This is a genomic window from Dongia sp. (assembly GCF_041918875.1).
Lineage (GTDB): Bacteria > Pseudomonadota > Alphaproteobacteria > Dongiales > Dongiaceae > Dongia.
In genome coordinates this window covers 1-56785 of record NZ_JAYRUV010000008.1, presented here as the reverse complement: position 1 = coordinate 56785, position 56785 = coordinate 1, and the positions used below count along the sequence as shown (strand labels likewise).

The following is a 56785-nucleotide window of genomic DNA, read 5'->3' as shown; positions in this document are numbered from 1 at the left end:
CCAATGACCGTCGACCGAAGTCTCCATGATGCCAAAATGCGGCAGCTTGCCGATGCCCTGGACACCCAATGTCTCCAGGATCACGCGCGCGTTCGGCCCTTGCAGCGACAGGCCGGCGAGCTGGTCGGAAATCTCCTCAATCTCGACATCGAAGCCATAGGCGCTCGCGGACAGCCAATGCAGCTGATGGAGCGCCGCGTTCAGAATGAAGTCGTTGGGTCCGAGGCGGAAGATCGTCCCCTCCTCGATCATGCGCCCGTCATCGTCGCACCAGGCCGTATAGGCGACATTCATCGGCGCCACTTTGGCGAGGTCGCGCGTCACCAGATAATTGGCGAACTTCGCCGCATCCTCGCCCCGGATCGCATATTTAATGAGAGGCGAGACGTCATAGACCGTGGCCCCGTTGCGGCAGGCCATATACTCCGACTGCGTGGAATCGTAGAAGGCCGGCGAATAAAAGCCCTGCCACCGAATCCACCCCGCCCCATGCATCAGCGCCTCCATCGGCTCATGGAACGGCGTCTTCTTGAGGAAGGGTTTGAGATGCTGAACGTGGGTCATCAGGCAATCTCCAAAATGGTCATGTATCGGACGCGATCCCCCTCACCCCGCCCCTCTTCCGCGAGGGGAGAGGGAGTTTCGTGCGAGTTTTCTGAGGGCGCCGGTCTCCCTGCGGAGAGTGTGCGAAGGAAACCCTCGCCCCTCGCGGGAGAGGGTGCGCGCGACAGCGCGCGGGTGAGGGGGTGTCTCCACATGCTCGGATACTCACGCCGCATGACCGCGCCTCCCCTTCAGATACTTCAATATCTCACGCGCCGCATTGGCGCCGGCAGCACCCGACACATTGCCGCCCGGATGCGCCCCCGCCCCGCACAGCCACAGGCCCGGCAGCGGCATCCTGTATTGCTGGAACGAGGCTGCCGGACGCAGGAAAAACACCTGATCGAGCGTCACCTCGCCCTGATGCCATTGCCCGCCGGAGAGATTGAACGTCGCTTCCAAATCATGCGGCGTCAGCACTTCCGATGCACTCACCTGCTTGCGCATTCCCGGCGCGATCTGGTCCAGCACATTGAGCGTGCGCTCCAGCACCTGTGCCCGCGCCTCGTCCGGCGAGGTCGCGCGCAGTTTATAGGGCGCGTATTGGCACAGGATCGACGCCACATGCTTGCCCGACGGGGCGAGGCCCGGATCGGCCAGCGTCGGAATGACGATCTCCAGCGCCGGATTGTCCGAAACGCGGCCATATTTCGCGCAATCGAAAGCGCGCTCCACATAGTTGGTCGACGGCGCGAAGACCATGCGGCCTTGCGCCTGTTTGAACGCCTCCGGCAGGCCGTCGAGTGCCAGATGCACTTTCGCGACACAGCCATTCATCCTGAGATGCCGCATCCGGCGCAGAAACTCGGTATCGAGATTCCCCGGCTGGACCAGATGCAGCAAGGTCCGCTGCGGATCGGCGCTGGAGGCGACGGTCGGCGCGCGGATTTCCTCGCCATTCGCCAGCACCACACCGACCGCGACTTCCTTCTCGATCAGGATATGACCGACCGGTGCGTTCGTGCGGATGGTGACGCCGGCCGCCTCGGCCGATTTCACCAGCGCATCGATGACCGCACCCATGCCGCCCTGCGGCAGGTAAAGCCCACCCTGCCCGTGCTTCGCATCCATCGACGCAAGGCGATAGAGCAGGTTGAAAACGGTGTTCGGCGAGCGCGGCCCCAGATAGACGCCGAGCGTCGCTTCCATCCCCAGCAGGCCCTTGAGGATATCGCTCTCGAAAAAGTCGTTGGCAAGGTCGGCCACATTGATGGTGAGGATGCGGGACAGTTCCAGCATGTCCTTCTTGCCCATCATGCGCAGTTTGAAGGCGAACATGCCGAGCGCCAGCTTGGTCTGGAAATCGTTGGACGATGGCGATGGGCTGGGCGGCGTCTTCATCAGGAAGCTGCCGAGCGCTCCGGCAAGACGCACCAGCCGCTCCATGCGCGGATGATAGGCCAGCGCATCCGCTGGGGCGAATTTGGCGATCGACGCCTGCGTTGCCGCCTTGTCGGCGGTGAGGTCCAGCCGCGCGCCACCCGGCAGCATGGCCGACGTGCCGATACGATGCGCCGTGGCTTTGAGGCCGTGCTGTTCAAGACCCAGATCGCCGATCACCTTGGGGTGCAGCGCATGCAGGATATGCGCGACCGAGGAGACGCGGAAGCCCTTGGCGAATTCGCGCGTCTGCGCGGCACCGCCCGGCTGCTCACCCGCTTCGACCACGAGCACCTTCTGACCCGCTTTGGCAAGATAGGCTGCCGTCACCAACCCGTTATGGCCGGCACCGATGACGATGACGTCGTATGAATTGGCACTCATCACACAACTCCATGCTTGAAGTCGCGCAGCATCTCGCGCGCCGCGTTGGCGCCCGGCGCACCCATGACGCCGCCGCCCGGATGCGTGCCCGATCCGCACATATAGAAATTGTCGAACGGCCCGCGATATTGCCCCAGACCCGGGAACGGCCGGTTGAACAGCATCTGATCGAGCGTCAGTTCACCTTGGAAGATGTTGCCTTCCGTGAGGCCCACTTCATTCTCGATGTCCCACGGTGTCCGCGTCTGGCAATGCAGAATGAGCTTCTTGAATCCCGGCGCGTTCATCTCGATCGTGTCGAGCACGTCCTTCTCGAACGCCGCCTTCATCTCCGGTGTCCAGGGCTGTTCGGCGAGCTTGTAGGGCACGTATTGCACGAAGACCGACATGAAATGCTTGCCGGGCGGCGACATGGTCGGATCCACCGTCGTCGGAATGACGATGTCGAGGAACGGCCGCTTCGACCAGGAGCCATATTTGTAATCGTCATAGGCGCGTTCGATGTAATCGAAATCGCCGCCGATATCGACCGTGCCCCAGGCCGATTCCTTGGGCAGGCCGGCGAATTGCGGCAGCCCGTCGAGCGCGATGTTGAGCTTGCCTGAACTGCCGCGGATCTTGAAGTTCTTGGCATAGGTATGGATATCCGGATCGATGGAATCGAGGTCCGACTTCTCGATGAGCTTGAGGTATGTACGCTTCGGATCGGCATTGCTGACGATGGTGCGCGCATGGATCTCCTCGCCATTGGCGAGCGTCACGCCGACGGCCTTGCCACCCCGGATGATGACCTTGGCCACTTCCGCATTGGTGCGGATCTCGACGCCCGCTTCCGTTGCGGCCGAGGCGATTGCCTTCGAGACCGATCCCATGCCGCCCCGCGCAAAGCCCCAGGCGCCGATCTGCCCGTCGACCTCGCCCATGTAATGATGCAGCAGCACATAGGCCGTCCCCGGCGAATAGGGCCCCAAGGCCGTGCCGATGATCGACGAGGCGGCGGCAAATCCCTTCCAGCGCGGCGTCTCGAAATATTCATCGAGGAAGTCGCCGATCGACATGGTCCAGAAGCGGATGATCTCATACATCTGCTTCTCGCCCATGCGCCCGAACTCGCGCGCGATCTTGAGGAGTCCTTCCAGGTCGTTGCGCTTGCCCCAGGGGTTGATCTTGTTCTGCGCGAATGGGTTGATCTGCGTCGGATCGGGTGGCGTGACCATCAGCAGCGGCTTGATGAAGCGGCACTGCCGGCTGATCTCGGCGGCGTAATGATCGTAAGCCTCGGCGTCCTTGATCGAATGACGCCGCAAGGATTCGCGCGTGCGGTCATGGTCCGAATAAGTGACGATCCCCTCGCCCTCCGGATTGGGCGACGAGTTGATTTCGTAGGGGATCACCTGCAATCCATGTCGTGGCAGATCGAGAAACCGGAAGATCTCAGGCCGCAGCAGCGAGCATACATAGGAGCAGGTCGAATAGGTGAAGCCGGGATAGATCTCCTCCGACATCGCCGCCCCACCCACCTTGTGATAGCGCTCGAGCACCAGCACCTTGAGCTTGTTCTTCCCCTCCTTCTCGCCCCCTTTGGCGAGATAAGCGGCCGTAACCAGCCCGTTATGACCCCCGCCGATCACGATCGCATCGTATTTGGCCGCCATCGGACCCCCTTGAAGCTGAATACTCATTCAATTCTTGAATGCTTATTCAGTTTCAAGCTCGCTGTCCAGACCCCCATTGACGCTTCGTGAGCGACCCCTTACCAAGGCCCCCAGGGACGCCCAAAAAGTCTAGGATTTTCAATGAAGATTAAGATCTGGCTCGCCAGCGCCGCCCTGCTCTCCCTCGCGTTCGCCGCGCCGTCCATGGCCAAGCAGAAGAATCCGCTGCAGCCACCGCCACCGGCAGTGCCCGTGGGCGATGTCGATGCGACGCCGCTCGAGGCACCGCTGCCGCCGATTCTCGAAGGCACCGGCCAGGCCATTGATGGCGATGAAATTGCGATCGGGGACGTGATTTTCAAGCTCGATGGCATTGCAGCTCCCTTGATGACCGTGCCGATGGGCCCCGAAGCGCGCGTGGCCTTACAGGCGCTGATCGATGGGCAAAGGCTCGCTTGCGACGTAATGGACCGTGGTGCCGATGCGCAGCATCTGTCCGGTGTCTGCAAGGTTGGCGCGGACGATGTCGCGGAGGCGATGCTGGCCGGCGGCATGGCGGCGGTCTATCGCCAGACCACCTCGCCCGACGCCGCCGAACGCGAACGCGCGGCGCGCTACGATGCCGCCGAAACCGAAGCGCGCGGGCGCGAACTCGGCATATGGACGAAGCCCGCAGCCGAACCGATGGCGATCGAGCAAGCTCCGCCGGCGCCGGAACCGTCGATGGACCGCGATCTTGCACGTGGATGGCTCATTCAGATCCCCATCATAGCCTTCCTGGCACTGGCCGCACTGACCGCCCTTTTCGTCAGCAGCAGCCGCAAGCGCGGGCGCGAGGCGAACGACGAAGCGGAAATGCAGTCGCTGCTGGCCATCCTTCTCGGCGAAGTGCTGGCGATCCGCGCCGCGGCACAGGCCGCCTTCGAGGGCACGGCGAGCCTCATCCAGGACCTGCCGATTCCGACGGCGCAACTGGCCAGCATCGCACTGCCGCCGATGACGGTGTTCGAAGCCAATGCCGACAAGCTCGCCTTGCTGCCCAGGGAAGTCTCGGTCGATATGGTGCAGTTCCACGCCCGGCACAAGATCGTCACCAAGGTTTTGTCGCAGGCCGGCACCTTGCGCTGCGAACAGTTGCGCGCGGCGTTCGAGGCGCTGGTCCTGGCCGCCGACGAACCGATGCAACGGGCGGAAAAACTGCTTGACTAAGCGTGCTGCGGGTAGCGCCGCTCAAGATACCGGGCGAGCGCGGTAAGCAGGATCAGGATCACCATGTATTGCAGGGTAAGGAAGGTGTAGATCTCCATCGGATGGAGAATCTGCGTCTGCAGGAGCGTGGCGCGGCGCGTCACCTCCATGACGCCGATGGCGCCGCCGAGAGACGAATCCTTCACAGTGGAGATGAACTGGCTGGTCATCGGCGGCAGCATGCGGCGGATGGCTTGCGGCAGGATGATACGACGCATCAAGAGCGGCCGCGACATGCCGAACGCGAGGCCAGCATCGATCTGCTGCTTCGAGACGCTTTCCATCCCCGCACGGAAAATCTCGACCAGGAAAGCGCCCGCATTCAGCGACAGGCCAACGCATGCGGCCGTGAACGGCGTCATCTGGCTGAGGATATCGAGGCCGGGGAGATGCACATATTCTTCAGGCAGCTCATTGATGGCGATAGGCAGCGCGTAATAAATCCACAGCAAGAGCACGAAGAGCGGCACCATCCGGAAAGCTTCCACATAGAGCCAGACCACGCGCTGCACGATACGAAATTTGCTGCGCGACATGATCGCGCCGGTAAGGCCGATCAACGAGCCGATGACAATCGCATAGAGCGAAATCAGCAACGTGTATTCGATACCCGCCGTCAGGAACCAGAAGTTCTTGTCGCCCATTGGCGTCCCGGGCAACAGCGGTGTCCAGTCGCCGCAGCCGGATAGCAGCAGCGGTAAAAACAGAACGGCGCCGGTACGGCCCAATTTCGATGATCGGGCCATGCCAGCGCCGCTCCCCTAACCCAGGAATATTAACGTCAGCTGCCCGCGATCCACTTGGTGAAGAGGGCGTCGAAGAAGCCGGACTGGACTTTCATCGCGACCCAGGTGTCGAGCCAGTTGCGCCAGACATAATCGTCGCGGACGGTCATCATGGCGTTGGGCTGGCCTTCGATGGCGTGGGTCGGATCGACGGCTACGAGCTTGTCGGAATATTGCGCGAGCGCCTTCTTGATGAAGACGGTGTCGGTGATGGCGGCATCGACCTTGCCGGCCAGCAATTCCTGATAGTCGAGTGCCGGCGCCACGATCGGCACGATCTCGGCCTTGGTGAAATTCTTCTTGGCGGATTCCTCGGCGGACGTGCCGCTTTGCACCGCGATGCGGATGCCTTCCTTGTCGAGGTCGCGCCAAGCGGCGTATTTGGCGCCGTCCTTTGTCTGCACCAGCGGCACCAGCGGCGAATCGAGATAGGCGGCAGAGAAGCCGATGCTCTTGAGGCGCTCAAGCGTGAGCGTGATGCCCGAGGCCGCCACGTCATACTTGCCGGCCTGGATACCGGCCGCCAGCGTCTCCCAAGTCGTCGGCACGAATTCGACCTTCACCCCGAGATCGGTCGCCAGCTGCGTGACGACGTCGATTTCATAGCCTTTATAGGTGCTGCTGGCCTGGTCGAGTTCGGAATATGGCGGGTAGTCGCCGGTGGTGCCAACGCGGAGCGAGCCGCGTTCGAGGATTTGGTCGAGCAGCGATTTGGTGTCCTGCGCCTGTGCCTGAAGGGGCAGGACAAAGGCAACCGCCATGATCGCGGCGGCAATTCCGCTCAAAATTCTGTGCATTTATGTCTCCCTGGAGGATTGTTTCGCCCATGGATAGCGCGCCAGATCGTGCCTGCCAAGGGAAAGGAAGAGCCGGTGCGGCGCGCGTTATGCGCGAGCCTCGGAAATAATTCTCATCTTTTCTTCCGGAAATCCGAAAGAATTGACACAATATTAACAGTGAATCTCCGATTATCAGCCACGGCCAAGGGGTGGAAACCGGCCGGAACGCTTTATGATTCCTTCCTCCTGCAGTCAGGAACAAACATGCCAGCACCTGCCACGGACCGTCTGCGCGAGGAACGCGACCGTTTTGTCGGCTTCGCCTTTTCCAATGCCGACGTTCTGCTGGAACTCGACGAGACCAGCAAGGTTCTGTGGGCGGGCGGCGCCATAAAGTCGATCCTGGGTATCGACATGGCGGAACTCGTCGGCAAGCCGCTGGCCGAAATCCTCACAACCGCCGATGCCATTCTGCTCAAGACGGCCTTGCGCAACCTGCAGCCGGGACAAAGGCGGCGCGATCTCAATCTGGTTCTGGCGCAGACCCCGGATACGTCCCACGGCGCCGGCGATGTCGAGCAACGCCTGACGATTTCGACCTGCATCAACAGGTCGCTGAAAAAAGACCTGCCGCATTACTTTCTGAGCATCAGCAGCGCGGCCCTGAACGCCATTCCGCATAGCGGTGCGAGGCGTCGCGACCGCCTTACCGGCCTGACGGAAGCGGTCGAGTTCACCTATGCCGCCTCGCGCGCCGTGCGGGAAGCGCGCAAATCCGGCAAGTCCGCCTGCCTGACCCTGCTGGAAATCTGCGAGATCGACGAGTTGAAGCGGGTCATGGGGAGCGAACGCGCCGAATCCCTGATGGCCGAGATCGGCGCGCAATTGAAGCTGCACGCGCTCGACCCCGATTCCGCGGCCAAATTGGGCGACGGCAAATTCGGCGTCACGCACCTCGAGGACACCAACCCGGACCTCATCGTCGATGCCATCAATCGTGTCGGCGACAATTACGACCTCGATCCCGCGACGATGGGGGCGGCCGGCAAGACGATTCAGTTCAAAGGCAACTCGCTCGGCGATGACGATGTCGAGAGCATCCTCTCCTATGTCGTCGGCAAGTTCAGCAACGAAGGCATCGCGAACTTCGATGCCGGATCGGCGGACCAGTATTTCAAGCGCATGACGGCTGAAGTTCTGAGCCGCGTGGTCGCCATGCGCGACCTCATTCACCAGCACCGCATCATTCTGCATTTCCAACCGATCGTGCATCTGCAGGATCGCTCGCCGCATCATTACGAGGTTCTGCTGCGTTTCGAAGATGGGCGATCCCCGTTCGCCGATGTCATGTTCGCCGAGGAAATCAACATCGTCCATGAACTCGATCTTGCCGTTGCCTATGGCGCGATCACCCGCATCGAGCAGAGCGCCAAGCTGGGTCGCGACCTGCGCCTGGCAGTCAACATGTCGGCAAGATCGCTCCTCAACGACAATTTCCTCAATATGTTCGACGAACTGGCCGGCAAGCTGGGGAAGAACCGAAACCATCTCATCGTCGAAGTGACCGAATCCGCCAAGCTAGACGATCTGCCGAAGGCGGCAGGAGCCGTCGACCGCCTGCGCAGTGCCGGTCATCTGGTCTGCCTGGACGATTTCGGTGCTGGCGCGTCTTCCCTGCCCTATCTGCAGCAATTGCAGGTGGATTTCGTCAAGATCGACGGCGCCTATATCAAGAGCATCACGGAATCGCTGCGCGAACGCGCCATCGTGCAGGGCGTGCTGACGACCTGCCGCTGCCTCAATATCAAGACCGTCGCGGAAATGATCGAGCGCGAGGACCAGCACAAATGCCTGCTGGATCTCGGCACCGATCTGGGCCAGGGCTGGCTCTATGGGCGTCCATCGCCCGAAATCCCGCTGCCGACAGTGGCACCCGGCAGTCGCGTGGGCAAGCGCCAGGGCGTCAAGGAACAGTGGACGTAGGTGCTGGAGCGCTTCGTCGCCTAACGGAAACACTCCAGGAAAGTGGCCTACCGGAAACCTTGCGCCGACAAGGATTGCATCGCCAGCGCATCCTCCTTGCCGACAAAGCTGGGCCCGGTCGGATAGAACGCGTCGGGTATGGCCGGCTTCAGCTTGTAGTGCTTGAGCAGGTCGAACGTCACGACCGGAACATAGCCCATGAGATAGGGCTGCGCATCGATCGCCCAGAGGATTTCCCCGGAAGCCACCGCAGCCAGCACATTGGCCGACATATCGAACGTGCCGAGCATCGGGCGCCGATCCTTCGGCCGTTCCCGGACCACATCGAGTGCTACTTCCGCCGATGCCGCGCCGAGCGTCACAATCAAATCCGTTTCCGGATTTGCGGCCAGATAGTCGACCAGATTCTTACGGACCACCGCCGGCTGCAGAGTCGTTTCAAGTACCGGCACCTTCATCCCAAGTCCGCTGCCGAAGCCGTGACAGCGCGCTTCGAGGCTGACATTGCCGACCTCGTGATCGACGCAGAGCGGATGCCGGACATTCAACGCACGCGCCCGTCGGCCAGCTTCAATACCGGCGCCGAATTCCGATTGTCCCATGAAGAAGAGCGCCCCCAGTTTCTTGGCCAGCAAGGCACCGCCTGAATCGATCAGGATGACCGGAACGCCGGCGGCGATGGCGTCCGCGACAGAGGCCCCCAAAGCCGCTTCGTCGGGGATAGAGACGACCAAGCCGTCGGGCCGCGAGGCGACCGCTTCGGCAATCAGCCGCTTCATCTCCTCATTACTGAACGTCGCGGGTGAACGATATTCGACGGTATCGCCGAGCTTTGCCGCCGCCTCATTCATCCCGTTCTTGATAATCTCCCAATAGGGATCGCCCGGCTGGCCGTGGGTGACGAAGATGACGCGGACATCGTTGGCCAGGCTGCCGACACTGCCCAATGCGAGGAACAGTGCCGACAGAATGAATAGTGCCCACGATCGTCGCGGCATATCGCGCATCTCCTTTCTTCAAGCCATCTCGCGCGCAGTCTAACGCGCCAGCCAGAATCGATCATCCCGCCAAAGCCACGATTTCCGCAACCGCTTACTTGCCGCGATGCAAAGCAGGCATGCACCGCGATGTAGGACCGGCTTCCGCCAACTTGACAGTCCGCCGACGCCATGATTTGTTCCGGCCATCATTGGGGAGTAGCTGCCTGCACAGATAGCAGGGCGCATATCAACATGCTTGAGAGGGCCTTATCGGCCGCTCATGGTATGCGCAGGCTCCGTTCCATTCCGCAAAATCGGATGGAGGGATTCGAGCGAGACCAGTGGCATGAACCTTCCAGTACGCCAGAGGAGGGAATTCGTGTCGCTGTTCGCAACCCTGGCGTCGGAGCCGATTTCATGCCCTTCGCAACCTCCCTCGCCCTTGCTTTTTCACTGTCCGCCGACGCTTTTGCCGCGTCACTCGGCAAGGGCGCCAGCCTGCATCGCCCGGGCCTGCGCGAGGCCGCGCGCATCGGCGCCTATTTCGGTGCATTCGAACTGGGAGCGCCGCTGGTGGGGCTGGCGGTCGGCTGGGGCATCGGCGGCCATATCGAGGCGGTGGATCATTGGATCGCCTTCACCCTGCTCCTCATCGTCGGCGCCCGCATGGCCTGGCTCGCCTGGTCGGCGGAAGAATCCGACGCGCCGCGACCGGCACGGCATGGCGCGCTGGCGCTGATGGCGACCGCCTTGGCAACCAGCATCGACGCAACGGCGGTCGGCGTGACGCTCGGCTTCATGAACGTGCATATCCCCGCGACATTGGCGACGATCGGCGCCGTGACCTTCGCCATGGCCTTCACCGGCGTCCTGATCGGCCGCGCCGCCGGACCGCTGCTGGGCCGCTGGGCCGAATTCGCCGGCGGGATCGGCCTCATCCTGATCGGCATCAAGGTGTTGGTGGAGCATGGCGTGTTTGGCTAACGTCCAACCGGGGGCGATGGAGGGTGGCGATGACGCGCCGGGCTCATTGCCCGTTGAGCTTCATCACGGCAAGGCCCAGGAAGACGGCGAGGATCGAGAGCAGCACTGAGCCGGCCACGTAGAACAGCAGGGGTGCCGTGGCGCCGCGATCGTAGAGCAGCGCCGTGTCGAGGGAAAAGGCGGAGAATGTCGTGAAGCCGCCAAGGATACCCGTCGTGAGGAACAGCCGCCAGGCCTGCGACGCCTCACCCTTGAAGGCGAAATAGCCGGCAATCAAACCCATCGCCAACGAGCCGACGATGTTGACGGCCAGCGTGCTCCAGGGAAACGCGGAACCCAGCAGCCGCGGCACAAGCGTATTGACGCCATGCCGCAGCGCACCGCCGATGCCGGCACCGAGAAAGACGATGAGGTAGTTCATGGACAAGTCCCCAATCTCAAAAGAATTTGTTCACTCGCAATGTTCGCTTCGCGCCCCCTCTCCCTAACCCTCTCCCACGTTGGGGGGAGGGAACTCCATTGAGTGCGCAGCGGTTTGTCAGGCCGTGGCTCGCCCAAATTCCCTCTCCCCAACGTGGGAGAGGGTTAGGGAGAGGGGGTGGTTCGACCAGGTTTGGTTACACCGCCGATTCAGCACCTCGGCCGCGTTGGCGGGTGGCGAGGTATTTGGTGTTGGTGAGGCGGAGTTCAGCCGCCGTGATATCGATCAGGTGATCGATGAGGCGTGTTTCCTCCGGTGTACCGGGTTTGAATTTACGGGCACGGATGTCGGCGGCGAGCTGGCGGCGCAGCATGGCGAGGTCGGCCGTCATTTCCGTGCCGTAGAGGCGCGCGAGGCCATGGCGCTCGGCCGCGTCGGACGCGGCGACCTCCTGCCCGGCGACCGAGACGGCGCGTGCGACCATCGCCGCCAGGAATTTCTGGCGGCCGCTCAAGGCCGGCAGCAGATCTTCCTGCAGGGTCGCAAGGGCCGCCTCCAGCAGCGCGTCGGCGCCGGGTCTTTGCTTCATGAGGCATCTCCATCGCTTGCGCGTTTCCTCGGCGTGGGCTTGAACCCGGGCAGGCGCAGGTCCACCAGCAAATCATATTCCATTTCCAGTGAAACGAGGCCGGTCAACGCCAGTTCGATCGACCGCTCGCGGCCAGAGAGATGACGTTCGGCCTGTTCGAGAGACATGATCGCCCAGCGCAAGGCCGCCATCTGCTCCCAGAAGCGGACCTTGCCATCATCGACGGTGTCGCCGCCGCCAGCCACGTAACCTTCATAGAAGGCCTCGCGCCGGCCGATGCCGCCTGCTTCCGCTCCGCTCATGCCGAAGCGCCAGCAGCGCGCGCAGAACCATCCCAGATCCTCGTAAGGGTCCGACCAGCCGGCGAACTCGAAATCCAGGATGCCGCTGAGTTTGCCTTCGTGAACAAGATAGTTGCCGCTGCGGAAATCGCGGTGGCAGAGGCGCACGGAATCCGCGCCGCGCGCGTAATTCGGTGCTTCATCCTCGAGCCGGTTGATGGCCCATTCCAGCACGGGCTGCGCTTCGGGCAGACGGTCGAGCTGGCCGCGAAAGCGGGCGATGCGGCCGGCAATGAGGTTCGCAGGGACCGGTGGCAGGAAAGCGAGGTCTGACGACGCGCCGGCGGGTGTCAATTTGTGCAGCTTCGCGAGCTCGGCCCCAAGTTCGCGGGCGAGCGCATCGCCCTCCTCTTCTTCGATATTGCGCACCAGTTTGCGCGGATCGGCCGAGCCGCCGAGCCTGCGCGTGATATGAAACGGCTGTCCGATGACATTGCCGATCGGCTCCAGCCAGAGCGGCTCGGGCGCTTTCATGCCGGCCGCAACGGCGGCCTTGAGGATCGCGAATTCCTGCGCCTTGCCCCAGCTTTCGGCAACGCCGCTCGGCGCGTCGGCACGCAGGACGGCGGCCAGGGTCTCGCCATCGATGTCGAGATCGATAGCCCAGTTCTCCTGGATGGCGCCGCCGCCCAGACGACCGATCAGCTTGACGCCGACATGGCCGGCGCCGGTCTGCCGGCCAAGAAAAGATTCGAGCGCGGCGATCTTGTTGCCCAGCACGATACTCAATCCCATTTCCAGAAATCGCGGCCCTCGGTCGCGAGATGCTGCGCGAGAATCATCTTATGAACTTCGGATGCGCCATCGACCAGGCGCGCCTGCCTTGCGTAGCGGTAGATCCATTCGAGGACCGTATCCTTGGAATAGCCCTTGGCGCCCAGAAGCTGGATGGCCGTATCGGCCGCCTTGTGCAGGCAGTCGGCCACGGCGACCTTGGCCATCGACACCTCCTTGCGCGCGCGGCGGCCGAGATCGAGCTGATAGGCGGCGTTGAAAGTGAGGAGCCGGCCCATCTGCACCTGCATGGCGGCTTCGCCCAGCATCCATTGCACGCCCTCATGTTCCATCAGCGTGGTGCCGAAGGCCACGCGGTGCTGAACATGCCGGCAGGCGATGTCGAGGGCGCGCTTCGACAGGCCGAGCCAGCGCATGCAATGCGTGAGGCGCGCGATGCCGAGGCGGATCTGCACGGCCTTCATCCCTTCGCCCACGCCCATCAGGCGGTTCTCGTCGGGAATTTCGAGGCCGTCGAGAATGAGTTCGCAATGGCCGCCATGTTCCTCCGGCCCCATGATCGGAATGCGGCGCTCGATGCGCCAGCCGGGCTGGCCGCGGTCGAACAGGAACGCCGTGAGGCCGCGGCGCGGATCGTCGGAAGTGCGCGCCAGCAGGATGAAATGCTCGGCCGCCTCAGCCCCAGTGATGAACCATTTATGGCCGTGCACGATCCACTTGCCGCCTTTCTTCTCGGCCGTCGTGCGCATCATGCCGGCGGGATCGGAACCGGAGCCGGGCTCTGGCTCGGTCATGACGATGGCGGAACGTGCCTCGCCATGGACGATGGGCATCAGCCAGCGTTCCTGCTGTTCGGGTGTCGCCACGCGCGCCAGCAGGTGGATGTTGCCATCGTCCGGGGCGGCGATATTGAAGCAGGCGGGACCGAAGATGGAGCGGCCGGCGGCTTCGTAGATCGGCACCAGCTCGGTGAATTTGAGACCCTTGCCGCCGAGTTTTTCCGGCAGCTGGAAATTCCACAGGCCCGCCGCCAGCGCCTTGGCGTGCAGGCGCTGCAGCAGATCCTCGCGGATATTGTCGCCGGCATCGAAATTGGCGCGATCGCCTTCCAGCGGGATCACATGTTCGTCGAGGAAGGCATCGATCTGGCGGACATAGTCGGCCGCGCGCGGGCTGAGCGAGAGTTCCATGAGCGGGCCTTTCTAGAGACTCGAATTGAGATGACCGCCATCGACGGCGAGAACCGTCCCCGTCATGTAGCGGGAGGCCTCGGAAGCCAGCAGCAGGAGCGGGCCGTCGAGATCGTCAGGGGCGCCGAGCCGCCGCTGCGGAATGCGCTTGATGAGGGCGGCACCCGCCTCGGTGGCGAAGAATTCGTCGTTGAGCGCGGTGCGGATATAGCCGGGCGCCAGCGCATTGACGCGGATATTGTGGCGTGCCCATTCCAGCGACAAGGCGCGCGTCATCTGGATGAGGCCTGCTTTCGAGACCGCATAAGGCAGCGTCTGGCTGGCGACACGCAGCCCCAGGATCGAGGCGATGTTGACGATGTTTCCGGGCCGCTTGGCCGCGACCCAGCGGCGGGCAGCTTCCTGGGACGCCAGCCAAGCGCCCTTGAGGTTGGTATCGATCACCGCATCCCAATCGTCGTCAGGAAGATCGAGCGACGGTGCGGTGAGCGAGATGCCGGCATTGTTGACCAGGAGCGAAATGGGCCCGAGCGCGTTCTCGGCGGCGGCGAAGGCGGCGTTGATGCCTTGGGGCAAGGTAATGTCGCCCGTGACGGCGGCGGCCTTGCGGCCGCTGGCGCGGAGTTTTTCGGCCTCGGCCGCGACCAGGTCGCCGCGCCTTGCCATCAGCACGACGCCGGCGCCGGCTTCCGCCAGCACGGTCGCGAAATGCCGCCCGAGATCGCCGGAGGCACCCGTTACCAGCGCCACCTGACCGGAGAGAGAGAAATCCGCCATCGCCGCCCCTGCCGTTCCAGGCTCAAGGAATCTTTTTCTTCCGCAGCACTATGCCCGCTGGCACGCATGGAGGGAAAGGGTGCGTCGACAAAATGAAACCCGCCGCGGCCTCGGCCCGGCGGGTTTCGCTTCGATTTGTCGCGGGGATCTAAATGGGCGGAATTGGGATTGGGGAGAACCCCCTTTTCGCCGCCGCCCTCAGGTCCGCCCGGTGGCTGGGGATCGGACCCCTCGGTATCCCCGGTTCTCAGAGCTGAGTTTTCAATCTGCTGTCAGAGCCAGATTGTCGGGACGTATCGCCGGTGGAGTCATGTTTCTTACGCACCCTCCCTGGTTAGAGTGGCCGGGATCATCTTCCGCTGATGCCAGCTCTCCCCTCTCTCCTGAAGAAAGGAAGCGGCGCTGGAAGATTCCAGAAACGACACCGCCTGCTTCGCACAGAGCGCGGGAAAAGTCAAGGGTTACGCAATAAATATGCGCGTTTTGCGCAGTAATTATTCCGTTTATTGCGACTTATTTGTGTGCGCCCGCCTCGATCGCCTTGCGGATCAGGTCGACCGCTTCCTCGGTCTCGGCCCAGCGGGCGAACTTCACCCACTTGCCCTTCTCCAGATCCTTATAGTGGCTGAAGAAATGCCGGACCTGTTCGCGCAGAACCTCCGGCAGGTCGCGATAGGAACTGACATTCGAGTAGAAGGGATGCAGCTTGTCGACCGGAACTGCGATGATCTTCTCGTCGCCGCCAGCCTCGTCTTCCATCATCAGGCAGCCTACGGGGCGCGAGCGCACCACGGCACCCGGAACGACCGGCGTGGGGCCGAGGACGATGATGTCCAAAGGATCGCCATCACCGCCCAAAGTATGCGGGATGAAGCCGTAATTGCCGGGATAGAACATCGCCGTATAGAGGAAACGGTCGACGAACATCGCACCCGATTCCTTGTCGAGTTCGTATTTCACCGGCGTGCCGCCGAGCGGAATTTCGATGATGGCGTTGAGGTCGTAGGGCGGGTTCTCGCCGATCTTGATCTTGCTGATGTCCATAATGGTCTCTTTCGGGCTGAAGCCGCCATCCGGCGGCTTATGCTGCACTGCAAATAATGACCAATACCCTTGCTCTGCAAGAGAAAAGCACGCCGGGACAGCCAGGTCACAAAAAAACCCCGCTTCCGCCCAGGCGGCAGCGGGGTTCTTTTTGACATTGAACCATCAGTTCAAGACGTTATAGCCGCGCCCCGCCATGCAGCGACGATAGACATCACGCTGGTTCTGGACGCCGGTGACCGCACCGCCGCCAAGGCCCAGGGCGCCGCCTGAGGCCGCGCCGAAAGCAGCACCTTCGCCAGCGCTAACACCACCCACCAGGGCGCCCGTGATGGCACCCAGGGCCGCACCGGCCGCAGCGCCGCCGACGGCGCCGACAGCAGCGTCGCCGACCGGGCTGACCTGATTGGCGTATTGTTCGCACTCGTAATTGTCCTGGGAATAGCGCGACTGATCGACCCCCTTGGTGTCGACCATCGGCTGGCTGTAGCTGGAACAACCCGCCAGCAACGAGGCCGTCAGAACAGCCGCCACGATCCGTTTCATCTTGAAGATCCTTTCTGCTTTCCGTCCCGGCGCCGGGCCGTTTTGCCTAGCCGCCAGATAGCCACTATTTCACACGTAGTATAGAGCGTTTCCCTACCCTACCGCACAGTCAAATTTAAGTGAGCGTAGGCCCCCGGGAAGGGGTTAGTAATACGTCGAATAGCCGCGGCCGCGCATGCAATTGTTAAGCACCTGCTTCTGGTTCTGGGTGCCGGTATAAGCCCCGCCCGCAAGGCCCAGGACGCCGCCGGCGGCAGCACCCACCGCGGCCCCCTCGCCGACCGACACGCCCTTGAACAGGGCACCGGAGAGGGCGCCCAGCGCGGCGCCGCCGGCAGCGCCGCCGATGGCGCCCACGGCCGCGTCCTGAACGGGGCTGACCTGATTGGCGTAGGCCTGACACTCGGCCAAATCCTGGTTATAGGTGTTGGCGCCGCCCTGCTGGTAGGGCTGATAGGTCTGCGCAAAGGCGGTGGACGTCAGCAGCATCAAGGCGCCAGCCAAAACAAAGCGTTTCATGATCTGATCCCTTTCCCAACCGATGAGGCCATTCGGCCCGTTGGTTCAAGAATTAGGGTATCTCCGGATTTTGCGCAGTGACCGGGAGCACAGGTTCGGCGTGACGAAGCGCACAGATGGGCGGGGTCAGTCCCAGTGTGGGGTGAGGGCAACCATCAGCTGGTCAACCTGCCGGCCGTCCGAGGATTGCGGCAGCATCACCACTTCGTAGTGAATCAAGCGGCCGGCATAGGGAACCTGGCGCTGGAAATAGAGCGGGCGCCCTTCGTCCACTGCACGGGTGAAGCTGCGATGGGCCAGCGCGTAATATTCGGGCGGGAAGCTCTCATCGAGATAGCGGCCGGTGCAATCGACCCCGAACAGATCAACCTGGCGCGTGCCGTCGAGGCGACACCGATAGCGCCGGGGGTCATCTTCGACATCGTAGAGACTGAGATCGCCCAGGGCATATTTCATCTGGATAGGATCGAAGTCAGCCCGGCTCGGCCAGCGGCGGCCCGCTCTCTTTTCGTCCCACAGCGCGACGATCCGCTTGAGAGTCGGGTGTTCGGCAGCCGCGATAATCCCAGCTACGTCCTCATCCATATCCGGCGTACTCACCCCCATGAGGTTCCGGAGTATGGACGCCTTTCCCATGCCGAATCCAGCCGGAAAGGAGACCCTTTGCCGAGCGAGCTATATACAGCTCTATTGACACCAAGCATGGGCAGGATAGTTAGGATGCAGTGTTAGAATCATGGACTTCATACCTGATCATGCAACAGGCGCGCGGCACGAAGAAACGAGGCAGGAAGCTGTCGGCGGACGAAATGGCGAACGGTCGCGCCGTTTCGCCGACGCAAATCTATGAGCAGCTGCGCCAGCGCATTGCCACGCGCACCTATCCACCGGGCACGCGCCTCAGTGAATCGGAGCTGGCGACGGAATTCGGCCTCAGCCGTACGCCCGTGCGCCAGGCGCTGCAGCGGCTTGCCACCGACGGACTGGTCAGCATCAAGAACGGCGTCGGTGTCACTGTTACGGATCTGGACCGCACCGAAATCGACCAAGCCTACTATCTGCGTTGCCAGCTTGCAGCGATGATCGGGCATACCAATCCACGCCCCTTGTCCCACAAGGACCTGGCCGAGCTGAAGGCCGTGCATCTGCGCGTCAAGACGCTGCTGGGGCGCCGCGGCGGCATGCCGCTCGCGGAATTCTCGGAATTGTGCGAGCGGTTCCATAATATCGTCAATAACGTCATCGGCTCGCGCATGCTGCGCGACTTCATCGAGATCCTTTATCACCAGACCGATCGCTTCTGGTTTGGCTGGATGAACGAAGCCGATATGCGCGCCGAGGTCACGCACTTCCTGCACGAAGTCGAGGAAACGCAGCGTGCGCTCGAAATCAACGATTTCGAAGCCGTGGGCTATATCCGCCGCAACCACATCACCATGATGCTGGCGCGCATGGCAGCGCTGCGCGAAACCTAGACGAGAGCCGCAACCGATGACAAATGATTGTCCCACTGAACGCCGTCGGCCGTAGACAGGGTCGCAACGCTTATCCCAGCCTGACTGGCGGCCGTGACCAGCAGTCGGTGGCCGTGACCCGAAGTCAGCAGGAATTGGCCCGGCCCGCTACCTGCGGCGACGCCGCAGACGTCGGCAAGCTCCGCCGCTCCAAGGTAGTCGCCGCTCTTTGTCCAGAAGACCGCAAGACCGCCGCGGGGCGACGTTGCACAGACAATCTCGCCAGAACGATCGACCGCGATGCTGCCGATATAGCCGGCAAGGCGCCGATGGATGTCGCGCGGCAAATCGAACGCCGTTGCGCCGCCGGACCGGTCCATCGCAAAAACCAGCGGGCGCAGATCCGTCGCCGGATCCTGGTCCTGCGCACCGCAGACGATCCGACCGTCGCTTAGCCGCGCGAGATGACGCAAGGAGAGTGTTTCTAGATCCTCCTCCAGCACAGTCTTGCCGATCAGGTCGCCATTCGCGGCGTCGATGCATACCAGGCTGGAGTCGATCGGATCGGTCGCATTGCGATCGACGATACCGCCATTGCCAACGACGAGGTTGCGCCCATTTTCCAACCAGAGCAATTCATGGGGCTCGATACCATAAGTCGAAAAACGCCGCCGCAACATGCCGGTTGCGACGTCGTAGACACCGATCGCACCGCGTTGCCCCTTGCCCTCGCTCTGCGTGGTGTAGAGCTGATCGCCGGCGGCGGAGAAGATTCCATGGCCGTCAAAAGTGCAGTCCGGCAGCGGCACGAGTACACGCAGGACAGCACCCGTGCGGAAGTCGCAGACCGATATGCGCGGTCCGGGCTTGCGGCCGATCACGGCGCAGATGTGGCGCGCGGGATCGACCGGTATGTCGTGGGCGCGGTAATCCAGGCAGCATTTCCATAGCTTTTCTCCCCGATCATTGAGCGCAACGGCTGCAAAGCGGGAGTCAAGGCCGCAAGCGGCAAGATGGGTGGCGATCACGACCCATCCCCGTCCAGCTCGTTGAAGCCGAGTGTGATACCGATTGCAGGCGGAACCTGCTGACGCAGAAGATCGCGCAGATGGTTCACCTTGACCAGGAAGTCGGTGACAGACTTGCGCTTTTCCGGATGGCTGACGGCATCCGGCAGATTGCCGCCGACAGCCTCAGCCGCGGCAATCGCATCGTCGAACGCCTTGGCCAGGCTCTGCTTGAGATCGGTCCGACCGACGCCGAGAAGTTCGGCGAATCCGCCATTATCCAGAACCGAGCGGCGCGCCGTCGCCAGATTGATGAGGATGTTGCGCATCGAACGGCCCGAGCGCCACTGTTCGGCTGCTTTGGGTTTTGCGCTGGCTGCGTCGGCTCCGCCCAAGGTGGCACCGGTCTTTTGTTCGGCCACGATCTGCATGATGGTGAGGAGGTTGGTGTAGGATTGCGCCGTCCCCTCCTCCGGATTGGCGGCGAAAATTGACGCGGCCTTTGCGGGAATCTTCAGATTCGCGCTCCATACGGATTTCGTTTCCTGTGCGATGGCATTGAGATTGTGAGCGATGGCCGCGAGGACGGCGCGACGACGGCCTGACATGTCACCTTTCAGCAGGTCCCGCCCGTCATCTTCGCCGAACAGGATTCGCTCAAGCGCCGGCAAACCCTGGATGGCAACACTGCCGGCGGCGAATTCCCCTGCCGCCAAGCCTTCGCCCCCCTTCACCCCCAGCAGAGAATGCAGCTGCTTCTCGACGATGTTGCGGCGTTCCGGCCAATAGGCGAAACGCTCCGAACGCTGTTCCTGTGCCAAGGCGCCGATGCGGAACTGTTGTGACGCCGCCCAGGCATCAGCGATATCGCCAAATCCGTTCTTGAGAACCTCCAGCCCCGCCTCGTCCGGCGCGGTCGCGAAAGTATCGACCTGTGCTGCAAAGGAGGTCGTCGCCGCATTGAGATTGTCGAAGGCAGGCAACACAATCTGGGCGCCATAGCCGGCGTTGAAGGTTCCGAAATCGGCCATCTCGGCACGTGCTCCGCGCGCAAGCGCCGGAGCCATGCCGGCAGCAAGAATGGCGGCCAATGTCTGGCGTCGTGTGATGCTGTCGGGGCGGTCCGTCATGTTTGGCTTTCACAGACTGGAGAGAAATGAAATCAGCGCCTGGCGGTCAGCCGCCGGCAGGCTGGCGACACGGTCGCGCGCGGGCAAGGCTTCGCCGCCATGCCAAAGGATCGCTTCCAGGATGTTGCGCGCCCGGCCGTCATGGAGCAATGCCGCATCGGCATTGTGAACCACAGCCCAGCGCAGGCCCCAGAGTGGCGCCGTTCGCCATTCGCGGCCCTCGGCATTGCCTTCCATGAGATCCTCAGCCAGCCCGTCGCCCATATCGTGCAACAGCAGGTCCGTATAGGGCGCAATGTGGCGCGTCCCGTCGCTGCCATCTGGCCATTGAATGTCGTAGCCAGCCGCGTGGCAAGACACGCAACCCGCCGCCGCGAAGATGTCACGACCTTTCCGCAGGGTTTCGGGTGCCACATCCTGCCTTGGGCCGTCCGGCAATACCGCTTCGGCAACGAAGCGGTCGAGAACCCTGGTCAAGGTGCTGGTGACTTCCAGATCCTCGAATTGAGCGGAGGCCCCGCTTGGGGCGGCGCGACAGAGTTCCTGGCGTTCGGTGCATTCGCCATAGGCGTCGGTAAAGAGGGGCGTCGATAGACCCATATCGGCGAAGAAGGCATGTGCATTCTGCATTTCCACGGTGGGCTGGACCGCTTTCCAGCCGAAGCGGCCGAGCACCTGCCGATCGGCGCTTAGCCAATGGAGGCGCCCGGAGATGCCGTCGCCGTTCTTATCTTCAGGATCCGCCATTGCCTCTATCGCGGCGACAGGAATTCGGCCCAGCGGCCCCATGCCATGAATGGCAGGCGCCAGGCGCAGGCCGGTCACCGTCTGCGGCGCAAGCGGGCCGTCGGCAAGATTGCCGAGCGTCACGACCGGCCGCTGCAGGGACACGACCGTCCCGTCGGCAAGTTTCGTTTCCGCCGCGGCGAAGTCGAAAGCAAAACTGCCTTCTGGCGGTATGCCGCGCGCCGCCTCGGTCTGCAGCTGATGCCCATAGAGCGGGTCGGCAGCACCGTTCTTCTTGCTGCCCAGGCGGACAAGCAGCGAGGGGCTCATTGTACCGTCCTTGTTGAACAAGGTTCCGTGCGCGCCGCCAGGGTGACAGGCAGCACAGGAGCGCGCGTTGAACATCGGGCCGAGACCGTCCGCGGCTTCGGTCGAAGACGGTGCCGACACCCAGATGCGCTCGAAGATCGACTGGCCGATTACATTCTCCATCCGCGCCACGGCATCGTCGCCAAGTGCTGGATCGCGGATGACCTTGACGACGTGATTGGGCTTTGCGGGCTCGTCGGCGCGGACGGGAACGAACGTTGCCGCCGACAGCGCGCAGATAGCAAGAAGCGCGAAGGCGGATGCGGTCCCGGTCCTACGCCACACGATAGATTCCCATCATGCCGGTGTCCTGATGCTCGATGATATGGCAATGAATCATCCAATCGCCGGGATTGTCGGCGACCAGGGCGATCTTCACACGTTCCTTGGGCGCCACCAAGGTCGTATCGGCGAAATGCGGCAGGATATCGCCCTTGCTGGACGAAAGAACCTTGAACGTATGGCCATGGAGATGCACCGGGTGCATATGTGGCGTCTGATTGATGAGCTCGACGATATAGGTCTCGCCGCGCCGAAACGTGACCAGGGGCGGCGGCAGAACTTCGTGCGACTGGCTGGGCCAGGGCTGGCCGTTAAGGGCCCAGAAGGTTCTCGGCGCCAAGCAAAGGGCGTCGGCATAGCGAAGGACCGATCCATCCGGCAGAACAAGATCGAGCGGCAAGTCGGCTGGCGCCGAACTGGCACTGAGACGCAGCTGGAAAGTCTCGGCACCGTCGAGCCGCGGCTCGGGTATGGCAGCCGGCTTCAGCGGTGCCGGTTCGAAATCCGGTCGAACCAGCGCCTCGCCAACCGCTTCAAGCTCGGCCATGACGACCGGCTGAGGCGCATAATAGTTGACAAGCTGAATGCGGGTGCCGGACTTCGCGGGGGCACGCAAGGTCAGATCGGCGCGCATGGCGGGGCCCATGCGCCACGATTTCAGTTTTTGCGGCGCGAGCGCATTGCCATCGGTGGCGATCAGCCAGGCCTCGGCGCCCATCACGCCGAGATCGACGATGCGCGACATATCGACGTTGAGGAAGCGGATACGGATGTCGCCGCCTGCCGGCACTTTGAAGACCGGCCGCACCTGATCGTTGACCGTGCGATGATCGCCGAAGGTTCCCGCCTTGCTGGCGCCGGCATCGGTCAGCATCGGCAAGTACCTGCCCGCCGCATCGATGCGCCAGTCGCGATAGACACAGACGAGATCGTGATCGTGCGGACGCGTTTCGTCGCCTTCGACGATGAGAATGCCGGCGAGGCCATGGCCCAGCTGTTCAACCGTGTTGCAATGAGGATGGAAGAAAAATGTACCTGTATCAGGCGGCCGGAACCGATAGGTGAAGCTCTCGCCCGGCATCACCGGCGGCTGCGTCAGGTAAGGCACGCCGTCCATGGCGATCGGCACCCGAATACCGTGCCAATGGACGGTCGTGTGTTCGCGAAGTCGATTGCCGAGAGTTGCTTCGACCCACTCGCCGTGCTTGATGCGGAGAATGGTCGGGCCGTCACCATAGTCGAGCACATCGGTGGGCGCAGCGGGCGCGGGGATGAGCTGACGCGGCCTGGGCCCGGCGTCAAGAGCGAACTTCCGGACCCTGGCATCGGGCGGCATGGCCGGTGCCTGCGGATAGGGTTGTCCCGCCCCCTTTCCGCCCTCCGCCAAGGCCCAGCCGCCGGCATAACCGCAGGCAGCCGCAAGAACGACGCCGCCGAGTGACTGAATCACTCGGCGGCGGTTGATCGGGCTATGACCCGGTAGCCTAGGCATGTCTCGCAAGACCCATCCTGCGATCGTCCCGTTCAATCAGCGTTGGGCGATCTCTCGCCTCATTACTGGCTCACGGCGGAAGGATTGTCGAGGCTGTCGGATCCTTCCACGCTGATCTTGAGGCCAAGTGCCGCAACCGCGGCTTCAACTGCATGCGCCTGGGCGACCAAGGTCGTGACCACATTGTCGACGATCTTGTTCCCGTCCGCATTGTCCGGGCCGATCATCTGGTCATAGGCCTCCTTGCCGCTGTCAGCGGTATCCTTCATAACCTGCATCGCCTTGCTGGCGTCGGCCATGGCGGCAATCACGCGGTCGCCCACCTTGGCATCCTTGGCGGCAACCAGATCCTTGACGCTCGGCCCCTTCACCACGCTGCCGTCGGCGCGGGTGTAGCTGCCGTTGTAGATGTCGACCATGCCGACTTGGTCGTAATAGTGCGAGTTGTGCGTATTGTCGCTGAAGCAATCATGCTCCTCTTCCGGATCGTGCAGCATGAGGCCGAGCTTGGTGCGTTCGCCGGCGAGTTCGCCATAGGAGAGGCTGCCGAGGCCGGTCAGGATGCCGGCAATACCTTCCTTGGCATCGCCCTTGACCAAGCGCTGGCGGGCCGCGCCACTTTCGGCCCAGGTGCCCTGCATCTGGCCGAGATCTTCGATGAGAAGATCGGTCGCGGCCTTCAGATAGGCAGCGCGGCGGTCGCAATTGCCATTGGTGCAGTTCTTGGCGTCATAATCGCTGGCCGGACGGTTGCCGGCGCCCGGACCGGTGCCGTTGAGATCCTGGCCCCAGAGCAGGAACTCGATGGCGTGATAGCCGATGGCGACATTGGCCTCGTTCTCACCCACTTCCTGCAGCGACTGCAGCAGCTTCTTGTCGATGGTGCCGGCGTCGACCTTGTCGGCGCCGATCTGCAGTTCCTTGTTGGCGATGACGTTGAGCGTATAGAAGGGATTGCTGTCCGAACTGTCGCCATAGGAGGCGCCGTCGACATAATCGATCAGACCTTCGTCAAGCGGCCAGGCGTTGACGAGGCCTTCGAGGTCGTCGACCTCCGGATTGCCGAAGCGGAAGCCTTCGGTACGCATGTAGGCCGGACGGGAGTCGATCCATGCCTGACGGGCGGCCTTGAGATTGGCGTCGGTCGGTTCCGCAATAAGCTTGTCGACCGCAGCCTGCAGCTTGCCAGCCGATAAGATGGCGTCGCCATACATGGCCTCGGCGATATCGGCATAGGTCTTCAGGATTGCGGCCTGGTCCGGCACCTCGGCATTGGCGCAGCCGCCCGCAAAAAGGCCCAATCCCATCGCCATGGCCGTTCCAGCCAACAGTTTCCGCGCTTTCGTCATCTGCCCCTCTTTGGAATTAGAATGGAAATGCAACTCATATGCAACTTACTAGCCCAGGCCAGAAGCTTTTGCAACTCATTCGCATTTACAGATACTTAGGTTCGGGAAAGGGCCTTTCCCGGATCAAGCGGCCCCGGATCAGGCAGCCTTGGCTTCCCTGGCCTGCTGGCCGGTCATGCGCTCGATCTCGGCCCAGGCAGTCCGAACCGCCTGGTCGGCCTCGGGGCTGCTCTCCTTGCGCATATACTCGCGCAGGCCCCGGTGAAAACCGCGGATGAATTTGTCGACTTCCAGTTTATGACGGCGCAGGAAATCGCGCCGGAAAAGAATACGCTTGATCAGATCGAGCGACATTTCCTCGTCCGGAACCGAACTGACGATCGCGAAAGCGGCGCTGACCAGGGCAAAGCGCTGGGCGCTTTCATTCTGGACCTCGTATAGGGCATCGAGCGTATACGATTCCTGCTTCTTCTCCTTCTCGGCGATGAGTTCTGTCATCGCGTCGCCTGAGACGTCTTGCATGCGCTCGTTATATTCGAATTCGAGCACCATGACGGCCTGCTCGGCCCGCTTCACTGCCTCGTAAGCGAGATCGAGTTCGGCCTTGGCCTCTTCGATAAGATGATGCCGCCTGATTGCCAACCGGGCTTGCTCCACGCTTCACCGACCGAAGAGGTCGGCAAGTTTCCGCAGCATGCGTCGAAGCCTGTTAAAGCCAGGTTAAATCGACGCATCCAAGTACCTGAACAGGATCAATATCCTTTAGTCACATCCACCTGGTTGAGAAGCGGCTGGCCGCTCATGGCGCGGCGGTAGTTCTCAAGAATATCGTCCGCACCCGTGCCGGCCCGGGTAATCGCCGCGACGTGCGGCGTCAGGGTGACGTGGGGATGCCGCCAGAACGGATGGCTTTCAGGCAGAGGTTCCTCGCGGAAAACGTCGAGAATAGCGCGGCGGATGCGACCGCTGTCGAGGGCGGCGATGAGGTCCGGCTCGTTGAGCTGCGCGCCCCGCCCGACATTGACGAGCACCGCGCCCTGCGGCAGATGCGCAAAGCGCCTGGCATCGAGAATGTTCTCCGTCTCCGGCGTCAGCGGCAGGAGGCAGACGAGGATATCGAGGTCCTTGAGGAAGTCCGGCAGGGCCGAAGCTCCGGCAAAGCTGGTGATGGCGGATCCCGCCTCTTTGGGCGACCTGCTCCACCCGCGAACGGCGAACCCAAGTGCGCTGAGCTTGATGGCGATATCAATACCGAGCGTGCCCAGCCCCAGAATGCCGACGCGGCAGTCCTGCGCGCGGCGCGGCAGCGTCTCCAGCCAGCGCGCCTCTTTCTGCGCAGCGCGCAGTTCGGGGCCACGGCGCCAATCGTCCAGCACCTGATAGACGACAAACTCCGTCATGCTGCCGGTCAGACCGCGATCGACCATCCGCGCGATCGGCACACCGGCGGGAAGTCCCGCCGAGCGCAGCAAATGGTTGACGCCGGCCCAGGTCGACTGGATCGCCTTCAGCTTGGGGAAGATCGAGAGATCGCCCGGCGACCGGCCGCCGACGATGACGAAATCGACGGTGGCCGGATCGCCCCAATCCGGCCAGAAGCGGATGTCGAGACTTTGATCGAGTGCCCGCAACGAATCTGTCCATTGCGCGGCCTCTTCCGCTTCCGCCGCATATAGAATCGCCATCTTCTCCCTTACCCGCATCACGACCGCGCTTGACTCCCGGTCCACCCGCTTGGCATGACCGATGGCCATAGCAGCCAAAGGGAGCGCCGAATGTCAACCGCGGCCACAAGCGACAAGGTCGAAACACACAGCAAGGTGATGGACTGGGAGCCCGGGCGACTGCCGAAGGTTGATTACGGCGAGGGCTGCTACATCTTCGATACCCATGGCCGGCGCTATCTCGACGGTTCAGCCGGTCCCGCGGTCTACGCCCTAGGCCATGCCAACAAGGAAGTGAACGATGCGATCAAGGCACAGCTCGACCGTATCGCCCATGGCTATCGCTACACCTTCACCAGCGATCCGCTGGAGGAACTGACGGCGATCGTGGCCGGGCGCTGCGGCGGCGGCCTACGCAACATGACGTTCAACACCAGCGGATCGGAGGCGGTCGAATCGGCGCTGAAGATCGCGCTGCAGTACCAGACGGCCATCGGGCAAAAAAGCCGGCGCCTGTTCATCAGCCGCGAGCGCTCGTGGCATGGCAATACGATGGGCGCCACTTCGATTTCAGGCTTTGCCGCCCGGCGCGCGGCCTTCGAGGGCGCGTTGATGCCCTCCCACCTGCTCTCCCCGGCCAATGTCTATCGCCCGCCGGCGGGCTATCTGGCCCAGAGCGGCGGCCGGATCGATCCGGTCGCGGTCGGCCAATATTGCGCGCGGGAGCTTGAGGACAAGATCCTGGAACTGGGTCCCGACCGCGTCGCCGCCTTCATCTTCGAACCCGTGGTAGGGGCCGCCGGCGGCTGCGTTCCCGCCCCGCCGGGCTATGCCAAACTGGTGCGCGGCATCTGCGACAAGCATGGCGTACTGATGATCGCCGACGAGGTCATGTGCGGATCTGGCCGCACCGGCACCTGGCGCGCACTGGCGCATGACGGCGTCGAGCCGGACATCATGACCGTGGCCAAGGGCCTGGCCGCCGGCTATGTGCCGCTGGGCGGCACGATCTATCACGACCGCCTGAAGGGCCCGATGTTCGCCAAGGATGGGGGGCTTCTCACGGGCCACACCTTCACCGGCCACACCCTGGCCTGCGCGGCGGGCGTCGCCGTACAGAAGATCATGCTCCGCGACCATCTAGTCGAAAAGGTACACGATGACGGGCTCTATTTCGAAACACTCCTGCGAGCGGCATTCGCCGGTCATCCGAATGTCGGCGATATCCGTGGGCGCGGTTTTTTCTGGGCGATCGAGATGGTCGCCGACCGGGCGGCCAAGACCCCGTTCGATCCGGCACTGGCCATCTATCAGCGCCTGCGCGACCGCTGCTTCGCCAACGGGCTCATCTGCTATCCGGTAGGCGGCAATGTCGATGGCGTGGCTGGCGATATCGCCATCATGTCGCCACCCTATATCGCCACGCGCGCCGAACTGGGAACGATCGTCGAGATCATGAAGGCCAGCCTCAATCGGGTTCTGGAGGATGTCCTGTAAGAAAAAGTCGACCACCGACCTTTTGTCCGCATTTACTCACACGATGATGGAACGCTGGTCATCCATTTTCAACGAATTGCCTGTTACAGTGGAGTTGTTGCGGTAAGGGGCGCCTGCCCTGCAACCGCAGGTACAGTTCCACAGACCATCTCGACCCCCCTTAGAACGACTCGCCGGCATCCCCCCGATGCCGGCGTTTTCTTTTGCCGGCCAAGGGCTCATGATGAACTCATGCAAGCCGACCAGGACAGGCCGACAGCCAGCATAAGGATCGCCCGCGCCGAGGACGCGGACGGTATCGCCAGGGTGCATGTCGAAAGCTGGCGCGACGCCTATGCCGGTCTCCTCCCCGAACGGCACCTGCTGCAGCTCGATCCCCGACGCCACATCATCGGCTGGACCCGCACGCTGGCGCGTGCCGACGACCGGCGGCATACCCTGGTCGCTATTGCCGAGGGCGAGGTCGTGGGTTTCGCCACCTTCGGCCCGGCACGCGAAGGCCGCCCAACTGCCGAGGGCGAGGTCTACATGCTTTATGTCGCCACCGACTGGCGCGAGATGGGTATCGGCCGTCAACTCGTGCAGGCGGCCTTTGTCGCGCTGTGGGAGACCGGCAGCCGCGCCGCCAGCATCTGGTGCCTCGCGGAGAATCACGCCGCCATCGGCTTCTATAAACGCATGGGTGGGCAACGCATCGCGGCGCCGCGTGAGGAATATGTCGGCGGTGCCGTGTTTCCGGTGGTGGGGTTCAGGTGGGAACTGAGCTAGAAGGCCCTGCAACCCACAGACAACCCGTTTGGCTCCGGGTTGCAACCAATGTCTCCGGTACGACCTGTTACCCATGTCTCCGGACCGGACGAAGCGAAGGCTGGTGGGCGATGACGGACTCGAACCGCCGACATTCTCGGTGTAAACGAGACGCTCTACCAACTGAGCTAATCGCCCCCAGGTCGCAGACTCACGAGATGAGTCTGCTCCGGTGTTCCACTACTTAGTTGATCGCGTCCTTGAGGCCCTTGCCGGCCTTGAACTTCGGCTGCTTGGACGCGGGAATCTGAATCTCCTCGCCAGTGCGCGGGTTGCGGCCCACACTGGCCTCACGCTTGGCGACATGGAAATTACCGAAGCCGACGAGACGCACTTCCTGTTCGGCCTTGAGCGAGCGGGTGATGGCATCGAACACGGAATCGACGGCCTTGGCTGCATCGGCCTTCGACAAACCTGTATCCTGCGAGACTTCGGCGATGAGATCGTTTTTATTCACGGATAACCCCTTTATTACTGGATCGCTTAGCCCTGCTCGCCCATCCCCGCAAGAAGGCGCGCGGATATTAGAACCGGGCCGGTCCAAAAATCAATCGCGGCACCGAGGGTTTTTGCCCTGGGTGCCGCGATTTAATTGAGACAAATCAACGAAAGATCAATGCGTGACGATGCCGCCGACCTCGTCTTCGCCGTCTTTCTTGACGGTATGATCGACTTCCGGAGGCTCGACCCATTCGATCGGCGTCAGCGGATTGACCAGTGCGTTCTTCAACACTTCATCAACCGCCTGAACCGGAATGATGTGCAGGCCTTTCTTCACATTCTCCGGGATATCGGCAAGATCCTTTTCGTTTTCACTGGGGATCAACACCGTCCTGATGCCGGCACGAAGCGCTGCCAGCAGCTTTTCCTTTAAACCGCCGATCGGCAGCACGCGACCGCGCAAGGTGACTTCGCCCGTCATCGCCACATCGCGGCGTACCGGGTTTCCGGTGAGGACCGAGACGATGGTGGTGACCATGGCGATACCGGCCGAGGGACCATCCTTGGGCGTCGCACCTTCCGGAACATGCACATGGATGTCCTTGCGATTGAATACGGTCGGCTTGATGCCGAATTCAATCGAACGAGACTTCACGAAGGATTCGGCGGCCTGCACCGATTCCTTCATCACATCGCCGAGCTTGCCGGTGGCGATGACACGACCTTTGCCGGGCACGGTCACGGCTTCAATCGTCAGAATCTCGCCGCCAACTTCCGTCCAGGCAAGCCCCGTGGTGACGCCGACCATGTCGGTGAGTTCGGCTTCGCCGTAACGGAACTTGCGCACGCCGGCATATTTGCCGAGATTGCGGCGGTTGATGGTGACCTTCTTGAGATTCTTCATCAGAATCTCTTTGATCGACTTGCGCGCGAGATTGGCGATCTCGCGCTCCAGGTTACGCACACCGGCTTCGCGCGTGTAATAGCGCACGAGGTCGCGGATGGCGTCTTCCGAGAGCACCCATTCGCCCTTCTTCAGTCCGTGATCCTTGATCTGCTTCGGGACCAGGTGACGAAGCGCGATCTCGACCTTCTCATCCTCGGTGTAACCGGGAATGCGGATGATCTCCATGCGGTCCAGGAGCGGCTGTGCCATACGGAGGCTGTTGGCCGTCGTGATGAACATGACATCCGACAGGTCGTAATCGACCTCGAGATAATGGTCGTTGAAGTTCACGTTCTGCTCGGGGTCCAAGACCTCAAGCAAGGCCGATGACGGATCGCCACGATAATCCGAACCCAGCTTGTCGATTTCGTCGAGCAGGAAGAGCGGATTGGACGATTTCGCCTTCTTCATCGCCTGGATGATCTTGCCCGGCATAGAGCCAATATAAGTGCGCCGGTGACCGCGGATTTCCGCTTCGTCACGCACGCCGCCGAGGCTGATGCGCGAAAAGGTGCGGCCCGTGGCACGCGCGATCGACTTGCCGAGCGAGGTCTTACCTACACCCGGAGGGCCGACGAGGCACAGGATCGGCCCCTTGATCTTCTTTTGGCGCTGCTGCACGGCCAAATATTCGAGGATGCGCTCCTTGACCTTCTCCAGGCCGTAATGATCCTCGTTGAGCACCTTCTCAGCGAGCTTGATGTCGCGCTTCACCTTGGTCGGCTTGTTCCACGGAATGGAGAGCAGCCAATCGAGATAGTTGCGCACGACCGTGGCTTCGGCCGACATCGGGCTCATGGTGCGAAGCTTCTTCACCTCGCCCATGGCCTTCTCGGCCGCTTCCTTCGAGAACTTGGTCTTCTTGATGCGATCTTCGATTTCGGCCACTTCGTCGCGGCCTTCCTCGCCCTCGCCGAGTTCCTTCTGAATGGCCTTCATCTGCTCATTCAGATAGTACTCGCGCTGGGTCTTCTCCATCTGGCGCTTCACGCGGCTGCGGATGCGCTTTTCAACCTGGAGCACGCCGATCTCGCCTTCCATGAAGGCATAGACCTTCTCCAGCCGCTCGGCGACCGTGGCGCATTCCAGTATCTCCTGCTTTTCAGGGATCTTGAGTGCCAGGTGCGAGGCGACCGTGTCGGCGAGCTTGGCCGCATCCTCGATCTGATTTATCGAAACGAGGACTTCGGGCGGAATCTTCTTGTTGAGCTTGATGTATTGTTCGAACTGAGAGACGACCGAGCGCGCGAGCGCTTCGATCTCCTTGCCTTCGAGCGGCGCGTCGACGATCAGTGCCGCCTCGGCAACGAAAAAGGCGTCATTATCGACGAACTTCGTGATGCGGGCGCGCTGTCCGCCCTCGACCAGCACCTTGACGGTGCCGTCGGGCAGCTTCAGGAGCTGCAGAACCGTACCGACCGTGCCGACCTCGTAGATGTCGCCGGCGCCGGGATCGTCCTGGGCGGCGTTCTTCTGCGTGGCCAAGAGGATCTGCTTGTCTTCCTTCATCACATCCTCGAGGGCCCGCACGGATTTCTCGCGGCCGACGAAGAGCGGCACGATCATGTGGGGGAAGACCACGATGTCGCGCAATGGCAGGACTGGGTAATTCTGTGTCTTTGGGGAGGTCTCGGACATAATGATTCTTTGCGCCTTTTCTCAATAGCGGCAGACTATCCCTGGGACCTACGGCCCGCAACCGGGGCCGTTAGCCTCGCTCATCCGGCCCCGATCTAAGTGGCGCATCGGGAAACGAACTCTCGGGAGGGTACCGTCGTTCCGTTAACAATTTGGGCAACCGTTAACGCGCATTCAAGTGCGACCTGCACGCCGGAGCAGATCTTTGAAAGAACGTCGAAGATGCTACGCAATTCCCGGGCCTGCGGATGGCGGGAACCGGGCGCTTTGTGGGTTACGTAGAATTTTTTATTTTATTATCAAAGTGAAAATAAACTCTCTTCATCTCACCCAAATCGAATTTTCGGAGATTCAGGACACTGAAACCGGTCCATAGAGCTGTCGGGCCCGGGCCTCGAATGCAGCGACCATGCGCTTCACTGCCTCGTGAAACAGCACGCCGATCAGTTTCTGCAGCACCACCGATTTGAACTCGAACTCCAGGTAAAACCCGATTCGGCACTGACCGCCGCCGATGTCGGTGAAGGTCCAATGATTCTTGAGATAGCGGAACGGCCCGTCGACGAATTCGACATCGATGCGCAGATCCTGCCGGTTCAGCCAGACTTTGCTGGTGAATTTTTCCCGCACCATTTTGAAGCCGATCATGAGGTCGGCCAGAATCATGTCGGCTCTCGCCTCGCGAATGCGGGCGCCGGTGCACCAGGGCAGGAACTCAGGATATTTTCCGACATCTGCCACCAAGTCGAAAATCTGGTCGGCACGATAGGGAAAGATCCGTTCCTCGGTATGCGTACGCGCGGTCATGCTCGTTCGATATCAGACCGCGGCCGCCAATTGTGCTTCGCGCGCGGCACGAAGCCGCTGGAAATCCTCGCCCGCGTGATGCGAGGAACGCGTAAGCGGCGATGAAGCCACCAACAGGAATCCCTTCCCCTGCCCCATCCGCTTCATCTGGCCGAACTCCGCCGGCGTCACGAAGCGGTCGACATGGTGGTGCTTCTTGGTCGGCTGCAGATACTGGCCGATGGTCAAGAAATCGACCTCCGCCGCACGCAGATCGTCCATCACCTGGCCAACCTCTTCCACGGTTTCGCCCAGGCCCACCATGATGCCGGACTTGGTGAAGAGCGAGGGGTTGATCTCCTTGGCACGATTGAGGAGCCGCAGCGAGTTGTAGTAGCGCGCACCCGGGCGCACCCGGCGATAGAGCCGCGGCACGGTTTCGAGATTGTGATTGAAGACGTCCGGCGCCGCGTTGGCAACGATCTCGATCGAGCCGGGCTTCCTGAGGAAGTCCGGCGTCAGGACTTCGATCGTGGTCGCAGGCGTCAGCTCGCGGATGCGGCGGATTGTCTCGGCAAAATGCGCAGCGCCGCCGTCTTCGAGATCGTCGCGGTCGACCGAGGTGATGACGATATGCTTGAGGCCAAGGCCGGCACAGGCCTCGGCCACATGGGCAGGCTCATGCGGGTCGAGCTTGTCCGGGCGCCCAGTCGCCACATTGCAAAAAGCACAGGCACGGGTGCAGACGGAACCCAGGATCATCACGGTCGCGTGTTTCTGCGACCAGCACTCGCCGATATTCGGGCAGGCTGCTTCTTCGCACACGGTGTTGAGGCCGAGCCTACGCATCAGTGTGCGGGTATTGCCATACTCTTCGCCACCCGGTGCCCGGACGCGGATCCAATCCGGCTTGCGCTGGACGGGCGAATCCGGGTGCTTGGCTTTTTCCGGATGGCGAAGGATGGGCGTTGTATCGGTCAAATCAATCTCTCAGCTAGAACACATCTTCAGAACGGGCGCGCCGCTCGACCGGCCAGGTCGTCAAAGCAAACACCCATAGCATGACCAGGTTCAAGAGCGGAACGATCCCGACCAGGATCCACCAGCCGGAATAACCGGCTTTCTGAATGATCCGTACATATGGGTACATCATGACGACGGTAAAGATGATCGCGATCAAGAAGTGCCAGATCGAGATAGACCCCATTTCACTCGGTTCCATGTAACTCCCCTCAGCAGATATCCATCGGCTAGATATGAATGGCCCGGCCGTAGGCGGCCAGTACCGCTTCGTGCATCGTCTCCGAAATGGTCGGATGCGGGAAGACAGTGTGCAACAATTCGGCCTCCGTTGTCTCCATGGTTCGCGCAATAGTGTAGCCCTGGATAAGCTCCGTCACTTCGGCACCTATCATATGCGCGCCCAGCAGTTCGCCGGTCTTGGCGTCGAACACGGTTTTCACCAGGCCTTCGGACTCGCCCAGCGCAATCGCCTTGCCGTTGCCGATGAAGGGGAAGCGGCCGACCTTGACCTCATGGCCCTTATCCTTGGCGGCTTGTTCGGTGAGGCCGACCGAGGCCACCTGCGGCATGCAATAGGTGCAGCCGGGAATGTTCCGGGTATCGAGCGGATGCACATCTTTGATACCGGCAATCTTCTCAACGCAGATGACACCTTCGTGGCTGGCTTTGTGGGCAAGCCAGGGCGCGCCAGTCAGATCGCCGATGGCATAAACGCCGGGCTCACCGGTGGCACCATAGCCGTCGGTGATGATGTGGGTCTTCTCGATCTTCACCTTGGTGCCTTCAAGACCCAGGTTCTCTACATTGCCGACGATCCCGACGGCCAGGATGACGCGATCGACAGTGATGTCCTGGGACTTACCGCCCGCCTCGATGGTCGCCGTCACATTGTCGGCGCCTTTCTTGAAGGCCTTCACATTGGCGCCGGTCATGATCTTCATCCCCTGCTTCTCGAACGACTTCTGGGCGAAGGCCGAGATTTCGGCATCCTCAACGGGGAGAATCCGGGGCATGACCTCGACCACCGTCACCTCGGCACCGAGATTGCGGTAGAAGCTGGCGAACTCGATGCCGATGGCGCCGGAGCCGACGACCAGCAGAGATTTCGGCATCACGTTCGGAACCATCGCTTCCTTGTATGTCCAGATCAGCTTGCCGTCCGGCTCAAGACCGGGGAATACGCGCGCGCGGGCCCCCGTGGCGAGGATGATGTTCTTGGCCGAGACGTCGGCAACCGGCTTGCCGTCTTTTTCGACCCTTACCTTGCCTGCACCAACGAGCTTGCCCTGTCCGTCAAACACAACGACTTTATTCTTCTTGAGGAGATGCTTGACGCCACCGGAGAGCTGGCCCGCTACCTTCCGCGACCGATCGACAATCTTGGCGAGATCGAAGGTAACGCCCGTCGCGGAGAAACCATAGGCATCGGCATGCTTCAGCAGATGTCCTATCTCGGCCGAGCGCAGCAACGCCTTGGTCGGAATGCAACCCCAATTGAGACAGATGCCGCCCAGATGTTCGCGCTCCACAACGGCAGTCTTGAGGCCGAGCTGTGCCGCGCGGATGGCCGCCACGTAACCGCCGGGTCCACCACCGATCACGACGAGGTCGAAAGAAGTATCCGTCATTGCGAGCTTCCCTCTATTGGGCCGTCAATTCCCTGATGCAGGCGAGTTCCGCCGCATCCGTTTGCTCTTCCGTCACATCGCTCGGCCTGAGCTTGCCGTCGATGGCATAGGTGTCAATGATGCGCGTCACGGCACAATCACAGACCGACATCACACGATCCGAATGCAATACGCTGGCAATTCCGGCCGACTTCGTCACTTCAGGCAGTCGCAGTTTGCATCCCAGCACCATCGCATCGTGATACTGTGAACGCGCTTCCGGCGTCGATACGTCGATGTCGCGCTGCATAACCCAGACGAACATCAAAGCGCTCAGGACGATGAGTGCCACAATGGCGACAAGCAGATATCGCGCGAAGGTCTTCATCCGTCAGTCGGCGCCCTATTTGCCCTGGCATTGGGAAAAATAGGGCATCATCTTCGAGGCAGCAGGATCCTGTTCCGGATCGTTCGCAAACGCGATCATCTCGCCGGCCGAAAGATGACTCACGACGGCTTGCGATGTGCATGCGCAATATTGTTTGATGCTCTCTCCTAGTCTACCGTCATCCAGGCGCTTCCCTTTCGACTTGGCTTGCGATTCCAAAGCCGCCACGCATTGGCCGCTGAAGTAGTCGAAGAATTGTTTTTCCAGCGGCGCACGGAGTTCCTCCGCCATGGCCGGCCCAGCAAGGACAAGTGCGACAAGACAAGTCGATATCAGACGACGCATGACTACACCAACATGCCGAGCGGCTGTTCGATCAGGCGCTTGAACGCGGCGAGGAATTCGGCACCGATCGCACCGTCGACCGCGCGGTGATCGACCGATAGCGTGCAGGTCATGACATTGGCGACGGCCAACTGCCCCTTGCGCACCACGGCCCGTTCCTCGCCCGCACCCACGGCCAGGATACAGGCTTGCGGCGGGTTGATGACTGCGCTGAAATCCTTGATGCCGAACATGCCGAGATTGGAAACCGAGAAGCTGCCGCCGGTATATTCTTCAGGCTTCAGCTTTCCCTGCTTAGCGCGGCCGGCGAGTTCCTTGATCTCGGCGGAAAGCTCGGTGATACGCTTTCTCTCGGCATTGCGCAGGATCGGCGTGATAAGGCCGCCGGGAATGGCAACCGCGACGGAAACATCGGCCGACTTGTACATCTTGATGCCGTCATCGGACCAGGAAGCGTTGGCTGTCGGAACCTGGACGAGTGCCAACGCGGATGCCTTGATAACGAAATCGTTGACCGAAACCTTGTAGGCAGCGGGCCCTTCCTTGGGCGAGGCCGCGTTCACTTCCTCGCGTAATTTGAGCAGCTTGTCGATCTCGCAATCGATGGTGAGATAGAAATGCGGGACGAACTGCTTCGATTCCTGCAGGCGCCGCGCGATCGTCTTGCGCATCGAAGTATGCGGAACCAGGTCGAACGCCGGTTCGCCGAACTGCGCTGCGCTGGAAATGACCGGCGCTGTCGCGGCCGCAGCTACCTTCGCGGTAGCCGGCGCCGGCTTGGCAGCGCCCTTGGGCGCGCCTTCAAGATCCGCCCTGACGATGCGACCGTTGGGGCCGCTGCCGGAGACAGTCGCTAGGTCGATGCCCTGCTGCTCGGCGACGCGTCTCGCGAGCGGCGTCGCGACAATGCGGCCGCCGGCTTTGGGAGCTTGCATACCCCCGTCCCGACCTCCCCCCTGAAGGAGGGAGGAGGGAGATTTAGCAGGCCCACCATTCTGCACCTCCCCCTTCGGGGGGAGGTTGAGTGGGGGCGAAGCGACGGGTGCCTTTACCGCACCGGCATCCTCGCCCTCTTCAACAAGGATGGCGATGACATCGTTGACCTTGACGCCCTGGGCACCGCCGGGAACCAGAATCCTGGCGAGCGTCCCTTCATCGACGGCTTCGACTTCCATGGTCGCCTTGTCGGTTTCGATCTCGGCCAGCACATCGCCGGCCTTGACCTGGTCGCCCTCTTTCTTCAGCCAGCGCGCGAGATTGCCTTCCGTCATGGTTGGCGACAGGGCGGGCATCAGGATATTGATTGGCATCAGACCCTCCCTCGTCTAGCGGTAGCAGACACGCTTGGCGGCATCGACAACCCAGTCGGGCTGCGGCAGCGCAAGCTTCTCGAGATTGGCCGCATAGGGCAGCGGCACGTCGGCGCCGTGAACGCGGGCAACCGGTGCGTCCAGATCGTCGAAAGCGAGCTCCATCATCAAGGCCGACAGTTCGGAGCCGATGCCGGCAAAAGGCCAGCCCTCTTCGACCGAGACCAGGCGATTGGTCTTCTTCACTGATGCGACGATGGTTTCGGTGTCGAGCGGCCGGATTGTACGCAAGTCAATGACCTCGGCCTCGATACCGTCCTTGGCGAGGATATCGGCCGCGGCAAGCGCCACCGCCACCATCTTCGAGAATGCCGTGATCGTCACATGCTTGCCGGGACGCACGATACGCGCCTTGCCGATCGGCACGATGAATTCGGGGTCCGTCGGCACGTCGAAGGATTGGCCGTAAAGAATCTCATTTTCGAGGAAGATGACCGGATTGGGATCGCGGATCGCCGACTTCAACAGACCCTTGGCATCGGCCGCCGAATAGGGCGAAACCACCTTGAGGCCCGGACAATGCGCGTACCAGCTGGCGTAACATTGCGAGTGCTGTGCGGCGACGCGCGAGGCAGCGCCGTTGGGGCCACGGAAAACGATCGGGCAGCCCATCTGTCCGCCTGACATGTAAAGCGTTTTCGCCGCCGAATTGATGAGATGATCGATCGCCTGCATGGCGAAGTTGAAGGTCATGAACTCGACGATAGGCCGCAGGCCACCGAAGGCCGCACCGACGGCGAGGCCGGCAAAGCCGTGCTCGGTGATCGGCGTATCTATGACGCGCTTGGGGCCGAACTCTTCAAGCAGGCCCTGGCTGACCTTGTAGGCACCCTGATACTCGGCGACTTCCTCGCCCATCAGATAGACCTTGGGGTCGCGCCGCATTTCTTCAGCCATAGCATCGCGCAAGGCTTCGCGGACTGTATTGGTCGCAGTAGGCCCGGTATATTCCGGCTCGGCGGCAGCTGTCGATTGCGCGATGGTCGGCGCGGCAACGGATGTCGGTGCCGCCGGAGCTGTCGAAGCCTGGGGCGTCGGCGATTTCGTCACCGGCGCGGTGCCTGTGGCTTCATCCTCGCCACGCAGGATAGCGATCGGCGCATTGACGGCGACATTTTCGGTGCCGGCTTCGACAAGTATCCGGTCAAGAACGCCCTCGTCGACGGCTTCCACTTCCATGGTCGCTTTGTCGGTCTCGATCTCGGCCAGGATATCGCCCGGCTTCACGGTGTCGCCGGCGGCTTTGAGCCATTTGGCGAGCTTGCCTTCGGTCATCGTCGGCGACAAGGCAGGCATCAGAATTTCTGTCGGCATGTGCGCTCCCTCCCCCTCAAGCTTCAACCAGAATGTCGGTCCACAATTCCGACGGATCCGGTTCGGGTGAGGATTGCGCAAATTCGGTGGCCGCCGAGACCACATCCTTGATCTCGCGATCGATATTCTTGAGGCTGGCTTCGTCGATCAGCTTTTCCGACAGCAAGCGATCGCGCAGACGATCGATCGGGTCGTGCTCCTGGCGCATCTTCGCCACTTCTTCCTTGGTACGATACTTGGCCGGGTCGGACATGGAATGGCCGCGATAGCGGTAGGTCATCATTTCGAGGATATACGGCCCATCGCCGCCGCGTGCATGCGCCAACGCGGTCGCCGCGGCCTCCTTCACCTTCACCACATCCATGCCGTCGACTTGCTGGCCGGGAATGCCATAGGCCGCACCGCGGTCACACAGTTTCAGGCCCGCAGCGGAACGCACTACCGAGGTGCCCATGGCGTATTTGTTGTTCTCGATTACATATACGACCGGCAGCTTCCACAAGGCAGCCATGTTGAAGCTCTCGTAGACCTGGCCCTGGTTGAGCGCACCGTCGCCGAAATAGGCCATGTTGACGCCGTTATCCTCGCTATATTTGTGGGCGAAGCCGAGGCCGGTGCCGATCGGCACCTGTGCGCCGACGATGCCGTGCCCGCCATAGAATTTCTTCTCGCGGCTGAACATGTGCATGGAGCCGCCCTTGCCCTTGGAATAGCCGCCGCGCCGGCCCGTAAGTTCGGCCATGACGCCTTTCGGATCCATGCCGCAAGCCAGCATATGGCCGTGATCGCGGTAGGAAGTGACGACACTGTCCTGGGTTTCCGCCGCCGCCTGCATACCGACCACCACAGCCTCCTGGCCGATATAAAGGTGGCAGAAGCCGCCAATGAGGCCCATGCCGTAGAGCTGGCCGGCCTTTTCCTCAAAGCGCCTGATCAACAGCATGTCGCGATAAAATTGGATGAGTTCCTGGGGCGTAACCTGGGAGCCGGCTTTGCTCGCCGGACGGGACGCTGACTTGGCCATTAGACCCCCCTGACTGGGTTTTGGCAGTTTAAATTCCATTGATCGTGTGCCGTCTCGTGAAAAAGACATGCCGCGACCGTTGGCCGGATTCGCGACCGTTGGCCGGATTATCGTGGTTAAGATTGCGCAAATCAACCATATCTAATTTATTGATTTTAAGCGATAAAACAATAGTTAACTACAATTTAGTTAATTAAACAGAAGCTCGCTCCCATGCACACTGAGAAAACACGCCTACGAGACGTGTTTCAGGAGATCGTTTCGGCGGATTTGCAGGCGGCCGCTTAAGGCTTAATTGAGGACGCGCCCCTCTGTTCCCGCCGCACCGTCAGCCTGATTCAGGAAGATGACGAGATCGTCGGGATGGGCATAATTTAGCATGATACGCGCGCGCTCCTCGAGCATGTCGAGGTCTAGCGACGTATTGGAAAGCAGCGTGACCCGCCGCTCCATCGCCTTACGATCGGCTGCTGCCTGTGATGCCTCGGTGGTTGCCACCTTGAGTTCCTGGTTGAGCCGCAACCAGGCCAGGATGCCGCGATCGCCATGAACGGCATGGAAGACGAAATAGGCAGAAAGGCATGCCCCCAGGAGAGGCAATGCAACTTGGCGCAGACGGCGCCGTATTTCGCGGCCGATTTCCATGCGCCTAGCGAATCACACTCCGATTCCACCCGTCAACAGAAAAGCGATTCAATGCCTTAGACGAGATGGTTTCAGCTTTCTGTGAGCCGCACCCAATCATCTTCTGACCCGCTCGACGCCGCCCCTGCCGGCATAGATAGCCGCCGAACCCAGCCCTTCCTCGATCCGCAGGAGCTGGTTGTACTTCGCGATACGGTCGGAACGGCTGAGCGACCCGGTCTTGATCTGCCCGCAATTCGTAGCAACGGCGAGGTCGGCAATCGTCGCGTCCTCAGTTTCGCCGGAACGATGGGACATGACGGCACGGTAGCCGGCTTTATGAGCCATTTCCACGGCCTCGAGTGTCTCGGTCAGCGTGCCGATCTGGTTCACTTTCACCAGGATGGCATTGCCGACGCCTTTCTCGATGCCGCTCCTCAGCCGAACCGGATTGGTAACGAAGAGATCGTCACCGACCAACTGCACATCGGCACCAAGCTTATCGGTCAGCGCCTTCCAGCCGTCCCAATCGTCCTCTGCCATCCCGTCCTCGATGGTGACGATCGGATAGGCTTTCACCAACTTATCGTAGAAGGCGACCATGCCGGCGGCGTCTAGCACCTTGCCCTCACCATCCAGATGATATTTGCCGTCCTTGAAGAACTCGGTGGAGGCGGAATCGAGACCCAGAGCTACGTCGGTGCCCGGCTTAAAGCCAGCCTTTTCGACCGATTTCACGATGAAGGTTAGAGCCTCGTCGGCGCTCTTGAGATTGGGAGCGAAGCCGCCTTCGTCGCCGACATTGGTATTGTGCCCGGCAGCCTTCAGCTGCGCCTTCAAGGCATGAAATATCTCGGCGCCCCAACGCAGAGCCTCGGAACCGCTGGCCGCAGCCCAAGGCAGGATCATGAATTCCTGGAAGTCGATAGGATTGTCGGCATGGGCGCCGCCGTTGATGATGTTCATCATCGGCACCGGCAGGGTTCGCGCCGACGTACCGCCGACATAACGATAGAGCGGCAGGCCGGCATCGGCGGCAGCTGCTTTTGCCACCGCGAGGCTGACCCCCAGAATGGCGTTGGCGCCGAGCCGCGCCTTGTTGGGCGTACCGTCCAGCTTGATCATCAACCGGTCGATCTTGACCTGATCTTCGGCATCAAGGCCGGAGATCGCCTCGAAAATCTCGCCATGAACGGCATCAACCGCCTTGAGCACGCCCTTGCCAAGATAGCGGCCCTTGTCGCCGTCCCGCAATTCGACCGCCTCATGGGCGCCGGTCGAGGCACCTGACGGGACGGCAGCCCGGCCGCTGGCGCCGCTCTCCAAGATGACATCGACCTCGACCGTCGGATTACCACGGCTGTCCAGAATTTGGCGCGCGTGCAGGTCGATGATGGCGGTCATGAGGCGACTCCCTGGCAGTGAACAGATGGCTTTGACCGCCGAGTTATAGGGGCCCTGTGCCGTCCTATAAAGGGAAAATGCGGTGACGCGCTAAATGGCGCCGATGCTCTTCAATGCGGCACCGACGGTTTCATCCAGGGCCGATTTCTCTGCCTCGGCTATGCGCCGCATGAGCGGGTCGACCAAAGGCACTACCTCTTCCACCGTCTCGCCGAGTGCGATGCCGAGATGGTGGCAAACGTCATGAATAGTGAAGGTTCCCAGATCGCGCGCCAGCATCCATCTGCCGCTATCGGCGCGGGCGATGAAACGATGGGTCTTGAGCGCTTCCAACAGCCAGACAAGCCGGCCGGGATCCGCCGCCAGGCTGTGTACTAACTGCTCGGTGCGGATACCGGAACCATGTGCCTGCGCCTTGGCCAGTTCCGCAAAGGCGCCGAGGGAAAGGCTCAGCAGGTCGCCGCGGCGGAGTGTATCGCCAACCTGGCGCCTGCCCGAACGCCATTCCGGAAGCGCCGCCGCAATCTCCGCCCCGATCAGGACGGTGACCCAGACCAGGTACATCCAGATTAGGAAGATCGGCACCGTCGCCAGCGCGCCGTAGACCAGCTGATAGGAGCCGAAATATTGCAGATATAGGCCGAAACCACGCTTCAGTAATTCGAAGAGGGCCGCCGCGACAATAGCACCGAGACCCGCGTCCGTGAAGCGGACCGGACGCGTCGGAATGAGCCGATAGAACAGGGCGAATCCGGCAATCTCCAGCAGAAATGGCAGGATGGCGGTGACGATCTTCAGGCCGGCAGACAGGCCGTAGAACTCGCCGCGCGAGGCCAGCGAGAAGACATAGGTCGAGATCGACAGCGACGCGCCGAAAAGCAGCGGCCCCAGCGTGATGATGGCCCAGTAGACCGGCAGACGTTTCAGCTTATGTCGCGGATTGGTAACACCCCAAATCTTGTCGAAAGCGGTCTGGATCGTGTTAACCAGCAGGATTGCCGTGACACCGATGCCGATAACGCCAGCGGCCGACGTACCGCCCGCATTGCTGATGAACGTGCCGAGATATTCGTTGACCACGCTGGCGAGATCGGGTGCGAGATTCTGCGCCAGCACGATGATGAGATCGTCGCGCAAATCGGCAAAGGCGGGAAAGGCCGCAAACATCGCGAGGCCGATGGCGAGAAGGGGTACGACGGCCAGCAGCGAAGTGTAACTCAGCCCCGCCGCCACGCCGGTACAGCCGTCAGCCTGGAACCGCCGCCAGACATAAGGAAAGAAGCTCAGCGTCGCACCCTTGGCACGCTGCGCCATTTCGCGCGCCCGCTCGGAAACACCCTGGCTGGGTTCCTCGGCGAGGGGAGACGTTTCCTCAGGCGATCCGTCCATGCTGCGTCCTTCGCGGTGAATCATTCCTAACGCTTATAACATGCCGCAACACTGTGACGCGAAACCGGGAATATCCAGCTTCGACGATGCTCCATGCCAGCGGCGCGACGTGATGTAGAATATTCAAATATTAAAAAGGTGAGGAATATCAACCTGTTTTCTGTCATCGCAACTATTTCTTTACCAGTTCGGTTCAGCTTGGAGTGAATGCCAATCCAACGAGGTCGGATTATGTTGCTGGAGCGCAAATCACGTAGGATCGCCTTGGCGGCCCTGCTCACCGGAATCCAATTGTCCTTGTGCCCGCCGGTCACGGCGCAGGAAACAACAGCGACATCCACTGCAGCACCGGCCCCGGCCACGCCTGGCACCGCGGCGCCTGCACCCGCACCCGAAGCCGGCACCGACGTCGCCGCGGCGGCCGTGCCCGCCAGCATCATCACGCCCGACGTGATCAAGGATATGCGGGAGCGCATCGTGCAGCCGGTCGCGATCCTATCGATCCGCGCTGCCAATAAGGCGCACGCCGCAACCGACCAAGCAGCGATCGACAAGATGGACGAAGCCTGGAAGACCGAAGCGAAATCGGACGACCAGCCCTTCATCGCCGAAATCCTCAGCAGCCCGCTTTCCAACTATCTCCTCTACATCCAGGCCAGCTCCGCAGGTCTTTTCACCGAGATATTCGTGATGGATAAATACGGCCTCAATGTCGGCCAGAGTTCAGTGACGTCCGACTATTGGCAAGGCGACGAAGACAAATACCAGAAGACGTTTACCGTCGGTCCCGATGCGGTTTTCGTCGACGAACCCGAGTTCGACGACAAGACCAAGACCTGGCGCACCCAGGTCAACTTCACCGTCGTCGATCCGGAGAGCAACGAGTCGATCGGCGCCGTCACCGTCGAATTCAATCTCACCGAACTACAGCGCCGCTTGCAGAGCTGACAGGAACGGAGACCGTCATGAATTTCACCAATCTATCCGTTGCCAAGAAGCTCATCATCGCCTTCTCCTTGCTTGGCCTTGTCATCATCGTCTCCGGCGGCATTTCGATCATGCTGACCTCGCGCATCGAAGAGGCCAATACTGTCAGCGATGCGGCCGAACGCCAAGCCAGCTCGATCAACGCAACCCTGGCGCAGGCCGCCAAGATGCAGACGGCGATACGCGGACTGCTGGTTACCGGCAGTTCGGAATACTCACGCGCTTACCAGACATTCAGCACCACCTTCGACCAGTTGCTGCAGGAAGCGGTCGTCAACGCCGCGGACGAACAGCACCTCCTGACGCCGCTCGATGCCATTGCCAATGCCGTGAAAGAATGGCGCGACGGACCGGTGGCCAGTCAGCTCAAACTGATGCGCCATCCCTCCACCGTGAACGAAGCGCGCGCCATCGAAGTCACCGGCGCCGGCGAGACTTTGACCGAGAAACTCGAAGCCGCCGGCAAGGAACTGGCGGACGCCATCAAGGAGAACTCGGCGGCGGCCAATGCCGAGATTTCTTCGGCCCTGGCATGGACCCTGCGCACGGTCGTCATCAGCGCCATCGTCATGCTGGTCGCCGCCGTGCTTTTCTTCTTCGTTCTTTCACGCCAGATCGGCGCACCCATCCGGGTCATCACCGACACGATGAAGGAATTGGCCGCCGGCAATACCGCCGTCAGTATCCCCTACGCCGAGCGCGCCGACGAAGTCGGCAACATGGCCGGCGCCGTCGCCGTTTTTGCCGACAACATGCGCAGGAACGAGGTGTTGCAGGCCGAAGCCACCCAGCAGCAGCAGGCACGCGAAAAGCGGGCAGCGCAGATGACAGATCTGGCGCGCGGCTTCGACCAGGAAGTGGAGACAATCCTTCAAGCACTGGTCAAATCCGCCGACGAACTCGATCACACCGCAGAATCGCTGACCAAACTGTCGACCGAATCGCTCGATCAGGTGCAGAAGGTGGCGGCGGCCGCGACTGAGGCCAGCGCCAATGTCCAGACGGTCGCCGCGGCAACGGAAGAGCTTTCCAGCTCCATCATGGAGATCAGCCGGCAGGTGGCGAACCAGGCGGACATCGCCGCCGCTTCGACCCATTCGATCGAGGATACGACCGAACGCGTCACCCTGCTGACCGAAGCATCGACCAAGATCGGCGACGTCGTCCGCCTGATTACGGAGATATCGAACCAGACCAACCTGCTGGCGCTCAATGCCACAATCGAGGCGGCCCGTGCCGGCGAAGCCGGAAAAGGCTTTGCCGTTGTCGCCAACGAAGTGAAAAGCCTTGCCAATCAGACGGCGCGCGCGACCGAGGATATTGCAGTCCAGGTTCAATCCATCCAGACCTCGACACAGTCGACGGCGGATTCGATCCGGTCGGTTGGCGATCAGATCCGGCAGATGAAGGATATTTCCGGCGGCGTGGCCGCGGCGGTGGAAGAGCAGAACGCCGCCACCAAGGAAATCGCCCGCAACATCCAGGAAGCATCCGCCGGCAATCAGGAGGTGTCGGAAAAGATCGTCTTCGTGGCCGAGGCCGCGGGGCATACCCAGAACGCGACGGCGACCGTTCTATCCGCGGCCCGTCTGCTGGGCCAGAACACCGCGCAGATCCGCAGCACGATCGAACGCTTTATCCACGATGTGCGCGCTCTCTGAGCGCAGGTCCGCTGGGAGAAGCCGCACCGCCCCCTGTCATGCCGCTCGACCTGTCATGCCGCTCGACTGCCCCACTTCCGTGCCTGTGCGAGGCAGGCCTGATAGGTTTCGACGGAGGCACAGGTCGACAGGGCGCGCAGTGACATGGCCGCCGACGCATGTGCAAGCTCAAGCGCGGCCAAGACCTCCCACCCCTCATGCAGGGCATATAGAAGACCGGCAGCGAAGGCATCGCCGGCTCCGTTGGCGCTGACCACTTCGGACAGCGGAACGTTGACAGACGCGGCACTCACGGTGCCGCCGTCGCGGCTGAGCGCGATGGCGCCGGCTGGGAAATGCACCACGACGAGACGCATCGCACCCGCGGCCAGCACATGGCGCGCCGCCTCGATGCAGGCTGGCAATACCGTCGCACCGTCTTGCGCCGTCCGAATGCCGGCCAGCGCGCCGATTTCGAAATCGTTCACAATCAGATAGTCGAGATGTGGCAGGCACGGGCGCACCAGGGCGGCGATCCGCTCCGGCGAAATGCTGAAGAGCTCAAGGTTCGTGACAAGGCCGGCCGCCTGCGCGCGCCGCAGGACGCTCACCCAGCCATTGGCATCCTCGCCATGGGGTTGATCCATCAGCTGATGGGCGCCAGGCAAGCCCAGATGGAAGATCCGTGCAGAGATGCCGCTAAAGTCGAAATGCCGCGGCGTGAGCAGCGCACCCGTTCCCTGAAAGAAGATGTGCGTCCGCCGTCCGCTGCGTTGCGACACATAGGCGTCGGTGAACTGGGTTGCGGCTTCCCTGGTGACGGCAATGCGCGACCGCTCGATGCCGTACGCATCGGCTTGTGTCAGTAGAAATCGCCCGTCTTCATCGTCGCCGACGAGACCGATCGTGGCCACTGGCAGGTTCGGGTCCAGCTTCTTGATATCGATTGCGAGATTGCAGGCTGAACCGCCGCCGTGGAGCTCGGTCGCCAGGATTTCGGCAACGCCATCCTCGTGCGGCCAGGCGTCGATCGCGCGGTTGCGATCAACGCACCAGGTGCCACCGGTCACAATGCCGCGTCGAGACGTCATCATAATTCATCTCTACAGGCGGTTGTGCCAGAATGCCAGCCGTCTTTGACGGCTGCCGCCTTCGCCAGTCAGGCGGCCTGCTTGAGCGGCGCTTCGGTTACCAACCCGTCATCCTCCAGGGACCGGGCCGGCTTGATCCCAAGCTTCGAGAGAGCATCGTGATATGCACGAACCGCCTCCTGCGGTGTCACCGCACCATCGGCAACCTGCCGCATCATGCTGATCATGCTGAGGGAATCTTCGGCCAGATTGATCTTGCGTCCGAACAGCGCCACGCGGGCGCCGTAACGCTCGGCCTGGGCCAGGAGTTCGAAGCAATCCCGTGTCGTCCCTGCCCCACCTCCCAGCACGCCGACGATCATGCCGGGATCGTAGCCAGCCAGCTCCTCCAGCGCCTTCGGACCGTTATAGGCGATCTTAAGGAATTGCGGCCGGTCGGCTTCCATGACGCCCGCCAGACAGCGGACGATGCAATCGTTGACGTAATGCGGCATGATGTCCGGCAAAATGTCCCGGCCGGCATTGGGGTTGAAGACTTCGAGGAAATATTTGAATCCATGCCGCGCGGCTTCGGCCCGAAAGACAGCATAGGCCTCCAGCGACCGCAGATCCGCCTCCAGATCGTTATTGAAGGTAATCGAATAGAGCCCCAAGTCTGTGCCCGTGCGGGCCGCATCCGGCTGGAATTCCAACCCACCATGCAGAACGCGCGGCAGGCTGGCCGAGCGGAATGGGCGTGAAGCCGTCTTGTTATATGTACCACCGCGCACCATCCAGATGTCGCTTGTATCGTTGGCGCGCACAGCCGGCTTGACCGAGCTGTCGCGGAACACCCCCTCCCCGGCCAACTTCTCCAGATTCGATGCCGAGAGCAGCATGATATCGACCACGTCCTGACGGACGACGGCACGGACCTGGTCCAGGAATTCGGCACGGTTGCGATAGCGCGCCCAGCTTCCGTCCTTCCGCCGCAGCGGTCCCATCGAGACGAGGCTCGGCCCCATATCGCCGTCCTTGGCATCAGCGATGATGAAATCGCCGCGCCGATACTGCCCGGCGCGGATGCGGGCAAGCTTCTGCTCCAATCGCGTCGTCATGAATTGGCCCCTTTCTGTTGGGCAAGCCGGCGCAGCTCCGGCAGGACGGTCGCCAGGTGCGTCATCGGTTCGACACCGCCAAAACCGCGATAGAGGCTGCGGAAAATCGCATAGAGCGGCTCATAGACGGTCCGTGCCGCCGGGTCGGGCGCGAATATCTTGAACGGCAGGCACATGACCGCCTGGGCAGAAGCGACATCGGCATGAATGCCAGCGGCCATGCTGGCGAAGATGCCGGCGCCAAAGCCGGTCGGCACGCCATCGGGCACTAGCACTGGCTTTCCCAGCACATTGGCATAAACCTGATTGAGGACCGGATTGTGCTGCGGGATGCCACCGCCATTGATGATCCGTTCGATCGGCACGCCACCCTCAGCCATCCGTTCAAGGATCAGGCGCGTGTGAAAGGCGGTTCCCTCGATCGCCGCAAATAGTTCGTCCTGTGCGGTGTGCAGCAGATTCCAGCCTAAGGTAATGCCACCTAAGTCGGGCCGCACCAGCACGGTCCGATCGCCATTGTCCCAGGTGAGACGCAACAACCCCGTCTGACCGGGACGATAAGATTCGAGGCCACGCGACAGATCGGCAATCCGGGTGTTCGCGCGTTTGGCAATGGCATCGAAAATATCGCCCGTGGCGGACAGTCCCGCTTCGATCCCCATGAGGTGCGGATCGACACTGCCGGGTACGATTCCGCATAGACCCGGGATCAGCCCGACATCGCGCGCGGTCGCAATGATGCAGGTCGACGTGCCTACGACGTTGACCACGTCACCAACCTTGCACCCTGCGCCGAGCGCATCCCAATGCGCATCGAACGCACCGACGGGAATCGGCACTCCGGCCTTAAGCCCCAGCCGCTCAGCCCATTGCGGCACCAGCTTGCCGGCGATCCTGTCCGATGTACAGAAACTCCCGCCGATCTTGGCACGGATATTGTCTAACAGCGGATCGACCCGGGACAGGAAGTCCTGCGGCGGCAACCCGTCCCAGCGCGGGTTCCACATCCATTTGTGGCCCATGGCGCAGACGCTGCGTTTGACGGCCGCCGGATCCGTGACACCGGTCAGTGTCGCCGCCACCATGTCGCAATGCTCTAGGGCAGTGACGAAACGGTCGCGCTTGCCAGGATTGTGCCGCAGCCAATGCAGGACCTTGGCAAAGCCCCATTCATGCGAATAGACACCACCGCACCAGCCGATCGCTTCAAGCCCTTCCTCATGGGCCCGGGTCGTGATCTCCTGCGCCTCGGACTTGGCGCGATGATCGCACCATAGGTAATAGTCATCGAGCGGCGCCAGCTTGTCGCCCAACATGACGACGCTGGATCCGGTTGTATCGATCGCCAAGGCGGCGACGTCACCACCTGAAACACCACTGTTGCCCAACGCCTTCTGAAACGCCGCTCCCAGCGCAATCATCTGATCGTCATGCGATTGGGTGGCAAAATCCGGATCATCGCGTCGCCGATGCAGAGGATATTCCGCGCTGGCATGGCCAAGTGCCCCGCCCTGCACGGAAAACAGGGTAACGCGGACGCTGAGGGTGCCGAAATCGACGCCGGCGACGACTGGCCGCATTAGGATGGTGCCTTGCTGATCTGAGATTGGCCGTAGGTGGCCTTGGCGCCATGCTTACGGAAATAGTGCCGGTCCAGCAAGGCCTGCGAAATTCCAACCGCATGCGGCTGCAAGGCCAGTGTGTGCAGTGCCATGCGCGCTACGGTCTCCAGCACCGCGGCGTTGTGGACCGCGTCGGCGGCGCTGCGTCCCCAACAGAATGGTCCATGCCCGGCCACGAGAACCGCGGGCATCGCCAATGGATCCTTGCTGCCGATGGCTTCGACGATGACGGTGCCGGTATTCCGCACATAGGCGCCATCGACCTCGGCCGCGGTGAGTTCACGTGTGGCCGGCACTGAACCATGAAAATAGTCGGCATGCGTCGTACCCAGCGCCGGAATGGCGCGCCCCGCCTGGGCCCAGATGGTGGCAAATTCCGAATGCGAATGGACGACACCGCCGATTGCCGGAAAACTCTTGTAGAGAACGAGATGCGTCTCCAGATCCGACGAAGGACGCAGTTCGCCAAAGACCTGCCGGCCGTCCAGATCGGTCACCACCATGTCGTCGACCGACATGCGCTGATAGGGCACGCCGCTTGGCTTGATGGCAATCAGGCCGCGGTCGCGGTCGATGCCGCTCACATTGCCGAAGGTGTAGAGGACGAGACCGGCACGCACAAGGTCGAGATTGGCCGCCAGTACCTGTTCGCGTAATTCCTCCAGCATCTTTCCTTCCCGTCAGAGGCACCGCCGGCTGCACTAAATGCGCAACCGGCGGCTTCAGACTTAGCGGGCTGCAGTCCAACCCTTGTACGAGGCGAGGTTTTCCGAGGTGATCAGCACGGGATCGAGCAGGATCACGCTCGGGTCCGGTTTCTTGCCTTGCAGGATGCCGGCCGCAAGCTCGAGCGACTGGCCGGCCATCGTGTAGGGATCCTGTGACGAAGATGCCTTGATGAGCGACGTGCCCGACTTCAGTTCCGCCTCGATATCCGGCGCGCCGTCGACCGCGGTGATGATGAACTCGCTGCGGCCGAGCTGTTTGGCAGCCAGGCTGGCGCCGATGCCTGTCGGATCGTTGATGGCGAAGATGCCGTCAACCTTGGAGAAGCGTGTCAGTAGGCTCTGAGTCACCGCAAAACCGCCATCGCGTGAGCCTTTGGCATCCTGATCGTCGGAAAGGATATTGATGTCCGGGTTCTTGGCGAACACCTCCTTGCACCCCTTGACCCGATCGGCAACCGAGGTCACCTGCGGGCCGTTGACGATAAGGACGTCGCCCTTGCCCTTGAGATGATCAACAATGTACTGGCAGGCAATGGCACCCGCCTTGACATTATCGGTCATGACGGTGACATCCGCGCCCTGAGCACCCACGTCGAAGGCGGCGACGACGATACCCGCGTCCTGAGCCTTCTTGATGGCCGGCGCGATGGCGACCGGGTCGACCGCGTTCAGCATGATGACATTGACGCCGGCAGCGATGAAATTATCGATCTGCGTCACCTGTTTGTTGAGATCGTAGTCGGACGAGACCGAGATCACCTCGACATCCGGATTGATCCCCTTGGCCTTGTCCTCGATACCCTTGATCGTCGCGACGAAGAACGGGTTGCCGAGCGAGCCGACCGAAATGCCGACCTTTTTCAGTTCCTGTGCCGCCGCCGGCACGGTAAGGCCTGCGGCAATCACCAGCCCGAGGGCGAGACGCGAGAGTTTCATGTTTCCTCCTGTTGGATTTCGTCACCGACCGCCCGTGCGGCCGGCACCGCTTTCTATCCAGCGACTTCTGCGAGCGCCGGCACTCTTGGTCCCTTCAGGTCCGTCCACCTTCCCGCACGCGATAGCGGTCGAGTGCCACGGCACCGATGATGACCAATCCCTTGATGATGTATTGCCAGATGTCCGAGATGCCGAGCAGGATCAGCCCGTTCGTCAGCACCGCGATGATGAGTGCGCCGATGAGCGTACCCCAGATCGAGCCGATGCCGCCGGTGAAGCTGGTTCCACCCAGAATGACCGCGGCGATGGCGTCCAGTTCGTAGCTCTGGCCGAGTTGCAGGCCATTGGCGGCAAAGAGCCTGGCTGCGGACATGGCGCCGCCGAGCCCGGCCAGCAATCCGGCCATGGAATAGACGAAAAGCAGAATCTGCCAGACTTTGATACCGGCCAGGCGTGCCGCGTCCGGGTTGCCGCCCACGGCATAGATGCGGTTTCCCAGCACGGTGCGCCGCAGGATAAGCCAGGAGAAGAAGACGACAGCGAAAGCGATGACCACCAGCCAGGGGACGCCGAACAATGCGCCGTTGCCGATAAAGGCGAAAGGCAGCTCCGGATTGAAGACCGTCGTATCTTCCCCAAGCAGCCGCGCGACACCGCGCACGGCAGTAAGCGATCCCAAGGTGACGATAAAGGGTGGCAAGCGCATCGCCGCGATGAGCACGCCATTGATCAATCCGAAAATGAGCCCAATAAGCAGCGCTGCCGGCACACCGAGCAAGCCGTAATCCGGCACTTTGGACACGATGATCGCGATCATGGCCGAGGCAGCCAGGATCGAACCGATAGAGAGATCGATACCGCCCGTCAGGATCACAAAGGTCATTCCCGCGGCGAGCACGATATTGATCGCCGCTTGCTGTGCCACGATCGACAGATTCATCCAACTCATGAAGCGGTCGGTCGACACTTCGAAGAAGATCCCCAGAATCAGCAGGATCGGCAGCATGCCGACGATCTGCAGCATCGCGCGCATCCGCTGGCGCCGGGCCAAGGCGGCTTTTTCCGGATCCGGGGCGGCGCCTTCCATCGCTCTCTCACTCATGCCAACTCCCTCAATCCCCGCGGCGATCAGGCTGCGCTGAGCGCTGCTGTACTGGTCGCGATATCCATGATCTTCTCCTGCGTGATCGGCGCGTCCGGCCGGCCCTCGACTTCGCCCACAATCTGCCCGTCGCGCATCACCAGAACGCGATCGGAAATGCCGACGATCTCCGGCAGTTCGCTGGAGATGACCAGTATTGCCGCCCCGCCGCGAGCAAGCTCGTCGATGATGTGATAGATCTGCGATTTCGCTCCGACATCGATGCCACGCGTCGGCTCGTCCAGCAGCAATACGCGTGGCTTGGTTTCCAGAAGGCGTGACAGCAGCACTTTCTGCTGGTTGCCGCCCGAAAGTGCGCCCACCGCCACGCCGGCATTGAAGGTACGGATGCCCAGCGACCTGATCGCCGTTGCGGCTCTTTCCCGTGCAGCCTTCAGATTGAGGACCCCGCCCGGCAATGCGTCCTCATCCAGCACGCTGATGGAGATATTCTCGCGGATCGTCATGTCGAGGAAAAGTCCGAGCGCCTTGCGGTCCTCGGTGAGGTAGACGATACCGGACTTGATCGCCTGCAGCGGCGTTTCGATCCGGCACTCGCGACCGTCGACCAGAATACGACCGCCGGCCTTGGCATCGGCACCGTAGATGAGGCGCGCAAGCTCGGTCCGCCCCGATCCGACCAGGCCGGCCAGCCCCACCACTTCGCCGGCCTTCACGGACAGGCTGCATTCCTTGACGAACCGGCCGTCGCCGATATTCTCCACCTCAAGTACCGCCTTGCGGTCGGCCGGCGGATGGCGGTGTTCCTTGGTATAGAAGGACGATAGCTCGCGGCCGACCATCATGCGGACGACAGCCGCCGCATTGATCTCGTCCTTGTCGAGCGTGCCGATCAGGGTCCCGTCTCGCAGAACGCTGACCCGGTCGGCCAGTTCATAGACCTCACCCATGCGATGGCTGATATAGACGATGGCAATGCCCTCATCGCGCAACTGCCGGATGATGGCGAAAAGCCGCGCCGCCTCGCGCGCCGACAGGCTTGTCGTGGGCTCGTCCATGACCAGGATTCGCGGATGACCGGCCAGCGCCCGGGCGATTTCGACCAACTGGCGTTCGGCAATGGAAAGCGTCGAAACCCGGGCGCCGGCAGAGAAAGGCGCATCCAAGCGCTTCAGCAGCGGTGCCGCCGCCGCTTCCATCGCCTGGCGGTCGATGAAGCCGAGGCGCCACTTCTCCTCACCCAGAAAAATATTCTCAGCCACACTGAGATTGGGGGCCAGGGACAATTCCTGATAGATGACGGCAATGCCGTGGCGGCGGCCGGAAAGCGGTCCATCGATGGCAGCCAGCGCGCCGCGGATTCGAATCTCGCCGCCGGCATCTGCGCGATAGGCGCCGGACAGAATTTTCATCAGGGTCGACTTGCCAGCCCCGTTCTCCCCCATCAGAGCGTGGATTTCGCCGCTGCGGACCGAAAAGGAGACGTTCGACAAGGCGCGGATGTTGGCAAAACTCTTGCCGATATTGCGCATGTCGAGTTCCGGAATCGCCCCGTCACCGGCTGTTTCCGGACGCAACGAATCCTCATTCGCGATCATGAAACCGTCCCTGTCATGGCGCTTCCTCAATGCCGACGGCTTTGGTTTGCCGCTCTATTTGTGATATAGAAACTTCCGTATCGAAAGTCGAATGTCAAGATGGGTTGAACAAACCTCCTATTTTGCGGTATTTCACCTCATTCCGACGCGAAATTCGGGGTTTCGAATTCAGCAATTGATGACCGGATGGCATAGATGGCTTCTGGAACACCCGACAACGAATTAAGTGCCGGCCCGAGCGCCACCGAAGCGCCAGTCTCTGAGGCGCGGCGCGAGCAATTGCTTTCCTTTATCCAGACCCACGAGTTCGTGCGTATCTACGATCTGGCCCGACAGTTCGGCGTGTCTGAGGTGACGATCCGCAGCGATGTCGACATTCTCGCCCGGCGCGGCGGCATTCGCCGGGTGCGCGGCGGCGCCATGCGGGTAGTGGAAGCTGTGCCCGAAGTCGATTACGAGGCCCGCGTCTCAAGCTATCTGCCGGAGAAACGCCTCATCGGCCAGGCGGCTGCGGCCATGCTCTCGCCGGGTGACAGCGTGATCCTGGATGTCGGGACGACGGCGATGGCCATCGCTCATGCTATCGCCGACCGCGAGGATCTCACCAACCTCACCATCTTCACGCCCGGACTTAACATCGCACTGGCACTCGAGCGCGCCATTCCGCGCGTCGAGGTCGTCGTTACGGGTGGCACATTGCGACCACAGCAACATTCTCTGGTTGGCCCCGTCAGCACCCTTATCCTCGAACGTATCCGCGCATCCTTCGCCTTCATCGGTTGCAACGGCGTCGATCCCTCCTTCGGCATCATGGGGCTCAGCCTGCCGGACGCAGCGCTCAAACAGGCGATCCTGCGCGCCGCGCGCATGGGTATCGTCGTCACCGATGCCAGCAAATTCTCGCAAACATCCCTGGTACGCGTCTGCGGGTTCGAGGACGTCGACACGATCATGACCGCCGGCGCGCCCGACCCGGCGACCGTCGCCGCCGTGCGCGAGACCGGGGTCGAGTTGCGAATCCTCAACAACGACAGGACGTGACCCCGCACAGGTTCGGCCAGCACGGCCGCTTGCCGAATCCGACGCCTGGGTCCAATCTGCCCCGCAAGGTGTCCAGCCAGTCGCTGCAGGGTCATGAGATGCGCGCCGCATTGTTCGAAGAGTTCCGCAAGCCATTGGTTCTACGCGATGTGCCGGATCCCCGTTGTCCGCCGGACGGCGTTGTCGTCGCGGTAGCGGCATGCGGCGTTTGCCGGTCGGACTGGCATGGATGGAAAGGGGCCGACCCGGATGTAGCACCGCCTCATGTTCCGGGGCACGAATTCGCCGGCACGGTCGTCGAGGTCGGGCCTGGCTGCCGCCACTTCAGGAAGGGCGATCGCGTCACGGCGCCATTCATCATCGCCTGTGGGGATTGTCCCGATTGCCGGAGCGGCGACCCGACTGTCTGCAACCAGCAATTCGTCCTTGGTTTTTCCGCCTGGGGTGCCTTTGCGCAATTCGCCGCCGTGCCGCACGCCGATTTCAATCTCGTTCGCCTGCCCGATACGATCGGTTTCGCTGAAGCGGCCGCGATGGGCTGCCGGCTCACCACGGCATTCCGCGGTATCGTCGACAGAGCCAATCTGCGGCCCGGTGAATGGCTAGCCGTTCATGGCTGCGGCGGCGTGGGACTCTCCGCCATCATGGTCGCCGCGGCGATCGGCGCACAGATTGTGGCGGTCGACGTCAATGAGGACGCACTGGCGCTTGCCCGCGACCTCGGCGCGACGAAGATATTGAACGCAGGCGGATCGCAGGATGTTGCCGAAGATGTGCGCGCTCTGACCGATGGCGGCGCGCATGTCTCCGTCGACGCACTCGGTATCACCGCCACCTTCCATAACGCGATCAGGTCGTTGCGCAAGCTCGGTCGTCATGTGCAGATCGGCATGCCGCTGGAACAGCATGCATCGCCGATCATTCCGCTGCTGGAGACGGTCTATTCACGCCAGATCAGCATCATGGGTACGCGAGGGATTCCGGCCAGCCGCTTTCCTGCGATTCTCGGCATGATCGGTGCGGGCCGGCTCGATCCGGCAAAGCTGGTGACCAGACGCATCGAGCTTGGAGAAGCCGGCGCGGCGCTCGCAGCCCTAGATCGCTTCCAGGGTGCGGGCGTTACCGTAATTGATCGCTTCTAGTTCAGTGCTGGCCTATGCCGGCAACGATCGCCGATATCCGTTCGTCATCTTCCGAAAAAGGCAGCAACGCTGCTTCGTAGTTCAGCACAGCGCCGTCGGCCAGCTCATTCCGCACGAGGATGACGGGTTGGCGCAAGGCCATGAGAGCCTCGTATGAGGCCAGTGTCGCCCTCAACTGAACCGGGTTCGGCCAGTCTTCGAGCCAGGTTCCTGTCGCCTCGAAACCATACTTCTGCGCCCACCACGAGCCGACAACGCGCAGTCTATAGCGGCGGCACCCTTCTTCATGCACCGCAACGAGGGCGATGCGATCGAGCATGAAGCGCAGGTCGATTGGATCGAGATTGGCCCGCTGAGGAAACCGGCGATCGCCTCGTATTTCGTGCCAATAGGCCAGCAATCTCTGCAGATCCGCGCTATGAGCGAGGGCTGCCCCGCCACGTTCGTCGACAGCGCCGTGCGGCGACATGCTGTTTGTCTCTGCCACGCCCGCTCCAGTAAACACATATGCCGACAGAATCGATTGCCGCAGTGGCAGCGCCTGTGATGGCGACACTAAGCGTACCGCTGCCGCCTTTCAAGATCGCCCGCGCGCGACTGTGGGTGCGGTGCGTGTGCGGGGATGGGGAGTTATTGTTTTGGATTTGATATTGGTTGCGGGAGTAGGATTTGAACCTACGACCTTCAGGTTATGAGCCTGACGAGCTACCGGGCTGCTCCATCCCGCGGTGAGGCCGGTCATGTCATGAGTATCTGATGCAATTTGTTTTATCCGGGCTTTG

General features: G+C 61.8%; 54 protein-coding genes, 2 tRNA genes and 1 riboswitch (1 of these 57 cut by a window edge). Of the genes, 10 read left to right on the top strand and 46 right to left on the bottom strand.

What is annotated here, in order from left to right:
• The 3 genes from ACE3TY_RS10120 to ACE3TY_RS10110 all read right to left on the bottom strand — a co-directional run.
• On the bottom strand, positions 1 to 564 hold the start of the coding sequence (locus ACE3TY_RS10120) for an aminomethyltransferase family protein (RefSeq protein ID WP_374652905.1). It extends 627 nt beyond the left edge of the window; the window shows 564 of its 1191 coding nt (coding positions 1-564); its start codon is at positions 562 to 564; its stop codon lies off the left edge, out of view.
• Between the two features lie 204 nt (positions 565 to 768).
• Positions 769 to 2367 carry a phytoene desaturase family protein gene (locus tag ACE3TY_RS10115; RefSeq protein ID WP_374652904.1) on the bottom strand — a complete coding sequence of 533 codons (1599 nt, stop codon included), beginning with the start codon at positions 2365 to 2367 and terminating at the stop codon, positions 769 to 771.
• Complete coding sequence (locus tag ACE3TY_RS10110; RefSeq protein ID WP_374652903.1) at positions 2367 to 4049, bottom strand: phytoene desaturase family protein; 1683 nt, start codon at positions 4047 to 4049, stop codon at positions 2367 to 2369. The genes ACE3TY_RS10115 and ACE3TY_RS10110 overlap by 1 nt, the downstream gene beginning before the upstream one ends.
• A 114-nt stretch (positions 4050 to 4163) precedes the next feature.
• Here ACE3TY_RS10110 and ACE3TY_RS10105 point away from each other — a divergent pair, with 114 nt between their 5' ends.
• Complete coding sequence (locus ACE3TY_RS10105) at positions 4164 to 5231, top strand: thermonuclease family protein (RefSeq protein ID WP_374652902.1); 1068 nt, start codon at positions 4164 to 4166, stop codon at positions 5229 to 5231.
• Here the strand turns inward: ACE3TY_RS10105 and ACE3TY_RS10100 are convergent.
• Both ACE3TY_RS10100 and ACE3TY_RS10095 read right to left on the bottom strand, forming a co-directional pair.
• Complete coding sequence (locus ACE3TY_RS10100) at positions 5228 to 6016, bottom strand: amino acid ABC transporter permease (protein WP_374652901.1); 789 nt, start codon at positions 6014 to 6016, stop codon at positions 5228 to 5230. The genes ACE3TY_RS10105 and ACE3TY_RS10100 overlap by 4 nt on opposite strands.
• A gap of 35 nt (positions 6017 to 6051) precedes the next feature.
• Positions 6052 to 6852 (bottom strand): transporter substrate-binding domain-containing protein, encoded by an 801-nt coding sequence (locus ACE3TY_RS10095; RefSeq protein ID WP_374652900.1) that lies wholly within the window; start codon positions 6850 to 6852, stop codon positions 6052 to 6054.
• A 246-nt stretch (positions 6853 to 7098) separates the two neighbouring features.
• Here ACE3TY_RS10095 and ACE3TY_RS10090 point away from each other — a divergent pair, with 246 nt between their 5' ends.
• Positions 7099 to 8817 carry an EAL domain-containing protein gene (locus ACE3TY_RS10090; RefSeq protein ID WP_374652899.1) on the top strand — a complete coding sequence of 573 codons (1719 nt, stop codon included), beginning with the start codon at positions 7099 to 7101 and terminating at the stop codon, positions 8815 to 8817.
• A gap of 47 nt (positions 8818 to 8864) precedes the next feature.
• Here ACE3TY_RS10090 and ACE3TY_RS10085 read toward each other — a convergent pair whose 3' ends face one another.
• On the bottom strand, positions 8865 to 9815 hold the full coding sequence (locus ACE3TY_RS10085; protein ID WP_374652898.1) for a sugar ABC transporter substrate-binding protein: 951 nt from the start codon (positions 9813 to 9815) through the stop codon (positions 8865 to 8867).
• A gap of 181 nt (positions 9816 to 9996) precedes the next feature.
• A riboswitch (yybP-ykoY riboswitch) is annotated at positions 9997 to 10208 on the top strand.
• Positions 10209 to 10214: 6 nt separating this feature from the next.
• On the opposite strand from ACE3TY_RS10085, the gene ACE3TY_RS10080 reads away from it, so the two are divergent.
• Positions 10215 to 10781: a manganese efflux pump MntP family protein gene (locus ACE3TY_RS10080; protein WP_374652897.1), complete on the top strand. Its 567-nt coding sequence runs from the start codon at positions 10215 to 10217 to the stop codon at positions 10779 to 10781.
• A gap of 43 nt (positions 10782 to 10824) precedes the next feature.
• Here ACE3TY_RS10080 and crcB read toward each other — a convergent pair whose 3' ends face one another.
• The 9 genes from crcB to ACE3TY_RS10035 all read right to left on the bottom strand — a co-directional run bounded on the left by crcB (position 10825) and on the right by ACE3TY_RS10035 (position 17543).
• Entirely contained in the window at positions 10825 to 11202 is a 378-nt protein-coding gene (crcB, locus tag ACE3TY_RS10075; protein WP_374652896.1) for a fluoride efflux transporter CrcB, read from the bottom strand.
• Between the two features lie 196 nt (positions 11203 to 11398).
• The gene (locus tag ACE3TY_RS10070; RefSeq protein WP_374652895.1) at positions 11399 to 11791 is read right to left on the bottom strand and encodes a DUF6285 domain-containing protein; all 393 of its coding nucleotides are present in this window, start codon (positions 11789 to 11791) and stop codon (positions 11399 to 11401) included.
• On the bottom strand, positions 11788 to 12852 hold the full coding sequence (locus tag ACE3TY_RS10065) for a phosphotransferase family protein (RefSeq protein WP_374653034.1): 1065 nt from the start codon (positions 12850 to 12852) through the stop codon (positions 11788 to 11790). Before ACE3TY_RS10065 ends, ACE3TY_RS10070 begins: the two co-directional genes overlap by 4 nt.
• 5 nt (positions 12853 to 12857) lie before the next feature.
• Positions 12858 to 14057 (bottom strand): acyl-CoA dehydrogenase family protein, encoded by a 1200-nt coding sequence (locus ACE3TY_RS10060; protein ID WP_374652894.1) that lies wholly within the window; start codon positions 14055 to 14057, stop codon positions 12858 to 12860.
• Between the two features lie 12 nt (positions 14058 to 14069).
• Positions 14070 to 14834, bottom strand: coding sequence for an SDR family NAD(P)-dependent oxidoreductase (locus ACE3TY_RS10055; protein WP_374652893.1), 765 nt, complete (start codon positions 14832 to 14834; stop codon positions 14070 to 14072).
• A 513-nt stretch (positions 14835 to 15347) separates the two neighbouring features.
• On the bottom strand, positions 15348 to 15878 hold the full coding sequence (gene ppa, locus ACE3TY_RS10050) for an inorganic diphosphatase (protein WP_374652892.1): 531 nt from the start codon (positions 15876 to 15878) through the stop codon (positions 15348 to 15350).
• A gap of 165 nt (positions 15879 to 16043) precedes the next feature.
• The gene (locus ACE3TY_RS10045) at positions 16044 to 16424 is read right to left on the bottom strand and encodes a hypothetical protein (protein ID WP_374652891.1); all 381 of its coding nucleotides are present in this window, start codon (positions 16422 to 16424) and stop codon (positions 16044 to 16046) included.
• Between the two features lie 144 nt (positions 16425 to 16568).
• On the bottom strand, positions 16569 to 16943 hold the full coding sequence (locus tag ACE3TY_RS10040) for a hypothetical protein (protein ID WP_374652890.1): 375 nt from the start codon (positions 16941 to 16943) through the stop codon (positions 16569 to 16571).
• A gap of 126 nt (positions 16944 to 17069) precedes the next feature.
• Positions 17070 to 17543 carry a PAS domain-containing protein gene (locus ACE3TY_RS10035; RefSeq protein WP_374652889.1) on the bottom strand — a complete coding sequence of 158 codons (474 nt, stop codon included), beginning with the start codon at positions 17541 to 17543 and terminating at the stop codon, positions 17070 to 17072.
• Between the two features lie 155 nt (positions 17544 to 17698).
• Here ACE3TY_RS10035 and ACE3TY_RS10030 point away from each other — a divergent pair, with 155 nt between their 5' ends.
• Positions 17699 to 18418, top strand: coding sequence for a GntR family transcriptional regulator (locus ACE3TY_RS10030; RefSeq protein ID WP_374652888.1), 720 nt, complete (start codon positions 17699 to 17701; stop codon positions 18416 to 18418).
• Here ACE3TY_RS10030 and ACE3TY_RS10025 read toward each other — a convergent pair.
• The 7 genes from ACE3TY_RS10025 to ACE3TY_RS09995 form a co-directional block, all read right to left on the bottom strand.
• On the bottom strand, positions 18415 to 19425 hold the full coding sequence (locus ACE3TY_RS10025) for a DUF1513 domain-containing protein (RefSeq protein WP_374652887.1): 1011 nt from the start codon (positions 19423 to 19425) through the stop codon (positions 18415 to 18417). The two genes, ACE3TY_RS10030 and ACE3TY_RS10025, sit on opposite strands and share 4 nt — an antisense overlap.
• Positions 19422 to 20534 (bottom strand): imelysin family protein, encoded by a 1113-nt coding sequence (locus tag ACE3TY_RS10020; protein WP_374652886.1) that lies wholly within the window; start codon positions 20532 to 20534, stop codon positions 19422 to 19424. Before ACE3TY_RS10020 ends, ACE3TY_RS10025 begins: the two co-directional genes overlap by 4 nt.
• A gap of 9 nt (positions 20535 to 20543) precedes the next feature.
• Positions 20544 to 21914 (bottom strand): di-heme oxidoredictase family protein, encoded by a 1371-nt coding sequence (locus ACE3TY_RS10015; RefSeq protein WP_374652885.1) that lies wholly within the window; start codon positions 21912 to 21914, stop codon positions 20544 to 20546.
• The gene (locus tag ACE3TY_RS10010) at positions 21904 to 23361 is read right to left on the bottom strand and encodes a multicopper oxidase family protein (RefSeq protein ID WP_374652884.1); all 1458 of its coding nucleotides are present in this window, start codon (positions 23359 to 23361) and stop codon (positions 21904 to 21906) included. Before ACE3TY_RS10010 ends, ACE3TY_RS10015 begins: the two co-directional genes overlap by 11 nt.
• A gap of 104 nt (positions 23362 to 23465) precedes the next feature.
• A complete protein-coding gene (locus ACE3TY_RS10005; protein WP_374652883.1) occupies positions 23466 to 24752 on the bottom strand; it encodes an imelysin family protein in 1287 nt (428 codons plus the stop codon).
• A 138-nt stretch (positions 24753 to 24890) separates the two neighbouring features.
• Positions 24891 to 25394: a hypothetical protein gene (locus tag ACE3TY_RS10000; protein ID WP_374652882.1), complete on the bottom strand. Its 504-nt coding sequence runs from the start codon at positions 25392 to 25394 to the stop codon at positions 24891 to 24893.
• A gap of 110 nt (positions 25395 to 25504) precedes the next feature.
• A complete protein-coding gene (locus tag ACE3TY_RS09995; RefSeq protein ID WP_374652881.1) occupies positions 25505 to 26437 on the bottom strand; it encodes a 2-hydroxyacid dehydrogenase in 933 nt (310 codons plus the stop codon).
• A gap of 90 nt (positions 26438 to 26527) precedes the next feature.
• On the opposite strand from ACE3TY_RS09995, the gene ACE3TY_RS09990 reads away from it, so the two are divergent.
• Together ACE3TY_RS09990 and ACE3TY_RS09985 are read left to right on the top strand one after the other, a co-directional pair.
• Complete coding sequence (locus tag ACE3TY_RS09990; RefSeq protein WP_374652880.1) at positions 26528 to 27913, top strand: aspartate aminotransferase family protein; 1386 nt, start codon at positions 26528 to 26530, stop codon at positions 27911 to 27913.
• Positions 27914 to 28144: 231 nt separating this feature from the next.
• Positions 28145 to 28681, top strand: a complete 537-nt coding sequence (locus ACE3TY_RS09985) for an N-acetyltransferase family protein (RefSeq protein ID WP_374652879.1) — start codon at positions 28145 to 28147, stop codon at positions 28679 to 28681.
• Positions 28682 to 28782: 101 nt separating this feature from the next.
• Here the strand turns inward: ACE3TY_RS09985 and ACE3TY_RS09980 are convergent.
• The 15 genes from ACE3TY_RS09980 to ACE3TY_RS09910 form a co-directional block, all read right to left on the bottom strand.
• A tRNA-Val gene (locus tag ACE3TY_RS09980) sits at positions 28783 to 28858 on the bottom strand.
• A gap of 46 nt (positions 28859 to 28904) precedes the next feature.
• Entirely contained in the window at positions 28905 to 29177 is a 273-nt protein-coding gene (locus tag ACE3TY_RS09975; protein ID WP_374313106.1) for an HU family DNA-binding protein, read from the bottom strand.
• Positions 29178 to 29333: 156 nt separating this feature from the next.
• Positions 29334 to 31745 (bottom strand): endopeptidase La, encoded by a 2412-nt coding sequence (gene lon / locus ACE3TY_RS09970; RefSeq protein ID WP_374652878.1) that lies wholly within the window; start codon positions 31743 to 31745, stop codon positions 29334 to 29336.
• Positions 31746 to 32096: 351 nt separating this feature from the next.
• Positions 32097 to 32552, bottom strand: a complete 456-nt coding sequence (locus ACE3TY_RS09965; protein ID WP_374652877.1) for a type II toxin-antitoxin system RatA family toxin — start codon at positions 32550 to 32552, stop codon at positions 32097 to 32099.
• Between the two features lie 12 nt (positions 32553 to 32564).
• Positions 32565 to 33518 carry a lipoyl synthase gene (gene lipA / locus ACE3TY_RS09960; RefSeq protein ID WP_374653033.1) on the bottom strand — a complete coding sequence of 318 codons (954 nt, stop codon included), beginning with the start codon at positions 33516 to 33518 and terminating at the stop codon, positions 32565 to 32567.
• A gap of 7 nt (positions 33519 to 33525) precedes the next feature.
• Complete coding sequence (locus ACE3TY_RS09955; RefSeq protein WP_374652876.1) at positions 33526 to 33753, bottom strand: hypothetical protein; 228 nt, start codon at positions 33751 to 33753, stop codon at positions 33526 to 33528.
• 28 nt (positions 33754 to 33781) lie between these two features.
• Positions 33782 to 35182, bottom strand: a complete 1401-nt coding sequence (lpdA, locus tag ACE3TY_RS09950) for a dihydrolipoyl dehydrogenase (RefSeq protein ID WP_374652875.1) — start codon at positions 35180 to 35182, stop codon at positions 33782 to 33784.
• A gap of 13 nt (positions 35183 to 35195) precedes the next feature.
• Positions 35196 to 35549 (bottom strand): hypothetical protein, encoded by a 354-nt coding sequence (locus ACE3TY_RS09945; protein ID WP_374652874.1) that lies wholly within the window; start codon positions 35547 to 35549, stop codon positions 35196 to 35198.
• 15 nt (positions 35550 to 35564) lie between these two features.
• The gene (locus tag ACE3TY_RS09940; protein WP_374652873.1) at positions 35565 to 35840 is read right to left on the bottom strand and encodes a hypothetical protein; all 276 of its coding nucleotides are present in this window, start codon (positions 35838 to 35840) and stop codon (positions 35565 to 35567) included.
• A gap of 56 nt (positions 35841 to 35896) precedes the next feature.
• A complete protein-coding gene (locus tag ACE3TY_RS09935) occupies positions 35897 to 37204 on the bottom strand; it encodes a pyruvate dehydrogenase complex dihydrolipoamide acetyltransferase (RefSeq protein ID WP_374652872.1) in 1308 nt (435 codons plus the stop codon).
• A 15-nt stretch (positions 37205 to 37219) separates the two neighbouring features.
• Positions 37220 to 38578, bottom strand: a complete 1359-nt coding sequence (locus ACE3TY_RS09930; protein ID WP_374652871.1) for a pyruvate dehydrogenase complex E1 component subunit beta — start codon at positions 38576 to 38578, stop codon at positions 37220 to 37222.
• Between the two features lie 16 nt (positions 38579 to 38594).
• A complete protein-coding gene (pdhA, locus tag ACE3TY_RS09925) occupies positions 38595 to 39602 on the bottom strand; it encodes a pyruvate dehydrogenase (acetyl-transferring) E1 component subunit alpha (protein ID WP_374652870.1) in 1008 nt (335 codons plus the stop codon).
• A gap of 291 nt (positions 39603 to 39893) precedes the next feature.
• Entirely contained in the window at positions 39894 to 40247 is a 354-nt protein-coding gene (locus ACE3TY_RS09920) for a septum formation initiator family protein (RefSeq protein ID WP_374652869.1), read from the bottom strand.
• Between the two features lie 96 nt (positions 40248 to 40343).
• Positions 40344 to 41630 carry a phosphopyruvate hydratase gene (gene eno / locus ACE3TY_RS09915; protein WP_374652868.1) on the bottom strand — a complete coding sequence of 429 codons (1287 nt, stop codon included), beginning with the start codon at positions 41628 to 41630 and terminating at the stop codon, positions 40344 to 40346.
• 90 nt (positions 41631 to 41720) lie between these two features.
• Positions 41721 to 43019 (bottom strand): YihY family inner membrane protein, encoded by a 1299-nt coding sequence (locus ACE3TY_RS09910; RefSeq protein WP_374652867.1) that lies wholly within the window; start codon positions 43017 to 43019, stop codon positions 41721 to 41723.
• A 231-nt stretch (positions 43020 to 43250) separates the two neighbouring features.
• Between ACE3TY_RS09910 and ACE3TY_RS09905 the strand changes: the two genes are divergently transcribed.
• On the top strand, positions 43251 to 43967 hold the full coding sequence (locus ACE3TY_RS09905) for a hypothetical protein (RefSeq protein ID WP_374652866.1): 717 nt from the start codon (positions 43251 to 43253) through the stop codon (positions 43965 to 43967).
• Positions 43968 to 43984: 17 nt separating this feature from the next.
• Complete coding sequence (locus ACE3TY_RS09900; RefSeq protein ID WP_374652865.1) at positions 43985 to 45667, top strand: methyl-accepting chemotaxis protein; 1683 nt, start codon at positions 43985 to 43987, stop codon at positions 45665 to 45667.
• 53 nt (positions 45668 to 45720) lie between these two features.
• Here the strand turns inward: ACE3TY_RS09900 and ACE3TY_RS09895 are convergent, their stop codons facing one another.
• From ACE3TY_RS09895 to ACE3TY_RS09865, 7 genes are all read right to left on the bottom strand, one after another.
• Positions 45721 to 46740 carry a carbohydrate kinase family protein gene (locus ACE3TY_RS09895; protein WP_374652864.1) on the bottom strand — a complete coding sequence of 340 codons (1020 nt, stop codon included), beginning with the start codon at positions 46738 to 46740 and terminating at the stop codon, positions 45721 to 45723.
• A gap of 65 nt (positions 46741 to 46805) precedes the next feature.
• Positions 46806 to 47834: a hypothetical protein gene (locus ACE3TY_RS09890; RefSeq protein ID WP_374652863.1), complete on the bottom strand. Its 1029-nt coding sequence runs from the start codon at positions 47832 to 47834 to the stop codon at positions 46806 to 46808.
• A complete protein-coding gene (locus ACE3TY_RS09885) occupies positions 47831 to 49414 on the bottom strand; it encodes a ribulokinase (RefSeq protein ID WP_374652862.1) in 1584 nt (527 codons plus the stop codon). The genes ACE3TY_RS09890 and ACE3TY_RS09885 overlap by 4 nt, the downstream gene beginning before the upstream one ends.
• Positions 49414 to 50124 carry an L-ribulose-5-phosphate 4-epimerase gene (locus tag ACE3TY_RS09880; RefSeq protein WP_374652861.1) on the bottom strand — a complete coding sequence of 237 codons (711 nt, stop codon included), beginning with the start codon at positions 50122 to 50124 and terminating at the stop codon, positions 49414 to 49416. Before ACE3TY_RS09880 ends, ACE3TY_RS09885 begins: the two co-directional genes overlap by 1 nt.
• A 60-nt stretch (positions 50125 to 50184) precedes the next feature.
• Positions 50185 to 51120: an ABC transporter substrate-binding protein gene (locus ACE3TY_RS09875; RefSeq protein WP_374652860.1), complete on the bottom strand. Its 936-nt coding sequence runs from the start codon at positions 51118 to 51120 to the stop codon at positions 50185 to 50187.
• Positions 51121 to 51214: 94 nt separating this feature from the next.
• Positions 51215 to 52222 (bottom strand): ribose ABC transporter permease, encoded by a 1008-nt coding sequence (locus tag ACE3TY_RS09870; RefSeq protein ID WP_374652859.1) that lies wholly within the window; start codon positions 52220 to 52222, stop codon positions 51215 to 51217.
• A gap of 26 nt (positions 52223 to 52248) precedes the next feature.
• A complete protein-coding gene (locus ACE3TY_RS09865; protein WP_374652858.1) occupies positions 52249 to 53820 on the bottom strand; it encodes a sugar ABC transporter ATP-binding protein in 1572 nt (523 codons plus the stop codon).
• Positions 53821 to 54015: 195 nt separating this feature from the next.
• Between ACE3TY_RS09865 and ACE3TY_RS09860 the strand changes: the two genes are divergently transcribed.
• Both ACE3TY_RS09860 and ACE3TY_RS09855 read left to right on the top strand, forming a co-directional pair.
• A complete protein-coding gene (locus tag ACE3TY_RS09860) occupies positions 54016 to 54861 on the top strand; it encodes a DeoR/GlpR family DNA-binding transcription regulator (protein WP_374652856.1) in 846 nt (281 codons plus the stop codon).
• A complete protein-coding gene (locus ACE3TY_RS09855; protein WP_374652855.1) occupies positions 54858 to 56003 on the top strand; it encodes a zinc-dependent alcohol dehydrogenase family protein in 1146 nt (381 codons plus the stop codon). The genes ACE3TY_RS09860 and ACE3TY_RS09855 overlap by 4 nt, the downstream gene beginning before the upstream one ends.
• 1 nt (position 56004) lies before the next feature.
• Here the strand turns inward: ACE3TY_RS09855 and ACE3TY_RS09850 are convergent, their stop codons facing one another.
• Both ACE3TY_RS09850 and ACE3TY_RS09845 read right to left on the bottom strand, forming a co-directional pair.
• Positions 56005 to 56490 carry a PAS domain-containing protein gene (locus ACE3TY_RS09850; protein ID WP_374652854.1) on the bottom strand — a complete coding sequence of 162 codons (486 nt, stop codon included), beginning with the start codon at positions 56488 to 56490 and terminating at the stop codon, positions 56005 to 56007.
• Positions 56491 to 56654: 164 nt separating this feature from the next.
• Positions 56655 to 56731 (bottom strand) — tRNA-Met (locus ACE3TY_RS09845).
• Between the last annotated feature and the right edge of the window lie 54 nt (positions 56732 to 56785).

Coding starts and splice junctions, on each gene's coding strand:
- ACE3TY_RS10115 (WP_374652904.1), bottom strand. CDS start 2,367: ATGAGTGCCAATTCATACGACGTCATCGTCATCGGTGCCGGCCATAAC.
- ACE3TY_RS10110 (WP_374652903.1), bottom strand. CDS start 4,049: ATGAGTATTCAGCTTCAAGGGGGTCCGATGGCGGCCAAATACGATGCG.
- ACE3TY_RS10105 (WP_374652902.1), top strand. CDS start 4,164: ATGAAGATTAAGATCTGGCTCGCCAGCGCCGCCCTGCTCTCCCTCGCG.
- ACE3TY_RS10100 (WP_374652901.1), bottom strand. CDS start 6,016: ATGGCCCGATCATCGAAATTGGGCCGTACCGGCGCCGTTCTGTTTTTA.
- ACE3TY_RS10095 (WP_374652900.1), bottom strand. CDS start 6,852: ATGCACAGAATTTTGAGCGGAATTGCCGCCGCGATCATGGCGGTTGCC.
- ACE3TY_RS10090 (WP_374652899.1), top strand. CDS start 7,099: ATGCCAGCACCTGCCACGGACCGTCTGCGCGAGGAACGCGACCGTTTT.
- ACE3TY_RS10085 (WP_374652898.1), bottom strand. CDS start 9,815: ATGCCGCGACGATCGTGGGCACTATTCATTCTGTCGGCACTGTTCCTC.
- ACE3TY_RS10080 (WP_374652897.1), top strand. CDS start 10,215: ATGCCCTTCGCAACCTCCCTCGCCCTTGCTTTTTCACTGTCCGCCGAC.
- crcB (WP_374652896.1), bottom strand. CDS start 11,202: ATGAACTACCTCATCGTCTTTCTCGGTGCCGGCATCGGCGGTGCGCTG.
- ACE3TY_RS10070 (WP_374652895.1), bottom strand. CDS start 11,791: ATGAAGCAAAGACCCGGCGCCGACGCGCTGCTGGAGGCGGCCCTTGCG.
- ACE3TY_RS10060 (WP_374652894.1), bottom strand. CDS start 14,057: ATGGAACTCTCGCTCAGCCCGCGCGCGGCCGACTATGTCCGCCAGATC.
- ACE3TY_RS10055 (WP_374652893.1), bottom strand. CDS start 14,834: ATGGCGGATTTCTCTCTCTCCGGTCAGGTGGCGCTGGTAACGGGTGCC.
- ppa (WP_374652892.1), bottom strand. CDS start 15,878: ATGGACATCAGCAAGATCAAGATCGGCGAGAACCCGCCCTACGACCTC.
- ACE3TY_RS10045 (WP_374652891.1), bottom strand. CDS start 16,424: ATGAAACGGATCGTGGCGGCTGTTCTGACGGCCTCGTTGCTGGCGGGT.
- ACE3TY_RS10040 (WP_374652890.1), bottom strand. CDS start 16,943: ATGAAACGCTTTGTTTTGGCTGGCGCCTTGATGCTGCTGACGTCCACC.
- ACE3TY_RS10030 (WP_374652888.1), top strand. CDS start 17,699: ATGCAACAGGCGCGCGGCACGAAGAAACGAGGCAGGAAGCTGTCGGCG.
- ACE3TY_RS10020 (WP_374652886.1), bottom strand. CDS start 20,534: ATGACGGACCGCCCCGACAGCATCACACGACGCCAGACATTGGCCGCC.
- ACE3TY_RS10005 (WP_374652883.1), bottom strand. CDS start 24,752: ATGACGAAAGCGCGGAAACTGTTGGCTGGAACGGCCATGGCGATGGGA.
- ACE3TY_RS09995 (WP_374652881.1), bottom strand. CDS start 26,437: ATGGCGATTCTATATGCGGCGGAAGCGGAAGAGGCCGCGCAATGGACA.
- ACE3TY_RS09990 (WP_374652880.1), top strand. CDS start 26,528: ATGTCAACCGCGGCCACAAGCGACAAGGTCGAAACACACAGCAAGGTG.
- ACE3TY_RS09985 (WP_374652879.1), top strand. CDS start 28,145: ATGCAAGCCGACCAGGACAGGCCGACAGCCAGCATAAGGATCGCCCGC.
- lon (WP_374652878.1), bottom strand. CDS start 31,745: ATGTCCGAGACCTCCCCAAAGACACAGAATTACCCAGTCCTGCCATTG.
- ACE3TY_RS09965 (WP_374652877.1), bottom strand. CDS start 32,552: ATGACCGCGCGTACGCATACCGAGGAACGGATCTTTCCCTATCGTGCC.
- ACE3TY_RS09955 (WP_374652876.1), bottom strand. CDS start 33,753: ATGGAACCGAGTGAAATGGGGTCTATCTCGATCTGGCACTTCTTGATC.
- lpdA (WP_374652875.1), bottom strand. CDS start 35,182: ATGACGGATACTTCTTTCGACCTCGTCGTGATCGGTGGTGGACCCGGC.
- ACE3TY_RS09945 (WP_374652874.1), bottom strand. CDS start 35,549: ATGAAGACCTTCGCGCGATATCTGCTTGTCGCCATTGTGGCACTCATC.
- ACE3TY_RS09940 (WP_374652873.1), bottom strand. CDS start 35,840: ATGGCGGAGGAACTCCGTGCGCCGCTGGAAAAACAATTCTTCGACTAC.
- ACE3TY_RS09935 (WP_374652872.1), bottom strand. CDS start 37,204: ATGCCAATCAATATCCTGATGCCCGCCCTGTCGCCAACCATGACGGAA.
- ACE3TY_RS09930 (WP_374652871.1), bottom strand. CDS start 38,578: ATGCCGACAGAAATTCTGATGCCTGCCTTGTCGCCGACGATGACCGAA.
- pdhA (WP_374652870.1), bottom strand. CDS start 39,602: ATGGCCAAGTCAGCGTCCCGTCCGGCGAGCAAAGCCGGCTCCCAGGTT.
- ACE3TY_RS09920 (WP_374652869.1), bottom strand. CDS start 40,247: ATGGAAATCGGCCGCGAAATACGGCGCCGTCTGCGCCAAGTTGCATTG.
- eno (WP_374652868.1), bottom strand. CDS start 41,630: ATGACCGCCATCATCGACCTGCACGCGCGCCAAATTCTGGACAGCCGT.
- ACE3TY_RS09910 (WP_374652867.1), bottom strand. CDS start 43,019: ATGGACGGATCGCCTGAGGAAACGTCTCCCCTCGCCGAGGAACCCAGC.
- ACE3TY_RS09905 (WP_374652866.1), top strand. CDS start 43,251: ATGTTGCTGGAGCGCAAATCACGTAGGATCGCCTTGGCGGCCCTGCTC.
- ACE3TY_RS09900 (WP_374652865.1), top strand. CDS start 43,985: ATGAATTTCACCAATCTATCCGTTGCCAAGAAGCTCATCATCGCCTTC.
- ACE3TY_RS09895 (WP_374652864.1), bottom strand. CDS start 46,740: ATGATGACGTCTCGACGCGGCATTGTGACCGGTGGCACCTGGTGCGTT.
- ACE3TY_RS09890 (WP_374652863.1), bottom strand. CDS start 47,834: ATGACGACGCGATTGGAGCAGAAGCTTGCCCGCATCCGCGCCGGGCAG.
- ACE3TY_RS09885 (WP_374652862.1), bottom strand. CDS start 49,414: ATGCGGCCAGTCGTCGCCGGCGTCGATTTCGGCACCCTCAGCGTCCGC.
- ACE3TY_RS09880 (WP_374652861.1), bottom strand. CDS start 50,124: ATGCTGGAGGAATTACGCGAACAGGTACTGGCGGCCAATCTCGACCTT.
- ACE3TY_RS09875 (WP_374652860.1), bottom strand. CDS start 51,120: ATGAAACTCTCGCGTCTCGCCCTCGGGCTGGTGATTGCCGCAGGCCTT.
- ACE3TY_RS09870 (WP_374652859.1), bottom strand. CDS start 52,222: ATGAGTGAGAGAGCGATGGAAGGCGCCGCCCCGGATCCGGAAAAAGCC.
- ACE3TY_RS09865 (WP_374652858.1), bottom strand. CDS start 53,820: ATGATCGCGAATGAGGATTCGTTGCGTCCGGAAACAGCCGGTGACGGG.
- ACE3TY_RS09860 (WP_374652856.1), top strand. CDS start 54,016: ATGGCTTCTGGAACACCCGACAACGAATTAAGTGCCGGCCCGAGCGCC.